Below are 57,671 nucleotides of genomic sequence, written 5' to 3'. Positions count from 1 at the left end.
CCCCGCCCTGGCCACCGGCGAGATCGAGGTCATGGCGGATAAGGTAGTCATCCTCAACACTTCCGAGCCGCTTCCGTTCCAGATTGACGAGCACGTTGAAGTGGGCGAGGAAGCGCGCCTGAAGCACCGCTACCTGGACCTGCGCCGTCCCGGCCCGGCCCGCAACCTCCGGCTGCGCTCGGAGGCAAACCGCGTTGCCCGTGAGCTGCTGCACCAGGACGGCTTTGTGGAGGTTGAAACCCCCACACTGACCCGTTCGACGCCGGAAGGCGCCCGTGACTTCGTGGTCCCCGCACGCCTCGCCCCGGGTTCCTGGTACGCCCTGCCGCAGTCCCCGCAGCTTTTCAAGCAGCTCCTGCAGGTTGGCGGGTTCGAGAAGTACTACCAAATCGCGCGCTGCTACCGCGATGAGGACTTCCGCGCAGACCGCCAGCCGGAATTCACCCAGCTGGACATCGAAGCCAGCTTCGTGGACCAGGACGACATCATTGCGCTGGGCGAAAACATCGTCAAGGCACTGTGGAAGCTGATCGACGTCGAGATCCCCACTCCCATCCAGCGGATCACCTACGCCGACGCCATGGCCCGCTACGGCTCGGACAAGCCCGACCTCCGCTTCGGCGTGGAACTGATCGAGCTCACCGGGTTCTTCAAAGACACGAACTTCGGCGTCTTTAAGGCTCCGTACGTGGGCGCCGTGGTAATGCCCGGCGGCGCCTCCCAGCCGCGCCGCACTTTGGACGGCTGGCAGGAATTCGCCAAGCAGCGCGGCCACAAGGGCCTTGCATACGTGCTGTTCAAGGAAGACGGCGAACTCGCCGGCCCGGTTGCCAAGAACCTGACCGACACAGAGCGCGCAGGCCTGGCCGATGCCGTCGGCGCCAAGCCCGGTGACTGCATATTCTTCGCCGCAGGCGAGAAGTCCGCGGCCCGCGCCCTCCTCGGCGCCGCCCGCGTCGAAATTGGCCACCGCACCGGCCTGATCGACCCCAACGCCTGGGCCTTCTGCTGGGTAGTTGACGCTCCGATGTTCGAACCGGCAGCCGCAGCTGTCGCCTCCGGTGACGTCGCCGTCGGGGCCGGCAAGTGGACCGCTGTTCACCACGCCTTCACTTCGCCCAAGCCCGAGTTCCTGGAAACCTTCGACCAGGACCCGGAGTCGGCCCTGTCCTACGCGTATGACATCGTCTGCAACGGCAACGAAATCGGCGGCGGGTCCATCCGTATCCACGAGCGCGACGTCCAGGAACGGGTCTTCGAACTGATGGGCCTGGACCGTGAAGACGCCCAGACCAAGTTCGGCTTCCTCCTGGAAGGCTTCAAGTACGGCGCCCCTCCGCACGGCGGCATCGCCTTCGGCTGGGACCGCGTGGTGGCTCTGCTGGCAGGTGTTGAGTCCATCCGCGACGTCATCGCCTTCCCGAAGACGGGCAACGGCTACGACCCCCTGACCGCGGCCCCTGCCCCGATCACCCCGCAGCAGCGCAAGGAAGCCGGCGTGGACTTCAAACCGGAAGCGAAACCTGCAGACGGCAAATAAGTCATCACCCGCTTGACCTGAAGGCTCTCCCGCCAGGGAGGGCCTTCAGGTTTATCAGCACAATTAGTCCGCAGACAGGAGTCCCCGTGGTCCAAGGTGTTCGTGGTACGGAAACCGGCGGCTTCGAAACGCTCATGGACGCGGCCTGGCCGGCCGTCGAGCGTTACGACACGGGGGAGTGGGTCCTCCGGGCTGCCGCAGGAGTCACCCAGCGGGCCAACTCGGTGTGGCCGCGGGAGGCTGCCGCAGAGCCCCAGGCTGCGCTGCGCGAGGCGGCCCAGTGGTACCGGCAGCGGCGGCTGCCCCTGATTTTCCAGGTAACGGACACGCCTGCCAATTCCGGACTGAACGCTTTGCTGGACCAGGAGGGCTTCATCCGCCAGTCGGAGACGCTCATCATGGCCCGGCCGGCCGGAGCCGCGCCCCTGCTTCCACGGTCCGCGAAGGTTGGCATCACGGACTGGCCAAGCAGGGAATGGCTGGGTCTCTGGTGGAGCGTTGACGGCCGCGGCGGCCAGGCGGAACAGGACACAGCGCGCACTATCCTTGCCGGTTGCCCATCGCTCTATGCGCTGGTGAGGGACGACGACGGCCTCCCGGCCGCCGTCGGGCGCCTCGCCCTGGTGGAGGGAACCGGCGGGATCTATTGCATGGCCACGTCCCCCTCGCGCCGCCGGCGGGGATACGCCTCGACGGTGCTGCAGGCGCTCCTGTCCGAAGGGACAGAACGCGGCCTGGACAGCTTCTGGCTGCTGGTGACCGCGGGGAACCATGGTGCCCGGCAGCTGTACAGCGAAGCCGGGTTCGAGGAGTCGGGCCGCTACCTCTACCGCCAGCAGCGGCCCAAGCGGGCGCTGACGGGCTGCTGACCTCAATCTCTCTGCGCCGTTTCGACGGTTCCCTGCCCAGTCGACGATCGGCAGCGCCGAACGCGCAGGGAACCGTCGAATTGGGCGGCGCGCGTCTGTTGATGGCCGGGGTTAAGCCGGTGGGTCGGTGACCTGGATCCGCACCGAGCACGCATCCGCTGCGGCCTTTTTCAGTACCGCCGCCTTGGGGTCCGGTGCGTCGAGGTAGGCCAGCCGCGGCAGGGCGGCGTAATGCTTCAAAGCCGGGTGCTCAAGGACGAAGCCCGCCAAAGCCCTGTCGCCACCGGGAACCACGTATTCGAAGGATTCTCCGCTGAACACCCGAAGCGCGTTCCCGGCAACCGTTTCCACGAGTGCATCCGCCTGGTTGGACCGGCGCCGGGCAAACCGCTGCTGGGACTGACCGCCTGCTGCGGACCGGGACTGCACGTAGGTGGAACCGACCTTCGAAGCCAGCACCAGTCCTTCGCTGACCACCGCAACACCGTAGCCTCCACGCCGGACCAGCAACAGGCCGAGCCGGCGGGGCTGGGACGCGAGGGAGGCGAGCCTTTCCAGGGCGTCCGCTCCGCGGCCCGGCCGGCCGTCGCCGGGCCACGGCGCCTGCAGGAGTGCTGTGGCGCCGTCGTCCGCCAGAAGGCGCAGGCCGTCGTCGTCATCGCGCACCTGGAATCCGCCGTGCCCCTCGCCGAACCTCTCCGCCCAGCCTTGAAGGCGGCTGCCCGTGACATAGGCGGTGCGGACAGAGGACGGTCGCGGCCCCCCGGCGGCGGCACGTGAGGACATGCAGGCATCCTTTCCCTGAAGGGCGGCAGCTTCCGGGCGGAAGCCCCCGGGTAACTGGAAGTAGCCTATCTATGTGGAAGATCTCTTCGGGCACGGGCCCGGCAATGATGATGACGACGGTCCCATTAACGCCGGCGGCGCCCCCGCCACCGGAAGCGCCAAGCAGCGCGGCCCGCTGGCGGTCCGGATGCGGCCCCGCACCCTCGATGAGGTGGTGGGCCAGCAGCACCTTCTGGGCCAGGGCTCCCCGCTGCGGCAACTGGCAGCGGGAGTGGACGCTGCCGGTCCCGCCGGACCCACCTCCCTGATCCTTTGGGGTCCTCCCGGGACGGGGAAAACCACCCTTGCCCACGTCATCGCCAGGGGACCGGGCCGAAAGTTCGTGGAACTGTCGGCCATCACCGCCGGGGTCAAGGACGTGCGGCGGGTGATGGACGACGCCCTGACGGCCCGCGACCTGTACAAAACCACCACTGTCCTGTTCCTCGACGAGATCCACCGCTTTAACAAGGCCCAGCAGGACGCCCTGTTGCCCGGCGTCGAAAACCGTTGGGTGGTCCTGGTGGCTGCCACCACAGAGAACCCTTCCTTTTCCGTGGTCTCGCCCCTGCTGTCCCGCTCCCTGCTGCTGACCCTCAAACCTTTGACCGAAGCCGACATCGAGGGGCTCCTTCAGCGCGCCGTTGCAGACTCCCGCGGGCTCGGCGGACAGGTGAAACTCGACGACGAATCCCTGGCGCACCTCGTCAGGCTCTCCGGCGGTGATGCCCGGCGGGCCCTGACAGCGCTTGAAGCTGCAGCCGGTGTGGCATTCGGCGATGCAGACGACGCCAGCGACGGCACGGTGAAGGTGGAACTGAAGCACACCGAGCGGGCCCTTGACGTGGCGGCCGTCCGCTATGACCGCGCAGGGGACCAGCACTATGACGTGGCCAGCGCCTTCATCAAGTCCATCCGTGGTTCGGACGTGGACGCCGCCCTGCATTACCTGGCGCGGATGCTCGAAGCGGGGGAGGACCCGCGGTTCGTCGCCCGCCGGATCGTCATCTCCGCGGCGGAGGATGTGGGAATGGCTGATCCCACTGCCCTGCAGACCGCGGTGGCCGCAGCCCAGGCCGTGCAGCTGATCGGAATGCCCGAGGGGCGGATCATCCTGGCCGAGGCGGTGGTGCACCTGGCTACAGCCCCCAAATCCAACGCCGCCTACATGGGGATCAACAAAGCCATTGCCGATGTCCGCGCCGGGCTGGGGAACGGCATCCCTGCCCACCTGCGGGACGCGCACTATCCGGGTTCCAAGCAGCTGGGCCACGGCCTTGGCTACAAGTACGCACACGACGCGCCCCACGGCGTGGCAGCACAGCAGTACCCGCCGGACGATCTGGTGGGGAAGGACTATTACCAGCCCACAACCAACGGTGCGGAGCGGGACATCGCGGTGCGGCTGGAGCGGCTGCGGAAGATCGTCCGGGGCAAGTAGGGCCGTGCTAGGATAGTACGTTGTCTGGCAAGGCGCGGACGCACAATCTCCCCAATTTCACGTTGAGAAGGTTATGCCTGCGCCCAGTAGCAAAAGGCAGCGGTTGGCCGATGCTCTCCATCGTGGAGGCCAGTAACACTGACACACCGCAGATATTGGAAGGACACAAGTGGCTAACAACACTCGTGCTCGCCGTCAGGCCCGCCTCTCGCGGTCCCTCGGCATCGCTCTGACCCCCAAGGCCGCCAAGTACATGGAGCGCCGCCCGTACGGCCCCGGTGAGCATGGCCGTGCCCGCAAGAAGCAGGACTCCGACTACGCCGTACGTCTGCGCGAAAAGCAGCGCCTGCGCGCCCAGTACGGCATCCGCGAAGCACAGATGACCCGTGCCTTCGAAGAGGCCCGCCGCACCAAGGGCCTGACCGGTGAAAACCTCATCGAACTGCTCGAAATGCGTCTTGACGCCCTGGTCCTGCGTGCCGGCTTCGCCCGCACCATCGCCCAGGCCCGCCAGCTGGTTGTGCACCGCCACATCATGGTTGACGGCATCCGCGTTGACCGCCCGTCGTTCCGCGTCGGCGAGGGCCAGCTGGTCCACGTCCACAGCCGCAGCGAAACCATGGCTCCGCTCCAGGTTGCAGCAGCCGGCGCCCACCGCGACGTCCTGCCCGCCGTCCCGGCATACCTGGACGTCAAGCTGGAAGCCCTGCAGGCACGCCTGGTCCGCCGTCCCAAGCGCTCCGAGGTCCCCGTGACCTGCGAAGAGCAGCTGGTCGTCGAATTCTACGCACGCTAAATCCAGGCAGCGTATACAAGGAAGCCCGTGGCAAGCGCCGCGGGCTTCTTTGTATGTAAGGTACTTGGGGGGACATCCGCGGAATGCGCTTTACGACGCGTCCGCCGGTGGGAACGAACCACAGAATTTCTAGGAGATGAACGTCTATGTCTGGTGGCGATATTGCCGGCCTGATCGCTGCCGGAGTGTTTGCGCTCCTGGTGCTGCTGCTTGCGGTGCCCATCCTGAAGCTGGGCAAAGTCCTGGACGAGGTCCGGACCACCATCAGGTCCCTCAGCGACGGCGCCACACCGCTGATGGACGAGGTCACGGCCACCGTGTCCACCACCAACCAGCAGCTGAAGAAGGTGGACGGCATTTCCTCCAACGTCTCCGACGCGTCGGCAAACCTCTCGGCACTGTCCTCGCTGGTTGCCGCCACCGTTGGCTCGCCGCTCATCAAAGTGGCAGCGTTCAGCTACGGCGTCCGCACCGCCCTGGCAAACCGCAAGAAACCCGCTGCCGGCCGCCGCAGCCGCTGAACACCGGAGAACCTAAAATGAAACGACTTGTCTGGATGGGAATCGGCGTGGCGATCGGAGTCATCGCGCTCCGCAAAGTCACGGAGGCACAGGCCAGCATGCAGTCCACACTGGGCCCGCAGGGCCTCAACCGGGCAGTAGGCCGGCTCGCCGACGGCGTCTACGACTTCGCCGATGCCATCCGCGACGGCATGCGTGAACGGGAAACGGACCTCCGCGCCGCCCTCGGGGTGGAGTCCGCAGAACTCGTCCGCCGCTGACCTGGCAACCGGCCAGGCCGCAGCCCGCACTCGGCCTGCCAGAACCAACCGGCAGTAGCCGTGCTCACGGAACTGCCAAGAGAACGAACTTCCACGCACACGTGTGGACCAAGAAGGGTAAGTAAACAGCTCATGAAGTCGCAGGAGATTACCAAACGCTGGGTGGACTTTTTTGTCAGTAAGGGCCACACCGCGGTTCCCTCCGCATCGCTGGTCTCCAGCGACCCCTCGCTGCTGTTCACGGTTGCCGGCATGGTTCCGTTCATTCCCTACCTCACCGCCCGCGAGGAACCGCCCTACTCCCGCGCCACCAGCGTGCAGAAGTGCATCCGCACGGGCGACATCGAGGAAGTGGGCAAAACCGCCCGTCACGGCACCTTCTTCCAGATGTGCGGAAACTTCTCCTTTGGCGACTACTTCAAGGAAGACGCCATCAAGTTCGCCTGGGAGCTGCTGACCAAGAGCGTGGACGACGGCGGCTACGGCCTCGCACCCGAACTGCTGTGGGTAACGGTCTACGAAGAAGACGACGAAGCCAAGGAACTGTGGCTGAAAAACACCGGTGTTCCGGCCGAACGCATCCAGAAGATGGGCAAGTCCGACAACTACTGGCACACCGGCCAGCCGGGCCCCGCAGGTCCCTGCTCCGAGATCTACTATGACCGCGGACCTGCCTACGGCATCGAGGGCGGCCCGCTGGCTGACGAGACCCGGTACATCGAAATCTGGAACCTCGTGTTCATGCAGTACCAGATCGAAAATGTCCGGTCCAAGGAGGACTTCGACGTTGTGGGCGAACTGCCCAAGCGCAACATCGATACGGGTCTGGGCATGGAACGCCTGGCCATGATCCTGCAGGGCGTCGAGAACATGTACGAGACCGACCAGGTCCGCCCCGTCATCGACAAGGCAGCCGAGCTCTCGGGCAAGGAGTACACCTCCGCTGAAACGCCTGACGACCCGCACCACACCGACGATGTGCGCATGCGCGTGGTGGGCGACCACATCCGCTCTGCACTGATGCTGATTTCCGACGGCGTGACCCCCTCCAACGAAGGCCGCGGCTACGTCCTGCGCCGTCTCATCCGCCGTGCTGTACGGTCCATGCGCCTCCTCGGCGTCGAACAGGCCTGCCTGCCGGACCTGCTGCCGGCCTCACGGGATGCCATGAAGGGCGTCTACCCAGTAGTGGAGACCGACTTCGCCCGCATCAGCCGCATCGCCTACGCCGAAGAAAAGGCGTTCCTGCGCACCATCGCCTCCGGAACCGCCCGGCTCGAGGACGCCGTCAAGGAATCCAAGGCCGCCAGCAAGCCCCTGTCCGGCGCCGACGCTTTCGCCCTGCACGATACCTACGGGTTCCCCATCGACCTGACGCTGGAAATGGCCGAGGAGGCCGGGCTCCAAGTGGACGAGGCAGCATTCCGCAGCCTCATGCAGGAGCAGCGCCAGCGCGCCCAGGCCGACGCCAAAGGCAAGAAGGGCGGCCACGCCGACCTCAGCGCCTTCCAGGAAATCCTCGCCCAGGGTGAGACCGTCTTCACCGGTTACACAGAGCTCGACGGCGAATCCCGCGTACGCGGCATCCTCACCGGAGGACAGCCGGTTCAGCAGGCATCCACGGGCGACGAAATTGAACTCGTACTCTCCGAGACCCCGTTCTATGCAGAAGCGGGCGGCCAGGCAGCCGACACCGGCCTGATCACCGGCGACGGGTTCGTCGTTGAGGTCCTCGATGTCCAGCGCCCGCTCAAGGGCCTGAGCGTCCACAAGGCCATCGTCCGCGAAGGCGAGATCGGGGCGGACTCACTGGTGCGTGCAGCCGTTGACCGCGAACGCCGCCACGCGGCCGAGCAGGCCCACACCGGCACGCACATCGTGCATGCCGCACTCCACCAGATCCTGGGCCCGGAAGCCACCCAGCGCGGGTCCTACAACAAGGCAGGCTACCTGCGCTTCGACTTCGCCTGGGGCGAGGGCCTGAGCACCGCCACCCGTTCGGAAATCGAAGAGGTCTCCAACCTCGCCATCCGGAACAACTACGCCGTGGAAACAAAGGTGATGGGACTGGCTGAAGCCAAGGCCCTTGGCGCCATGGCCCTGTTCGGTGAAAACTACGGCAGTGAGGTCCGCGTTGTGGAGATCGACGGCGCGTGGTCCCGAGAGCTTTGCGGCGGAACCCACGTGGCCAACACCTCGCTGATCGGCAGCCTCTCCCTCCTGGGCGAACAGTCGGTAGGCTCAGGAAACCGCCGTGTTGAGGCTTTCGTGGGCATGGAGGCGTTCCGCCACCTGGCCGCCGAGCGTGCCCTGGTGACGGAACTGACCGACCTGCTCAAGGTCCCGTCCGGTCAACTGGCTGACAGGATCGCCGCCACCCTTGCCAAGCTTAAGGCTACGGAGAAGGAGCTCGACAGGCTCCGCAAGGAGCAGCTGGCCGCTTCCGCCGCCCAGCTCGTCAACAGCGCCAGGGACGCCTCCGGAGTCAGCGTCATCGCGCACGACGCCGGGCAGGTCAGCGGTGCCGACGACCTCCGCGGCCTGGCGCTGGATCTGCGGAACCGCCTGGGTTCAGCGGCCGCCACGGTGGCAGTGGCCGGCGTCGCGAACGACCGCCCGATGATCCTGGTTGCCACCAATGAAGCCGCACGGGAAGCCGGCGTCAAGGCCGGTGCCCTGGTACGTCTCGCCGCAGGGATCCTCGGCGGCGGCGGCGGCGGCAAGGACGACGTTGCCCAGGGCGGCGGAACGGACGCTGCCAAGGTGGCCCCTGCCCTTGCAGCGGTCGTGGACGCCATTTCCGGGCGATAACCCACCCATGACCAATCCTTCCGCAGCCGGCGCCCCCCAGGGCATTAAACTGGGGGTCGACGTCGGTACCGTCCGGGTAGGCGTGGCCATCTGCGACCGCGATTCGATCCTGGCCACGCCGTACAAGACGCTGGACCGCAACGCCAGGAAAAACTCGGACGTGCGGGTCATCGCCAACCTGGTTGAGGAACTTGGCGCGGTACAGGTCATCGTTGGCCTGCCCCGGACCATGAAGGGTGAAGAGCACGCGTCCGCGAAAATGGCCACGGAGTACGCGGAGCTCCTGGCTGCAGAGCTTGGGTCACGGGCTTTGTCCGTGCCGGTGAACCTGGTGGATGAGCGCCTGAGCAGCGTTACAGCCCACCGGAACCTGCATGAAGCTGGCATGAGCAGCCGGAACCACCGTAAAGTAGTTGATCAGGTCGCGGCGGCAGGTATCCTTCAGCACGCCCTCGACATGCAAAAAGCCAGGGGAGCGGACGTCGGCCGACGCGTGGCGGCGCCCTCCCCTTTCGGGGACCCGGGGGTCAGCGAAGTGGATGATTCTGTCTGCGCCACCCCGGACACGGACCAATCTTCAAATGATGGAAGGCAACAGTGAGTCCTGCCAATATTGACGACGCTTCCGGCCCCTTGGACGCCGGGGGAGCGAGGCCGCTGACCCGCAAGGAACTCCGGGCGCTGGAAAAGACCTCTGACACCGGACTCCAGGCCGCCGTGCCCGAACAAGCCTACGAGACGGGGCAGGACGTTCCGGCGCTGCCATCCGGACCGCCGGCCGCCGCCGCACCACGGCTTCCTGCGGGCGCCCCGGCTCCGGGGGATCAGCCGCTCCCGGCCGCCCCGGAGGCGCCGCCGTCCATCCAAAACGTCCAACTCGACGACGCCCCTCACGACGACGATTCCATTTCCTATCCGGAGCCTGTCCTCGCCGGGCACAGGGACTCAGCGGAGGGGCATTACGACGACGACGCCCACTATGCCGAGGGACACTACTACCAGGAGGGCGTGCACCACGACGATGCCCTCCATCACGAAGGACGCTATGACCAGGGGCACTACGATGATGCGCACCACGCAGGGCACCACGAGTTCCTGCCCGCTGCGGCAGCGCCCGTAGTGGCCAAACCGTCCAAGAAGGTCCGCCGCCGCCGGAGATTGCTGGCGCTGTTCCTCACTCTTGCCGTTTTCGTCACGGCGGTCGCCGTCGGTGCGCAGTTCCTGAAGCCGCTGCTTGGCAGCGGCAAACCCAATGACTTCCCTGGCCCGGGTTCAGGCCAGGTCCTGGTGACGGTCGAGAACGGTGAAGGCACGCGTTCTGTTGCCAGCAAGCTGGAAGGTGAGCGCGTCGTCGCCAATTCCGACACCTTCCTCCAGGCGTTCAATGCATCGGGCGGTGTCCTGGCTCCAGGTGACTACACGTTCAAAACGGAAATGAAGAACACCGACGCCGTCAATGTCCTGCTCGGCAAGGACCAGGAGAAGGTAATTTACTTCGCCCTCAGTGCCGGCCTCCGTATCGGCGAGTCGCTGCAGGCGATTTCTGAAGGTTCCGGGATCTCCATCCAGGATCTCCAGGCCCTCAGCAACCAGCCGGCCCAGTTTGGCCTTCCCGCAACAGCCAAAAACCTGGAAGGGTATCTCGCCCCGGGCGAGCACCGTTATCCGCTTGGCACGCCGGCAAAGGACATCCTCCAATCGCTGGTCAAGGTCACCGTGGATGAACTGAAGTCCCAGGGCATCAACGATCCCGCCAAGCAGTATGAGGCAGTTATTGTCGCCAGCATCGTCCAGGCCGAGGGCGGCCAGGCCGAGTACGGCGACGTGGCCGGGGCCATCTACAACAGGCTCAAGCCCAACGATCAAACCAACGGCTTCCTGCAGGTGGACTCAGCCGTCACCTACGGCCTGGGAACCAAGAGCTACAACTTCACGGACGAGCAGCGCCAGGACAAGTCCAACCCGTACAACACTTACGCGAATCCGGGCCTTCCCCCCGGGCCGATCGGTTCTCCGGGTAAAACAGCCATTGACGCTGCCGCCAAGCCCAAGTCCAACGATTTCCTGTACTGGGTGACCATCAACCTGGACACGAAGGAAACGAAGTTCTCCCGGACGCTCGCTGAACACAACACCTACGTTGAGCAGTACAACGCCTGGTGCACGGCGAACGTCGGCCGCTGCACATGAGCCTGCGGGCAGCCGTCCTGGGCCACCCCATCAGCCACTCAAAGTCTCCGGCGCTGCATCACGCGGCGTACAGCAAGCTCGGCATCGGCATCAGCTACACGGCAATCGACGTCACTGAACAACTGCTGCCCTCGCTGATGCGGCAGCTCCGGGACCAGCCAGGCTGGCGCGGCCTCTCGGTCACCATGCCCTTGAAGGCGGCCATGGTCGGTGAGGTGGACGAAGTCCGCGGCGTTGCCCGGACCCTGGGAGTAGTGAACACCGTGGCCTTTGAGGAACACGGGACCGGTTCCCGGGCCGTCGGGTTCAATACGGACGTCACCGGCATCGTCAACGCCATCCGGCACGCGGGCGGCAAGACACCGGAGTCCCCCGTTATCCTCGGCGGGGGAGGGACTGCGGCCGCCGCTGTTGCAGCCCTTAGGGAACTTGGAGCCGGCTCCGCGAGGCTTTTTGTACGTGATCCGTTACGCACAGCAGAAGTCCGCGCCGCAGCAGAAAGCCTCGGCCTCGCACTGGAGGCCCGTCCCCTGGCGGAGGCGGCAGGAACAACAGCCGCCGCCGACGTCGTTATCTCAACCCTGCCGCCGCGCGCTGCGGACGGGCTGGCGGCAGAGATCGCGGCACTGAAGATGCCGACGCCGGGCATATTGCTGGACGTCGCCTACGACCCCTGGCCCAGCCGCGTTGCAGCTGTGTGGGCGGCCGGCGGCGGTGCGGTGGTGCCCGGCCTTGAAATGTTGCTGTACCAGGCGGTGGAACAGGTGCGCCTGTTCAGCCGGCTCGACGAGGAAGTTAACTCCTCTGTCATAGATGTGATGTGCGACTCAGTCGGCCTTCCCCGACGGGCGCTGTGACCGCCATACGTGGCAGGATGGAAAATATGTTGCGTTGGTTGACTGCCGGTGAATCCCATGGTCCGGCTCTGATGGGAATTATTGAAGGCGTCCCCGCCGGTGTGGAAATCACCAGTGGGCACATCGCTGATTCACTGGCCCGCCGCCGCCTTGGCTACGGACGCGGCGCGCGCATGAAGTTCGAACAGGACGTTGTGACCATCCTTGGCGGAGTCCGGCACGGGCGTACCCAGGGCGGCCCCGTGGCCATCCAGGTAGGCAACACCGAATGGCCCAAGTGGGAACAGATCATGTCCGCCGATCCCGTCGACGCCGGACTCCTTGCCGACCAGGCCCGCAACGCGCCGCTGACCCGCCCCCGCCCCGGGCATGCCGACTTCACCGGAATGCAGAAGTATGGCTTTGATGAAGCCCGCCCCGTCCTCGAGCGCGCCAGCGCCCGGGAGACTGCCACGCGCGTAGCAATGGGTACCGTCGCTGCGCAGTTCCTGAAGCACCTGGGCATTGAACTCATCAGCCACACCGTCTCCATCGCGACCGTCACGGTGCCCGAAGGACGGCCCCTGCCGGTTCCCGCCGACGTGCTGGCCCTGGACTCCGATCCGCTGCGCTGCTTTGACCGGGAAACGTCCGATGCGATGGTGGCCGAGGTTGATGCCGCGCATAAGGAAGGCGAAACCCTGGGCGGCGTGATTGAAGTCCTCGCCTACGGGCTTCCGCCGGGACTTGGAAGCTACGTGCACTGGGACCGCCGGCTCGACTCCCGGCTCGCTGCAGCCCTCATGGGCATCCAGGCCATCAAGGGCGTGGAGGTTGGTGACGGCTTCCTCACTGCCGCGCGCCGCGGTTCTGCTGCCCACGACGAAATCGTGCGCGATGCAGACGGACGCATTATCCGCACCAGCAACCGTGCCGGCGGCATCGAGGGCGGCATGAGCATTGGCGACGTGCTGCGCGTACGGGCCGCCATGAAGCCCATCGCCACCGTGCCGCGGGCCCTCAAGACCATTGACATCAGCACCGGTGAAGCCGCCAAGGCGCACCACCAGCGGTCCGACGTTTGTGCCGTCCCGGCCGCCGGCGTGGTTGCGGAAGCCATGGTGGCGCTGGTCCTGGCCGAGGCGGTCACCGAAAAGTTCGGCGGCGATTCGGTGACGGAGACCGCTCGGAACATCAAGGGCTACCTGGACAGCATCCCGGCGTCCCTGGACTCGATCGGCCAGTAAGTGCCCTCCAGCAACAAAACCGCCCCCATGGGCCCGGTGGTGCTCATCGGGCCCATGGCCGTCGGTAAATCCGCTATCGGGCGGCAACTGGCCGATCAGCTCGGTGCTCCGTTCGTGGACACCGACGCCGTCATCGTGGCGGCCCACGGATCCATCTCCGACATCTTCGCGGGACGCGGGGAGCACACGTTCCGCGAGATCGAGGCCAGGACAGTGGCCCACGCCGTCGAAGCAGCGGAAGGCACGGCCACAGTCATCTCCCTGGGTGGAGGTGCCGTCCTTGACTCCGGAACGCAACAGCTGCTCCGCAGGTGCACGGTGGTGTACCTGGAATGCGACGCCAGCACAGTTGCCGGACGCATAGCCCGCAATTCGGGCAGGCCGCTGCTGGCGGGGGATGCGGTTGGCCGTTGGACGGCCGTGTTTGCCACCCGCAGGCCCGTCTACGAACGGCTGGCTGACATAACCCTGGACGTGCGCCACGGCTCGGTTTCCGAGCTGGGACGCCGGCTGGAAGCAGCACTGCGCGACTACGCAGCTGCCAAACAGGAAGTTGAAAAGTGAGCGTCGAATCAACAGTCATCAAAGTGACCGGCGAATCCGCCGGCAACAACTACGACGTCGTGGTGGGACGCGGATTGCTGGGTGACCTTCCCGGCCTGCTCGGTGAGCGTGTCCGCCGGGTCCTCGTCATTCACCCCCGTGCCCTGCGCCTCACCGGGGACACCGTCCGCGACGAACTGGCGGCAGCGGGTTTCACCTCACTCACGGCGGAAATCCCGGACGCCGAAGAAGGCAAGCACATCCAAGTGGCGGCCTTCTGCTGGCAGGTCCTGGGGCAGAACGATTTTACCCGGTCCGACGCGATCGTGGCCGTGGGGGGAGGCGCCGTCACGGACCTCGCCGGCTTCGTCGCCGCCACCTGGCTGCGCGGCATCAAGGTCATCCACATGCCCACCAGCCTGCTCGGCATGGTGGACGCCTCGGTGGGTGGAAAGACCGGCATCAACACCGCCGAAGGCAAGAACCTCGTGGGCGCCTTCCACCCGCCGGCAGCTGTGCTGGCGGACCTGGACACGCTGAATACCCTGCCGAAAAACGAGATCATCTCTGGAATGGCAGAGGTCATCAAGTGCGGCTTCATCGCGGACCCTGCGATCCTGGACCTCATCGAAAAGGAACCCGAAGCGGTGGTGGACCCGCAGTCAGCCGTCCTCCGGGAACTCATTGAGCGTGCTATCGCGGTCAAAGCCAAAGTTGTCTCGGAAGACCTCAAGGAATCGGGGCTGCGGGAAATCCTGAACTACGGGCACACGCTGGGGCACGCCATAGAGCTGGTGGAACGCTACTCCTGGCGTCACGGCGCCGCTGTGTCCGTGGGCATGATGTTCGCCGCCGAACTGGCCCGCAGCGTCGGGCGGCTCAGTGACGCCGACGCCGACCGGCACCGCACCATCCTCGACGGACTGGGACTGCCCGTCACTTACCGCCGGGACCGGTGGCAGGGCCTGCTGGACGGAATGCGCCGGGACAAGAAGTCCCGCGGCGACCTGCTGCGTTTTGTTGTTCTGGACGGCGTTGCCAAACCGGGGATCCTCGATGTGCCGGACACGTCACTGCTGTTCGCCGCGTACCAGGAGATTGCTTCCTGATGCACGGCCACATGGAAGGTACGGCAGAGTGGCCGGAGGCTGGCTTCCCGGGAATCCGCATCAATCCGGAAACGCTGCTGCCCCAGATCGTGAACCATGACGCGTGCCGTGAGGCCCTGGCGGTGTCTGCCGATCCGGCCGACCATATTTATGTCCTGCTGGTGGAAGGGCATTCCGCAGAGGCGGCGGAACTGCTGGCCGAAGCGCGGTTCAAGGATCCCGAGTCCTTCAAGCTGCGGGCTTTCGAAGCCGAGGTGCTCCGGGTTTCAAACCGGCTCGACCGCGCCGTGGAGCTGTTCCGTCAGCTGCTTGCCGAGGTGCAGGGGACGCCGCGGGAGGCGCTGGTACTGCAGTTCCTCGGCAAGACCCAGTACACCGCGGGGCAGACCTCGGCGGCGGTCGAGTCGTTCGCCCGCGCCCTGGACCTGCGTGTTGCGGAATCAGCGGACGCCGCCCTGATCTACTCCTCCACGGTGGCGCTGCAGCGGGCCCGGGACGTCCTGGACCTGGCCTGCTGACCGCTTCCCCGGGCTTATCCCGGAAAGGGCCGCCGTTTAACCCGGTAGAATGGTTCTTGGATTTTTTTCGACGCCCCGATTTTTGACAAAAACGCGCCGGCACGCCGAGAGGCATGCCCGCCCGGCATACAACGTCTGACAACGCGACCAGACATAGAAACCAGAGGAAACCAGTGGCAACCACTAACGACATCAAGAACGGAACGGTCCTGAAGCTCGAGGGCCAGCTCTGGAACATCATCGAATTCCAGCACGTCAAGCCGGGCAAGGGCGGCGCCTTTGTGCGTACGAAGATGCGCAACGTGATGTCCGGAAAGGTCGTGGACAAGACGTTCAACGCCGGGCTCAAGATCGAAACCGCCACCGTTGACCGCCGTGACTACCAGTACCTGTACCAGGACGGCGCCGACTTCGTGTTCATGGACACCTCGGACTACGACCAGATCACGGTTTCCGGGGCAACGGTGGGGGACGCCACCAACTTCATGCTCGAGAACCAGATGGTCAACATCGCCATTCACGAGGGCAACCCGCTGTACATCGAGCTGCCGCCGAGCGTCGTCCTCGAGATCACCTACACCGAGCCGGGCCTGCAGGGTGACCGCTCCTCTGCCGGCACCAAGCCCGCCACCCTGGAGACCGGCTACGAGATTCAGGTTCCGCTGTTTATCGAGAACAACACCAAGGTCAAGGTGGACACCCGTGACGGCAGCTACCTCGGCCGGGTCACCGACTAGTGAGCGCACGCGGTAAAGCCCGCAACAGGGCCCTGGATGTTCTTTTCGAAGCCGAGCAGCGCTCGGTTTCGGCCTTTGACGTGCTCCGGGCACGCCGTGAGAAGACCGACCAGATCGTCAACCCCTACACCCTGGAGATTGTGGAGGGCGTGGTGTCCCAGCAGGCCGCTATCGACGAGTTCCTCGAAACGTACTCACAGGGCTGGACCCTCGAGCGGATGCCGTCAGTGGACCGCATCATCCTGCGCATTGGCACGTGGGAGCTCCTCTACAACGACGACGTCCCCGACGGTGTGGCTGTGAGCGAGGCTGTGGCGCTGGCCAAGACGCTGTCCACCGATGAGTCACCGCAGTTCATCAACGGCCTCCTGGGCCGCCTGCAGCAGCTGAAGCCTTCTCTGCTCGCTTAGCTTGCAGAATCACTGGAGGGCTGGCCCCCGTGGGGGCCGGCCCTTCCAGCGTTTAATCAGCCGGCGACGGCGGCCCGCAGGGCCAGGACCCGCTGCAGCTGCCGGCGCTCCTCAGCCTGGTGCAGCTGCACGTCGCGGCCGCTGAGGATGCGCTGGCGGGTGTTGGCCAGCTGGGTCGCCGCCTTCAGGAACTCTTTCATCTGCCGCTTCCTGCCGTAGCTGCCCGCCCAGGTAAGGGCAGTTCTTCGCCCGCCCAGCGTGGCCAGGAGCTCCACCTCCGCGGGGGTGAACCAGCCGGCGGCGGAGTATTCGAGCAGGCGCTGGCGGGTCAGCCGTTTCTCCGCGACGCGCAGGAGGATGATGCCGGCTATGGCAAGGAAGAAAATGGGAACCTGGATCAGGATGTAATCCACCAGGAAGCCCTGGCCCATGCTGTTCCAGCGGTTGTGCAGGATCATGGCCGGCACCAGTCCCACGAAGAAGGCAGCCACCGAAGCGCCCGCGTGCCAGCGCCGGGCGGCGTAGCCCATGATGAGTCCGGTGGTGCCCGTGAAGATCGCATGGGCAAAGGGGGACATCACGCCGCGAAGGAAAAATACCTGGGCGAAATCGCTGGCCGGGTCTGCTGATTCCGCAATGGCCCTGCCGAAATACAGGATGTTCTCCGTGAACGCGAAGCCTCCCGCGATGGTGAACGCAAAGACCACCCCGTCCACCGGCCCGTCGAAGTGCTTCCTGGCCAGCAGGAGCAGAAGCAGCAGCCCCAGGGACTTGGCAAACTCCTCCACAATGGGCGCCTGCACCGTGGCCATGTAGGTCTGCAGGTCCGAGCCGTCGGATAACTGGAACCCCAGCACAAAAAACGGCTGGATCAGCAGTGTGACGGCAATGGATACCGCCGCGCCCCAGGTAAAAGCGAAGTACAGCAGCCGCTTCGGCTCGGGTTCCCACTTATCAATGACATACACAGCCAGAAGGACGACGGACAGGGGAATGAGCGAGGCCAGGAATCCCACCAGGAACCCGGCCGGGCCCGTGTTCGAGAGCAGGAACGGCACCACCAGGAACAGGCTGAGGAAGGCCAGGGCGCTGCCGCCGACGGTGAGTCCCACCAGCCCGCCGCTGCGTGTCCGGCCGGCCCGAACCACCGTTCCCTGGACCTGCGGCGGCACCACCGTATCCAGGGCGCGGCCCTGATGCCCCGGAGCAGGCCGGTAATTCTCCGGCTGCACATGACCCATCCAGCTCGGGTTGGCGTCGCGGGGGAGCGGGCCGCCCGCTCCACGGTACGGATGTTCGGGCGGCCCGGACGCAGGGTAGCGGGGATGCATCGACATAACCGAAAGCCTAGGTGGCCCGCGCCACGTGTCCAAGGATTCCCGGCACAAGTCCGCTGCAGTGTGACCATCAACGCGTCCGGCCGGCGCGGGCCCGGCCATGCGCCTGTGGTAATTTTGGAACGCACAAGATCCTTTTTTAATTCCGTCCTGTGAGGCGGGGAAAGGGGAGACGAGCGTTGACTTCTGTCACCAGCGCACCGGTTCCAGCCAGGGTAGTTCTCAGCCAGGCGGACATAGACCGGGCCCTCACTCGTATCGCCCATGAAATTCTCGAGGCCAACAAGGGTTCCCAGGACCTCGTTCTTCTTGGCATTCCCCGCCGCGGTTACCCGCTGGCTGCCAGGCTTGCCGAAAAAATTGCCGCCGCTGACCCAGGCGTGGACGCCGCGGCCATCGTCGGGCAACTGGACGTCACCATGTTCCGCGACGACCTCTCCCACCAGGGCACGCGCCCGCCGTATCCTACGAAGCTGCCGCGAACGGGCATCGACAACAAGGTGGTCGTCCTCATTGATGACGTCCTGTACTCGGGCCGCACCATCCGCGCCGCGCTCGACGCCCTGGTTGACCTGGGCCGGCCCCGCATCGTCCGGCTGGCAGTGCTGATAGACCGCGGCCACCGCGAGCTGCCCATCCGCGCAGACCATGTGGGCAAAAACCTCCCCACCTCATCCGCGGAAAAAGTCAGGGTCCGGCTCGAGGAAACCGACACCGCCCCGGGCGGCTCTCCGGTCAACGAAGTAGTGATCGAGGGCCGCTCGTGAAGCACCTGCTCTCCACCGAAAACCTCAGTCTCGCCAATGCCGTCCGCATCCTCGACACCGCGGAGGAAATGGCTGCCGTAGGGGACCGTGAAGTCAAGAAGCTCCCTGCCCTGCGCGGGCGTACCGTAGTCAACCTCTTTTTCGAAGACTCCACCCGCACCCGAATTTCCTTCGAAGCCGCCGCCAAGCGCCTCTCGGCAGACGTCATCAACTTCGCCGCCAAAGGCTCCTCGGTCTCCAAGGGGGAGTCCCTCAAGGACACAGCCCAGACACTGTCCGCGATGGGTGCGGACGCCGTCGTGATCCGGCACTGGGCCTCCGGCGCACCGCACCGGCTGGCCGCGACGGACTGGATCGACGCCGCCGTCATCAATGCCGGCGACGGCACCCACGAACACCCCACGCAGGCGCTGCTCGATGCCTTCACCATGCGGCGCCACTGGGCGCGCCTGTCCGGAACCGGCTCCGAGGGCGCAGACCTGAAGGGCATGCGCGTGGCCATTGCCGGTGATGTCCTGCACTCCCGCGTGGCCCGCTCCAACGTCTGGCTCCTGCGCACGCTCGGCGCCGACGTCACCCTGGTGGCGCCGCCCACCCTGCTGCCCATCGGCGTCGAAAAATGGCCCTGCAAGGTCAGCTACAACATGGACGAAACCATCGGGCAGGGCGTCGACGCAGTGATGATGCTCCGCGTGCAGGGCGAACGCATGAACGCTTCCTTCTTCCCCAGCACCCGTGAATACTCCCGCCGGTGGGGCTTCGACGACAATCGGCTGCGGGCGCTGGACGCACTGGGGATGAAGGACACCATCATCATGCATCCCGGCCCCATGAACCGGGGCCTGGAAATTTCGGCTGCAGCTGCCGATTCACCGCGCTCCACGGTCCTGGCCCAGGTCCGCAACGGTGTCTCCGTGCGCATGGCAGCCCTTTACCTGCTGCTGTCGGGGGATACCCGCGAACCAGCCGCTACCCCCGCCCTGGCCTATACCGGCACCCATTCCACCAAGGAGAGCAACTGATGGCAGGCAACACCGGAACCTATCTGATCCGCGGAGCCTCGATCCTTGGCGGCGCGCCGGCAGACCTGCTGATCCGCGACGGCGTTATTGCTGAAACCGGAACGGGTATGTCAGTTGACGGCGCAGACGTCATCGAGGCAGCCGGCCTGGTGGCACTGCCGGGCATGGTTGACGTCCACACCCACCTCCGCGAGCCAGGCCGCGAGGACGCCGAAACCGTCGAGACCGGAACCCGGGCTGCTGCGCTGGGCGGCTACACCGCCGTCCATGCCATGGCCAACAGCACTCCCGTTGCGGACACCGCCGGCGTGGTGGAACAGGTCTACAGCCTGGGCCTGAAGGCCGGCTGGGTTGATGTGCGCCCCGTGGGCGCCGTTACCGTGGGGCTGGCCGGCGGGCAGCTCGCCGAGCTCGGCGCCATGGCTGACTCCCGCGCCAGGGTCCGCATGTTCTCCGATGACGGCATCTGCGTCCATGATCCTGTCCTCATGCGCAGGGCGCTGGAATACGTCAAGGCGTTCGACGGCGTGGTTGCCCAGCACGCGCAGGAGCCGCGGCTCACCGCCGGCGCCCAAATGAACGAGGGCGAAGTGTCAGCCGTGCTGGGACTGGCCGGGTGGCCCGCAGTGGCCGAGGAAAGCATCATCGCCCGGGACGTGCTGCTGGCACAGCACGTCGGCTCGCGGCTGCACGTGTGCCACGTCTCCACCGCCGGTTCGGTGGAAATCATCCGCTGGGCCAAGGAACGCGGCATCAACGTCACGGCCGAGGTCACCCCGCACCACCTGCTGCTGACCGATGACCTGGTCCGCAGCTACGACCCCGTCTACAAGGTCAACCCGCCACTGCGTACCGACGCCGACGTCCAGGCCCTGCGGGCAGGCCTCGCGGACGGCACCATCGACGTCGTCGGCACCGACCACGCCCCGCACCCCAGCGAGCACAAGGAATGCGAGTGGGCGCAGGCAGCCATGGGCATGACCGGGCTGGAAACGGCCCTGTCCGTAGTGCAGCACACCATGATCGAGACCGGCCTGATCACATGGGCCGATTTCGCCCGGGTGACCTCTGCCGCAGCCGCAAAGATCGGCCGCCTTGAAGACCAGGGCCGGCCGCTTGAAGCTGGGGAACCTGCCAACATCATCCTGGTGGACCCGGCGGCGCGCTGGACGGTTGAGCCTTCGAAGATGGCCACCATGGGCCGGAACTCCCCGTTCAAGGGCATGGAACTTCCCGGCAAGGTGGTCGCCACCTTCTTCAAGGGACACCCCACCGTCCTCGACGGCGCCCTCAACACCCCCTACCCGCACGCCGCTTCCGTGGGCGCCGCCTGATGGACACCCAGCTGCTCTCGCTGGCCATCACGCTGGCCCTGATCGCCATCGCCTTCGTCCTCATCGGGCTGGGCTGGCGGAACCGCCTGAAGCGCCAGGCCGACGTCGAACAGTTGCCGTCGGTGCCCGAGGCACCGGGGGAGGCGCTCACCAGCGCCGAGGGGCAGTACGTCGCGTCCACCACCGGCGGCGACTGGCTGGACCGCATCGCAGTGCATGGGCTGGGCATCCGGACGAATGCAACCCTGGCGGTCTACCCGCACGGCGTCCTCTTAGACCGGGCAGGAGCGCCGGCGCTGTACATTCCCGCCGCGTCCCTCACCAGCGTACGGCTCGACAGCGGCATGGCCGGCAAGTTCGTGGAGAAGGACGGGCTCCTGGTCCTGTCATGGACCCACGGCAGCCACGAGCTGGACACCGGCTTCCGGACCCGCCTCGCCGGAGACAGGGACGTGTCTTTCGCAGCACTTCAGGAATTGATTTCTTCGGCCCCCGCGGCTGATGCCACTAGTGGAAAGTAAGACAGTGACAACAAACGCAACAGTATCCGCCCCAGTTTCCGTTCCTGAATCAGCTCCAGCGGCGCTGGTGCTCGAAGACGGCCGCATCTTCCGCGGGCGCAGCTACGGCGCCACCGGAACCGCCCTGGGCGAGGCAGTCTTCGCCACGGGCATGACCGGCTACCAGGAAACCATCACCGACCCGTCCTACGCCCGCCAGCTCGTGGTCCAGACGGCCCCCCACATCGGAAACACCGGTGTGAACAATGACGACGCCGAGTCACGCCGCATCTGGGTGGCCGGGTACATCGTGCGTGACGCGGCCCGCCGCCCTTCCAACTGGCGTTCAGAGCGTTCGCTGGACGAGGAGCTGGTGGAACAGGGCATCGTGGGCATTCAGGGCGTGGACACCCGCGCCATCACCCGCCACCTGCGCGAACACAAGACCATGCGCGCCGGCATCTTCTCCGGCGAAGCCGCGCAGGCCACTGATAAAGAGCTGGTGGACGCCGTGCTTGCCAGCGCCCCGATGGAGGGCGCACGGCTGGCTGAGGAAGTCAGCGTTGACCAGGCGTACGTGGTGGACCCGAAGGACCACGGCTGGGAAGGCGATGCCCGCTTCAGCATTGCCGCCGTCGATCTCGGCATCAAGGCCATGACCCCGGTGCGGTTCGCCGAACGCGGCGTCCGCGTCCACGTGCTCCCCGCCACCGCCACCCTGGAAGACGTCAAGGCCGTCAACCCGGACGGCTTCTTTATGTCCAACGGCCCCGGCGATCCCGCCACGGCAGATGCCCAGGTCAACCTCCTCCGCTCCGTCCTGGACGAAAAGCTGCCCTACTTCGGCATCTGCTTCGGCAACCAGATCCTGGGCCGGGCGCTGGGGTTCGGCACGTACAAGCTCCGCTACGGCCACCGCGGCATCAACCAGCCCGTGATGGACCGCCGCACCGGCAAGGTGGAAATCACCTCCCAGAACCACGGCTTCGCTGTTGATGCTCCACTGGACGGCGCCACCCAGGCCCCGGAGGAACGGTACGGCCGCGTCGAGGTCAGCCACGTCAGCCTGAACGACGACGTCGTGGAAGGCCTCGCGTGCCTGGACATCCCCGCTTTCTCCGTCCAGTACCACCCCGAAGCAGCAGCCGGCCCGCACGACGCCGCCTACCTGTTCGACCGCTTCATTGACCTGATGGAGGGCACCCGGGACGGCAGGACCGCCAACCTGTCCAAGGACCCGGTGGACTCTGCCCATCCCGCGCAAGCGGACAACAACAGCGCTGAACACAAAAACGACAACAAGACTGAGGACAAGAAGTAATGCCGAAACGTACAGATCTCAAAAGCGTCCTCGTCATTGGTTCGGGCCCGATCGTCATCGGCCAGGCCGCCGAGTTCGACTACTCCGGCACGCAGGCGCTGCGCGTCCTCAAGGAGGAGGGCCTGCGGGTCATCCTGGTCAACTCCAACCCGGCCACCATCATGACGGACCCCGAGTTCGCCGACGCCACCTACATCGAGCCCATCACCCCTGAGGTGGTGGAGAAGATCATCGCCAAGGAGCGCCCGGACGCCGTGCTGCCCACCTTGGGCGGACAGACGGCACTGAACACCGCCATTGCCCTGGACAAGAACGGCGTGCTCGAGAAGTACAACGTGGAGCTCATCGGCGCCAACATCGCGGCCATCGAACTCGGCGAGGACCGCGAGAAGTTCAAGGGCGTGGTGGAGCGCTGCGGCGCCGAGTCCGCACGCAGCCACATCATCCACAGCATGGACGAGGCCCTGAAGGCCGCCGACGACCTGGGCTACCCCATGGTGGTCCGGCCCTCCTTCACCATGGGCGGGCTGGGCTCGGGCCTGGCCTACACCGAGGACGACCTTCGCCGCATTGTGGGCCAGGGCCTGCAGTACAGCCCCACGTCCGAGGTGCTGCTCGAAGAGAGCATCCTCGGCTGGAAGGAATACGAGCTCGAGATGATGCGCGACAAAAACGACAACGTCGTGGTCGTCTGCTCCATCGAGAACTTCGACCCCGTAGGCGTCCACACCGGCGACTCCATCACCGTGGCGCCCGCCCTGACCCTCACTGACCGCGAATACCAGCGGCTGCGCGACATTTCCATCGCCGTCATCCGTGAAGTGGGCGTGGACACCGGCGGCTGCAACATCCAGTTCGCCATTGATCCCGCCACCGGCCGCGTAGTGGTCATCGAAATGAACCCCCGCGTGTCCCGCTCCTCGGCACTGGCTTCCAAGGCCACCGGCTTCGCCATCGCCAAGATCGCCACCAAGCTTTCCCTGGGCTACACGCTCGATGAAATCCCCAACGACATCACCCAGAAGACGCCCGCGTCCTTCGAACCGACACTCGACTACGTTGTGGTGAAGGTCCCGCGCTTCGCGTTCGAGAAGTTCCCGGCAGCGGACAACACCCTGACCACCACCATGAAGTCGGTGGGCGAGGCCATGGCCATGGGCCGCAACTTCACCGAGGCCCTCCAGAAGGCGCTACGGTCACTGGAGCAGAAGGGCTCCCAGCTGGACTTCAGCTCTGTCCCGGAATGGGAAGTTGCTGAGCTCATCGAAAAGGCGAAGCGCCCGACCACGGAACGGCTGCACCAGGTCCAGCGCGCCCTGCTGGGCGGCGCCACCGTTGAGGACCTCTTCGAGGCCACCAAGATCGATCCCTGGTTCCTGGACCAGCTCCAGCTGCTCAACGAGATCTCCCGGGAGATCCGCCAGGCCGGCGCACTCACCGCAGACATGCTGCAGCGCGCCAAGCGCCACGGCTTCTCCGACGAGCAGATCGGTGCCCTGACGCACAACTCCGAAGCGGTGGTCCGCGGTGTCCGCCAGGCGCTGGGCATCCGTCCCGTCTACAAAACCGTTGACACCTGCGCCGCCGAATTCGCCGCGTACACGCCCTACCATTACTCGGCCTATGACCAGGAGGACGAGGTGGCGCTGCACTCCAAGCCGTCCATCCTGATCCTCGGCTCGGGCCCCAACCGCATCGGCCAGGGCATCGAGTTCGACTACTCCTGCGTCCACGCCTCCATGGCGCTGCGCAAGGCCGGCTACGAAACGGTGATGGTCAACTGCAACCCGGAGACCGTTTCCACTGACTACGACATCTCCACCCGCCTGTACTTCGAACCGCTGACGCTCGAAGACGTGCTTGAGGTCATCGCGGCCGAGGAACGCACAGGCGGCGTCATGGGCGTCTTCGTCCAGCTCGGCGGGCAGACCCCCCTCAAGCTGGCCCAGCAGCTGGCGGACGCGGGGGTTCCCATCCTCGGCACCTCCCCGGAGGCCATTGACCTTGCGGAGCACCGCGGCGCGTTCTCCCGGGTCCTGGACAAGGCCGGCCTGATTTCCCCGAAGAACGGCACGGCCGTGTCCTTCGAGGACGCCAAGAAGATCGCGGACGAAATCGGCTACCCTGTCCTGGTCCGCCCGTCCTACGTCCTGGGCGGCCGCGGCATGGAGATCGTTTACGACGAGCCCAACCTGTCCCGCTACATCGCCAACGCCACCGAGATCACCCCGGACCATCCGGTGCTGATCGACCGCTTCCTCGAGGACGCCGTCGAAATCGACGTCGACGCCCTCTTTGACGGCACGGACATGTACCTGGGCGGCATCATGGAGCACATCGAGGAAGCCGGCATCCACTCCGGCGACTCCGCCTGCGTCCTGCCGCCCATCACGCTGGGCGCCAACGTCCTGGAGCGTGTGCGCACGGCTACCCGTGCCATCGCCGAAGGCGTGGGTGTCCGCGGCCTCATCAACATCCAGTTCGCCCTGGCCTCGGACGTGCTGTACGTCCTCGAAGCCAACCCGCGGGCGTCCCGGACCGTGCCGTTCGTGTCCAAGGCCACCGGCGTGCAGATGGCGAAGGCGGCTGCCCTGATCGGCACCGGCGTCACCATCGGCCAGCTGCGCAGCGCCTACAAGATGCTGCCCGAGGCCGGCGACGGCTCCACCCTGCCCCTGGATGCCCCGGTGTCCGTCAAGGAGGCAGTCCTGCCGTTCAGCCGCTTCCGCACCCTGGAAGGCAAAGTGGTGGACTCCCTGCTCGGACCCGAAATGCGCTCCACCGGCGAAGTCATGGGCATCGACAAGCACTTCGATACGGCGTTCGCCAAGAGCCAGGCAGCGGCCAACAACGCGCTGCCCACCGAAGGCAAGATCTTCGTATCCGTGGCCAACCGCGACAAGCGTTCGGTAATCATGGGCGTCAAGCGCCTCTCAGACCTCGGTTTCGAGATCGTCTCCACCGGCGGGACCGCTGACGTGCTCCGCCGCAACGGCATCCAGGCCACTCCGGTCCGCAAGGTGGCAGAGGGCAGCAGCGCCGAAGGCGAAGGCACCATCGCCGACCTCGTGATCGCCGGTGAGATCGACATGGTCTTCAACACCCCCTCCGGCGGTGAAGCCCGCAGCGACGGCTACGAACTCCGCGCCGCCGCGACGTCCATCGGCATCCCCTGCATCACCACGGTGGCCGAATTCAACGCCGCCGTACAGGCCATTGAGGCGATGCGCACCTACGAATGGTCCGTCACCAGCCTGCAGGAGCACGCCGCGGCCCTGGGAGAATCCCAAAAGGCAGCGTCGCAGAAGGCGGCCCTGCAGAATGCCTGAGCAGGCCGCAGCATCCGCTGAAGCGCCAAGCCGGGAGTCCTTCGGTTCCCGGCTTGGCGCCGCAATGGCCGCCCGCGGTCCGCTGTGCGTGGGTATTGATCCCCACCCGGCCCTGCTGGCCGACTGGGGGCTTAACGACGACGTCGAGGGCCTTCGCGCCTTTTCCCTGACAGTCCTCGACGCCGTCGGTTCCCTCGCTGCCGCGGTGAAGCCGCAGGTGGCCCTGTACGAGCGCCACGGGTCAGCCGGTCTGGGTGTCCTCGAGGAACTCCTCGCTGTTTCCCGGGACGAAACGGTGCTTACCATCGCCGACGCAAAACGCGGGGACATCGGATCCACCATGGCGGCCTATGCCGATGCGTGGCTCCGGGACGGTTCGCCGCTGGCCGCTGACTCGGTGACGTTGAGCCCCTACCTTGGCTTCGAGTCGCTGCGTCCGGCCCTCGATCTGGCGGCCGCGACGGGACGTGGTGTTTTTGTCCTCGCCCTGACGTCCAACCCGGAGGGCGCGTCAGTCCAGCACGTCGGGGGAGCTGACTCAGTGGCACGCAGGATCGCCCTGGCAGCCGGGGGCGAAAACCGCCGTTACCCGGGTGGGCTTGGTTCGGTAGGGCTCGTGGTTGGGGCAACCGTCGGCTCCGCCCTCGCTGACCTCGACGTGGACCTTGCAGCCATGCGCGGGCCCATCCTGGCACCGGGCCTGGGAGCGCAGGGCGCTACGCCGGCCCATCTTCGCGCCACTTTTGGCAGTTCCTATCCCCAAGTGCTGGGAACGTCGAGCAGGGACATTCTTTCTGCGGGCCCGCAGCCGCGGGCGCTGCGGGAGGCGGCCCAGCGGACGCTTGACGGGTTGCTGGGCGAATAGCTCTGCTTTCCTGCTGATGCATTGATTCGGGCTGCACCAAAGGGTAGTTTCAGGACATGTCCAACGGCGGCCGCCGTGGACGTATCCACCCAGATCCGGGGGTGTCCACCATGGTGCTGCGACCCTTATCCGCATCGGAACGAACTGATGCCCTGAACAAGGCGGCGGCAGCCAGGGCAACGCGCGCGGCGGCCAAGGAAAGCCTCAAGAACGGTGCCAGGTCGGCCGCCGACATCATCAATGCGGCCGTGGAGGATGAAGCCATGGCGCGGATGAAGGTATCGGAGCTGCTGGAGGCACTGCCGGGCGTTGGCAAAGTCAGGGCGGCCGCCATCATGAAGCAGCTGGGCATTGCCGCGTCCCGCAGGCTCCGCGGCCTGGGCGTCCACCAGCGCCGGGCGCTGGTAGATTTTATAGACGAAAACTAGCGCGGATACCTCCGGCGCTTTCCCCGAACTCAGGCTCAAAGGAATACGTGCGTAATAAACCTGGACTGACAGTCCTCGCTGGTCCGACGGCTGTTGGCAAAGGCACCGTGTCCACCTTCATCCGGGACAACTACCCCGAGGTTTGGCTGTCCGTTTCGGCCACTACCCGGGCACCCCGCCCGGGGGAAGTTGACGGCGTCCACTACTTCTTCAAGTCAAAGGATGAGTTCGAACGGCTTGTGGCTGACGGCGAGCTCCTGGAATGGGCAGTAGTCCATGGACAGAACACCTACGGAACGCTGAAAAGCACCGTAAACCAGGCCATCGCCGAAGGCCGGTCCGTGCTGCTGGAGATCGATCTGCAGGGCGCCCGCCAGGTCAAGGCTGCGGTTCCGGACGCCCAGTTTGTCTTCCTCGCGCCGCCGAGCTGGGATGAAATGGTCCGCCGGCTGGTAGGCCGGGGCACCGAAACACCCGAGGAACAGCAGCAACGGCTGGAAACCGCTAAACTGGAGCTTGCTGCTGAACCGGAGTTCGACCATACCGTCATCAATGACGACGTTCGCCGGGCAGCGGACGAGCTTGTTTCACTCATGGGGCTGACCCCGCATCCGCAAGGAACGCCGGAACGGTCAGCCCGCTAGAATTTTGGAGAATTCGTGTCCACGAACCTTGAAGGCATCATCAACCCGCCGATCGACTCGCTGCTTGAAGCAGCAGACTCCAAGTACGGCCTGGTGATCTTTGGTGCCAAGCGTGCTCGTCAGATCAACGCATACTACGCCCAGCTGCACGAGGGCCTCTTCGAATACGTCGGCCCGCTGGTAGACACCAAGCTGAACGAAAAGTCGCTCTCGATCGCCCTGCGCGAGATCAACGAAGGCAAACTGGTTTCCACGCCGATCGAAGCTGCAGAGTAATACCTGCTGCCTGACGTGCTGTTGACGGAGTTCACGTGCGCATAGTCCTCGGAGTCGGGGGAGGGATAGCCGCCTACAAGGTGGCATCGCTCCTCCGGCTTTTTACTGAAGCCGGCCATCACGTCACAGTGATCCCCACGGAAGCAGCCACCCGTTTTGTTGGCACCGCCACCTGGGAGGCCCTGTCCGGAAATCCGGTCAGCAACAGCGTCTTCGACGACGTCCATCAGGTCAACCACGTCCGCCTCGGCCATGAAGCCGATTTGGTGGTCATCGCCCCGGCCACAGCCGACCTCCTGGCCAAGGCAGCCACCGGCCAGGCCGGCGACCTCCTTACCAATACCCTGCTGATGGCCCACGGTCCGGTGCTGTTCGCTCCCGCCATGCACACCGAGATGTGGCAGCATGCTGCCACGCAGGCCAACGTGGAAACCCTGCGGGGCCGCGGAGTGGCCGTGCTGGAGCCGGCCACCGGCAGGTTGACGGGTTCTGACTCCGGTCCGGGCAGGCTGCCCGAGCCCGAAGTGATCTTCGATGCCGCCATGGCCTTGGTCCAGGGCGACTCTGACTACCAGCTGCCGCTGGCAGGCCGCACGGTCACCATCAGCGCAGGCGGAACCCGTGAACCCCTGGACCCGGTGCGGTTCCTGGGGAACCGGTCCTCCGGCAAGCAGGGTGTCGCGCTGGCCGTCGCCGCCCGGAATGCGGGCGCGACCGTCCGCCTGCTCGCAGCGCACATGGAAGTTCAGGCCCCTGCCGGAGTGGAAGTGGTGCCGGTGAAAACAGCCCTGCAGCTGCGCGAGGCGGCGCTGGCGGCTGCGGCCGATTCCGACGTCGTTATTATGTCCGCCGCAGTGGCCGACTTCCGCCCTGCCGAGGTCTCGGACACGAAAATCAAGAAGCGTGATGACAGCGCCGACCCCGTCATCACCCTGGTCCGCAACCCGGACATCCTGCACGAACTGGTGGAACTGCGGAACAGCGCCGGTCACGGGAAGAGGCAGCAGCTGATTGTTGGCTTCGCTGCGGAAACCGGCGACAGCCAGGGGGACGTGCTGGCCTATGCCGAAGCAAAGCTGGAGCGCAAAGGCTGCGATTTGCTGGTGCTGAACCACGTGGGTGCTGACAAGGTCTTCGGGCAGGACACGAATGCCGTTGTCATCCTGTCCCGGGCCGGTTCCGAGCCCCAGGAGGCGGCCGGAACCAAAACGGAAGTATCGGCGGCCATCATCAGCCGGATCGGCTTTGAACTGAATCACGTTTCGCCCCGCGCCTGACGTGTTCCCGCGCACGTTCGCTTAGTACAGGGACATCTGCTGCCGTCTCCTGCAGGGAGTACGGATCCCAACCAGTAAGGTAGTTGAGTGACTTTACCGCTGCACCTTCCCCCATCCCACGCGGCCACCCCGTCCGCGCTCCGGCTCTTCACCTCCGAGTCGGTCACCGAGGGCCACCCGGACAAGATCTGCGACCAGATCAGCGACGCCATCCTCGACGCGCTGCTGGACAAGGACCCGGAATCGCGTGTCGCGGTGGAAACCATGGCCACCACCGGCCTGGTCCACGTGGCCGGTGAGGTCACCACTGACGCCTACGTCGAAATCCCCCAGATCGTGCGCGAAACCATCCTGGGCATTGGGTACGATTCCTCGGCCAACGGATTCGACGGCGCCCGCTGCGGTGTGTCCGTATCCATCGGGCAGCAGTCCAACGACATCGCCGGGGGAGTCTTCAATTCCCTTGAGGCCCGCGAGGGACGCCAGGAAGACGATTACGACCTTCAGGGCGCCGGAGACCAGGGCCTGATGTTCGGTTACGCGAGCGACGAAACGCCTTCTTACATGCCGACGCCCATCTGGCTGGCGCACCGCCTCTCGGAGCGGCTCACCGAAGTCCGCAAGTCAGGGGAGTTGCCTTACCTCCGTCCCGACGGCAAGACCCAGGTCACCGTCGGTTATGACCGGGACCTGCCGGTCTCGGTGGAAACCGTGGTCATTTCCAGCCAGCATGCCGAGGGCGCAAGCCTGGAACAGCTCCGTGCGGACCTCGCCTCCATTGTCATCGAGCCGGTCCTGGCAGGTGCCAACCTGGACATTTCCCGCGCGGCGAACATCCTTAACCCCGCCGGCGAGTTTGTCATCGGCGGTCCCGTTGGAGACGCCGGCCTGACCGGGCGCAAGATCATCGTTGACACCTATGGCGGGATGGCCCGCCACGGCGGTGGTGCCTTCTCCGGCAAGGATCCGTCCAAGGTGGACCGCTCAGCTGCCTACGCCATGCGGTGGGTGGCCAAAAACGTTGTGGCCGCCGGGCTCGCAAAGCGCGCAGAGATCCAGATCGCCTACGCCATCGGCCAGGCGCGCCCCGTGGGCACCTACGTGGAGACGTTCGGAACCGAAACCGTGGACCCCGCCCGGATCAGCGCTGCCATCGCAGAGATTTTTGACTTGCGGCCCCGCGCCATCATCGACGCCCTGGACCTGAAGCGCCCCATCTACGCCAAAACGGCGGCCCACGGCCATTTCGGCCGGGACGATCCCGACTTCACCTGGGAGCGGCTGGACCGCGTGGATGACCTGAAGGCGTTCTTCAACGCCTAGTCCCTGTCGTCCAGTTCCTGCAGGGAATGCCGGTGCCGGTTGAAATGCCAGACCGGCTGGTCTACTGGCCACGTCCACCCGGTCATGCTGAATGGAGGTAGCCACCTTGGTTGCTGACGATTCCGCACAGCCGTTACTGGATCTCCCGGGAGCAGTGCAGCCGTCCCTGCTGCAGGGCTTCCCGTCCCGCAAACAGCAAACCGGCCCGCAGTTCGCTGCCCGCCTCCCGGTAGCCAGGGTGCTCGTGGAATCCTCCCTGCCCCATCTGGACCGGCCGTTTGATTACGGCGTTCCTGCCGCCCTCGATGAGGATGCGCAGCCCGGTGTCAGGGTCAAGGTCAAGTTTAACGGCCAGGACCTGGGCGGGTTCATCCTGGAACGGGTTGCCGGGTCCGACGCCGGCCACACCCTGCTGCCGCTGGCGAAAGTTGTTTCCCCGGTTCCCGTCCTGACGTCCGGGATCACCGAACTGGTCACCGCCGTCGCCGCCCGGTACGCCGGGACCATCAGCGATGTCCTCCGGGTTGCGGTTCCCCCGCGGGTGGCGCGCCTGGAGAAGACGTATCCCGCGACCGGGGAAACCCCCGGCGACGGGCCTGTTGAACACGCTGCGGCCGCGAAGGAGCCGGGTGGAGGGAATGCGTGGGCCAGCTACCGCAACGGCTCCGCGTTCCTGCGCCACCTGACTGATGGCGGTTCACCGAGGGCTGTGCTGAATCCTCTGCAGGGTTACGGAACCGCCGGCTGGCCGCAGCTGCTGGCCCAGGCCGTTGCCGCTGTCTACGCCTCCGGCCGGGGTGCCGTGGTGGTGGTGCCGGACAACCGTGACCTGGACCGGCTTGAAGAGGCAGTTGCGGACCTGTTGCCGGACTCTGCCGTCGCCCGCCTGACGGCGGAGGACGGGCCCACGCCGCGCTACCAGAACTTCCTGCGGCTCCTTGCCGGAACCGCCCGGGTCGCTATCGGGACCCGGTCCGCCGCCTATGCTCCGGTCAAGGACCTGGGGCTCGCCGTTTGCTGGGACGACGGCGACGACCTCCACATCGAACAGCGCGCGCCCTACGCCCACGCCCGAGAAGTCCTGCTCCTGCGTACCGAACAGGCGGGAGCGGCATGCCTCCTGGCCGGGCACGCCCGCAGCACCGAGGTCCAACGGCTTGTCGAGACGGGCTGGGCCCTGCCTGTCGAAGCCGACCGTACGCTGGTCCGCAGCACCGTCCCGCGGGTGGTGAACACCGCGGACAGCTTCGAGCAGGAGCGGGATCCGCTGGCCAGGATCGCCCGCCTTCCCGGTGCTGCCTGGAGGGCGGCCAAGGAGGGCCTCGAACGTGGTCCCGTCCTGGTCCAGGTGGCCCGGGCCGGCTACGCGCCGTCGCTGGTGTGTGACAGGTGCCGGGAGCCGGCACGCTGTGGTGCCTGCCAGGGTCCCCTGGCCGTAGCCGGACCGAGTGGCACAAACGCCCTGCCCCAATGCCGGTGGTGCTCCACTCCTGACCCTGAGTGGCACTGCACGCACTGCAACAGCCGGAAGCTGCGCAGGGGCGCAACCGGCGTGATCCGGACGGCTGAGGAGCTGGGCCGGGCATTTCCCGGCAAGACGGTCATCACGTCCTCGGGTGACCAGGTGAAGGCACGCGTAACCAGCGGCAACGCCCTGGTAGTGGCTACGGTGGGGGCCGAGCCAATCGCGGAAAACGGATACGCCGCGGCCTTGCTGCTGGACGGTGACTCCCTGCTGCGCCGGGAAACCCTGCGGGCCGGTGAAGATACGGTGCGCCGCTGGTTCAACGCCGCTGCGCTGGTGCGTCCAGGGGCAGAGGGGGGCCTTGTAGTGGTTACCGCATCGGACACCGGCCCGGTGGGCGCGCTGCTCCGGTGGGATCCTGCAGGTTACGCCCGGCGTGAGCTCTCCCTGCGGGCTGAGCTGCAGCTTCCTCCAGCGGTGCGCATCGCCTCGGTCACGGGGCCTCGGGCCGCCGTCGAGCATTTCTCCGGCGCAGTGGCGGCGCAACTGGAACAATCCGGGGTCCTGCTCCGGACTGCAGGCCCTGCACCGGTGATCCTCAGCGCTGCACCCTCCGCCCGCCGCTCCGCGGAGGATGTCCGGACCCTTCTGTTCTTCCCCTACGCCCAAGCTGCTGCGGTGACCCGCGTCCTGCGGGCCACCCGCGCTGCAACGGCCGCGAAGCGCGCCACCGAACCTGTGCAGGTGCGCCTGGACGGGGTGGACGTGCTCTAGCGGCTACCTGCGAAGGCCCTGCCCGCCGCGGCGCCGGGCCACGATCCCGTGGGCCACGTCCACCAGTTGGCGCGCCGATTCATCCCAGGTGAACTCCGCTGCACGGGCTGCAGAACGCCGCGAAATGTCCTCCCACCGCTCCGGGTCCTGCAGCTTCTTCACAGCGTCCGCGAACTGCAGGGGAGAGGCCGGATCGACGTAGCTCGCGGCGTCGCCGCCCACCTCGCGGAAGATGGGAATATCGCTGGCGATGACCGGCGTACCCAGCGCCATGGCCTCCACCAGAGGCAGGCCGTACCCTTCGGCACGTGAAAGGCTCACCAGTGCGGTGGCCGTTTTCAGGAGCGCGCTGTACTCCTCATCGGTGACGCCATTGCGGAAGACCACCCGGGCTCCCGGGGGAATGAGCTTCTCAAGTTCGGCCCGCCGCTGCGGGGTTATCCGGCTGAGCAGGTGCAGTGTAAAGCCGGGCAGTTCAGCCATGCCGGCCACCATGGTCTCCACGTTTTTGTACGGCATGAATGAGCCCATGTACACAAGGGAGGGCTCGGCGCCGGCTTCCGGTACGCGGGGCTCCTGCGCCGGTTGCGGTGCGTTGCTGATGATCCGGACGGGTCGGCGCGTGAGCCGGTACTTGGCCATCAGGGCCTCGGTGGTCCTGCTGATGGTGGCGACGACGTCGGCCCGGTTGAGGAGGAGCCGCTGCGGCCAGTACGCCTTGTGGTAAAGGCGCCAGAGCAACCGCACGGGGGCGGGCAGGAATCCCGGGGGTGCGGGGTGCTCGTAATAGATGAGGTCGTGCAGGGTCAGGACCAGCCCGTACTTCCGGCCCCAGGTGCCCATCGTCTGCATGGGGCAGACCACCACGTCCGCGCCGAGCGGGTTGATCCTGCGGGCAACGAAGAGTTCCGCGGGGGACAGGGGGCTGTTGATCAGTGTGTATGGCACGTCCGGCAGCAGGGCGAGCTGGCGGATGTCGCAAATAAGCATGGAAACGTCGGCGATTTTGGACGTTGCCGCAATGAGGCTGGCTCCGTAGCGGCTGATGCCGTCGTGGTGGTCAGTCCGGGTGAAACGGGCGTCAATGACAATTTTCACGCGGGGTGGTCCTTCAGGAAGCTGCGGATGTAGCGGGCGGCCGGCTCCGGAGTTTCGTAGTGGATCAGGTGGCCGACGCCCGGGATGACCTGGAGTTCGCCGTCGGGCAACAGCGCGGCCAGCCGGTGCTGGTCCGGCAGCATGGCGATTTCGTCCTTCTCTCCCGCGATCAGCAGCACCGGTAGGGTCAGGCGCTTGGCGACCTCGGCCACGTGGCTGCTGACGGAGGCGGTAAAAGACTCGAGAAGGCTGTCCCGGCTGGCAAAGGCACTGAAGTATGCGTGGTGCTGGCCGTGAATGAAGCGCCGAAGGTCCCGGTCGGCCGTTTTTGCCATGGTTTCACTCATTACCCGGACAATTGCAGGGCTGCGCAACAGGGCAAGCCCCAGCGGTCGGGGCAGGCGGGCCGCGAGCCGGTAATAGAGCACGGCCAGCCTGGTCATCACGCCTTTCGGTCCCTCCAGCGCCGGCGCGGCGATGGGGTTGACCAGGATCAGGGGATGCACCGTGCCCGGATTGGCTGCCACAAAATGCGCGGCAATGATCGAGCCGAAGGAATGCCCCAACAGAACGGTGTCCGCGCCCAGACCCAGGGCCGTCATGAATTCCGTAATGAACGCCCCGTAACCCCTTACGGTGTGGCCACCGGACCCGAACGCGTCTGAACTGCCAAAGCCGGGCAGGTCCGGCATGATGATCTTCATCTCCGGGAGCTGATCGGCCACCCGGAGGAGCCCATGGTGGTCGCCGCGGAACCCGTGGATCACCAGGATGGTCCGGGTTTCAGGGGTCACCAGCACGGGTTCGTAGGTCCAGTAGGAAACCTTCCCGCCTCCGAGCGGCACTGAAGAGGCGCGGGTGCGGCCCGCCAGGTCCGGGCTGAAGAACGCGGGCGCGGGGGACTGCCCCGGAGATGTTGTTTTCATGCAGGTCCTAATTGACGTTGTCCGGGTGGGAACCAACCCGCTGTCCGCGGTCCAGTCCGGCGAGCGCATCCATGTCCCTGGCTGTGAGCTCAAAGTTGAAAACGTCCAGGTTTTCCCGGATGCGTGCCTCGGAACTTGCCTTGGGAATGGCAATGTTTCCCAGTTCCATGTGCCAGCGAAGAACAGTCTGCGCAGGGGTCCTGCCGTGTTCGACGGCGCAGGCCTGCACCACGGGGTCGGCCAGCACGCGGCCGCGGCCCAAGGGGCTCCACGCTTCCGTCCTGATACCGAGTTCGTCGTGAATCTTCCGCAGCTCGTGCTGCTGGAGCCACGGGTGCAGCTCGATCTGGTTTACGGCAGGGACTACCTCTGCCGTCTGCAGCAACCGGTCGAGGTGTGCAGGCTGGAAGTTGCTGACACCGATGGCCCGCACTTTTCCCTCCCGGTACAGCGTCTCCATGGCGCGGTAGGTTTCGGGAAACAGGCCGCGCCTTGGGCAGGGCCAGTGGATGAGGTACATGTCCACGTAGTCCAGGCCCAGGTTGACCATCGAGGTATCAAACGCACGCAGAGTTGCATCGTAGCCGTGGTGGTCGTTCCACACCTTGGTGGTAACAAAAATGTCCTCCCGGGCGGGCGCCGGGAAAAGTTCGCCGGACCCGCCGCTGCCCGGCTGCGTTCCGAGCTGGGAGCTGATGCCCCGCGCCACGCCGGACTCATTGCCGTACATGGCTGCGGTGTCGAAGTGGCGGTACCCGGAACCGAGGGCCATGGCAACAAGTCCCGCCGCTTCGGATGGCGGCACCTTGTACAGGCCGTAGCCCAGCTGGTCAATCAGCACGCCGTTGTTCAGGCTCAGCCGCGGGGAGATCCTCATAGCCATGACTCTACCTACTCGCCACAGCAAGGCCCTCCAGGCCCACCAGGCGGCGTGCAGTGGCCTCGTCGAGGATCAGGTCCGTAGCCAGGCGCGCCGCAAGTGCACCTTTCAGCCCGTTGATCTTGGAGACACCGGAAACCACGCAGATCCTGCGCCGGACCTGGCGAAGTGCGGTGAGGGCCGGCCCGGTGGACCTTTCGTTGAGCACGATCCCGTCCGAGGAGCCGTCGGCGCGGAAGAATACGGTTGCAACGTCCCCTACAACGTCCGAGGTGGCCAGGGTGCGGAGGTCGGCCTCGTCCAGGTACCCGCCGGCATAGACGTGGCTGGGGTAGTCCGCGTCCACGGATCCGACGCCGAAGATCGCGATGCTCATCTTCGCCTGGAGTTCAAGGATGCGCTGCACGCTGCGTTCATTCCACATTGCAGTCTTGGTGCCGGCGTGGTCGAAAAACGCAGGAACCGGGAACTGTTCCACCCGCGCCCCGTAGGCACTGCCGAAGCGGCGCATGATGTCACTCGCGTAGGTGATGCCTGTTGTGTGCATATTTCCCGCGCCATTCAGTTGCACCACCACACTGTCATGGGTGATCTTCCTTGTCAGGTGCCTGCTCACGGCGCTGAGGGTGGATCCCCACGCGACCCCGATGATGGCATTGGAATCCACCAGCGGACCGATGGTGCGGGCCGCCTGCATGGCCACCCGGTCCAGGGTCTCGGCGTCATTCAGTGTTTCCACGACCGGAACAACATGGGCGTCGACTCCATACCGGCGGCGGATCAGGCCTTCCAGCTCCGGACCGGTGTCCAGGGGGTTTCGGATCTGGACCTGCACCAGGCCCGAATCCCGGGCGGAGGACAACAGCCGTGAAACCGTGGAGCGGGACGTCCGCAATTCGCGGGCGATTGCGTCCATGGTGAGGTCCTGCAGGTAATACATTTGTGCAGCCCGAAGGGCGTCAGCGTGCCTGGATGGGTCCATGGTGACTCCGTTCTGCACGTTTGTGCATATAGCTTGACTCCATTTTCCATTACTCCAAAGAATAGACGAGAACGGTCAATCACTTAGCCGTGCCTGCTTCAGACAACGCCCAAGGGAGTCGTTTTGGGACCCAAGGATTCATCCACCCGCGCCGCAGCACCAAAGCCGGGAGCGGAACGCCCCTCGGTGCACAACCTGCGCCTCCGTCCGCATGCGAAAGTGCTGGTGGTGGGAGGTGGAATCAACGGCGTCGGAACCTTCCGGGACCTGGCCCTGCAGGGTGTGGACGTTGCGCTGGTGGAACGCGGCGACTTCTGCCAGGGGGCAAGCGGCGCATCCTCGCATATGATCCACGGCGGCATCCGTTATCTCGAAAACGGGGAGTTCCGGCTGGTCCGGGAGTCAGTGGTGGAGCGCAACCGGCTGTTGCGGATTGCACCGCACTACGTCAAGCCGCTGCAGACCACCATCCCCATCTTCAGTACCTTTACCGGCGTGCTGGCGGCGCCGTTGCGGTTCCTCACCCATAAGCAGGGAAAGCCTGCGGAGCGCGGCGCCTTCCTCATCAAACTCGGCCTCAGCCTGTACGACTCGTTTTCCCGCGACGGCGGTACCGTGCCGCGCCACGAGTTCCGCGGCCGTGAACGCGCCCTCCAGGAACTGCCCCGCCTGCATCCGGACGTCAAGTACACGGCCACCTACTTCGATGCTTCCGTGCACAACCCTGAGCGGCTCACGCTCGATGTCCTGCAGGACGGTGAGAAGGCCGGGCGCGCAACCGGCCCCGGCACCCAGGGCAGCACAGCGCGCGCCAGCAACTACCTGTCACTGAGATCCATGACCGGAGAACCCAACCGGGGCACGGGCAGAGGCAGCACCGTGCGGCTGCGGGATGAGCTGACCGGGGAGGAGTTCGACTTTACTGCTGACGTCATTGTCAACACCACGGGGGCGTGGGTGGACCGTACCAATGAAGCCATGGGCACAGCTTCCGCCTTCATGGGCGGCACCAAGGGCTCGCATGTCGTGCTCGACCATCCCGAACTCCTGGCCGCCTGCGGGGGACGTGAAATCTTCTTTGAACACACCGACGGCCGGATCGTCCTCATCTATCCCATGGGTGACCGCGTCCTTGTCGGGACTACGGACGTGGACGCCGACCTAAGCCAGGATGCTGTCTGCACGGACGAGGAAATCGAGTACTTCTTCGACCTTATCGGCCACGTCTTTCCCTCCATCGGCGTTACGCGCGAACAAATTGTCTACACCTTCTCCGGGGTGCGGCCGCTGCCCCGGCATGACGAGACACAGCCCGGGTTCGTTTCCCGGGACTACCGGATCGAGCGCCGGGAAACAGGCAGCAGCACCGCCGGTGCGGGCGCCGTCGTCCTGAGCCTCGTAGGCGGCAAGTGGACTACGTTCCGGGCGCTGGCCGAACACCTCACCAATGACGTCCTCGCCGAACTCGGCATGCAGCGAAAAACCTCAACGGCCCACCTACCCATCGGAGGCGGAGCAGACTTTCCCGCTGACGAGGCCGGAGTGCAGAAGTGGATCAAGGCCCACATGACGGCGGGCCGTGACGCGGACCGCACTGCCGGGTTGCTGACCCGGTACGGGACGCGGGCGGAATCCGTGATGGCGTACCTCGACGGCGGGCCGGACCGCCTGCTGCGCTCTACACGGGAACTGAGTGTCCGGGAACTGGAGTTCATGGCTGACCATGAACAGGTGGGTCACTTGGCGGACGTCCTGATCCGCCGTACTTCCCTGGCCTTCCGCGGCCTGGTGACGGGGGAACTGCTTAACGAGGTGGCGGACGTACTCGCCGATCCCTTGCAGTGGGATCCTGCAGCACGGGCAGCCGAGATCCGGCACGCGCAGGATGTGCTGCAGCGGTTCCACCGCGTGGAAACGCACAGCCTGGTCGCATAGGACAGGCTGGCCGGCCGGGACACGTCCCGGTATCACAGTCCTTCAACCCGCGAAGGACTGACAACAGAAAATAGAGGAGTCAAAGATGTCTCTTGGAATTGTTTTCCTTTCCGAAGTCTTCGGAACGGCGATGCTGACCCTGCTGGGTTGCGGTGTCGTCGCCAACGTTGCCCTGAGGGGAACCAAAGGCAACAGCGGCGGGTTCCTGATGGTGACCTGGGGATGGGGTGTTGCAGTATTCGCGGGTGTCTATGTGGCCGCGAAGTCGGGGGCACACCTGAACCCGGCTGTGACGCTGGGCCTGTTGGCCAATGGCGCTGAAGAGTACGCACCGGATGTCGCCGTCGATTTCGCCTCAACGCTGACTTACTTTGGCGGAGAACTGTTGGGCGCCTTCCTCGGGGCCGTGGTCTGCTGGCTCGCCTACAAGCAGCACTTCGACGCCGAAGAGGAACCGGCAAGCAAGCTGGGCGTGTTTTCCACGGGTCCGGCCATCCGTTCCAGTTCCTGGAACCTGGTGACTGAGATCATCGGTACCTTCGTCCTGGTCTTCGTCATCCTCACCTTCGGCGGGACGCCGTCCGGCCTCGGCCCGCTCGCCGTCGCACTGCTCGTCGTGGGCATCGGTGTCTCCCTCGGCGGCCCCACCGGCTACGCCATCAATCCTGCCCGCGACCTGGGCCCCCGGATCGCCCACGCCGTGCTGCCCATCCGGGGCAAGGGTTCCAGTGACTGGGGCTATTCGTGGATCCCCATCGTTGGTCCGCTGGTCGGCGGCGCCCTGGGCGGCCTGGTTGCCCGCGTCGTGCCGATCATCGCCACAGCAGCAGCCTGACTACTGACCTGAGCCATCCCACAAAACACCGCTAGAGACAAGGACGTCATCATGAGCCAGTATGTAATCGCCATCGACCAGGGAACCACCAGCACCCGCGCCATCGTTTTCGACCACAGCGGCAGCATCGTTTCCTCCGGCCAAATGGAGCACGAACAAATCTTCCCCAAGGCGGGGTGGGTGGAGCACAATCCCGCCGAAATTTGGAACAATACCCGCGAGGTCATCGCCTCGGCCCTCTCCAAGGCGAGCCTGACGCGGCACGATATTGCCGCCGTCGGTATCACCAACCAGCGCGAAACCGCTGTGGTGTGGGACAAGACCACAGGCGAGGCCGTGTATAACGCCATCGTGTGGCAGGACACCCGCACCCAGGACATTGTGGACGAACTGTCACGGGACGGCGGAGCCGACCGCTTCAAGCAGAAGGTGGGCCTTCCGCTGGCCACCTACTTCTCCGGCACCAAGATCAAATGGATCCTGGATAACGTCGAAGGTGCCCGCCAGAGGGCCGAATCAGGTGACCTGGTGTTCGGCAACACCGATGCCTGGGTTTTGTGGAACCTCACCGGCGGGGTGGACGGCGGCGTCCACGTCACTGACGTCACCAATGCCTCGCGGACGCTGTTCATGGACCTGGACACCCTGCAGTGGGACGAGGAGATCCTGGGCATTTTCGGGGTTCCGCTGAGCATGATGCCGCAGATCAAATCCTCCTCGGAGGTCTACGGCACGGTCCACACCTCCCAGCTCCTCCGTGAGGTCCCGGTCGCGGGCATCCTCGGCGACCAGCAGGCAGCCACCTTCGGCCAGGCCGCCTTCCAGACCGGTGAAGCCAAAAACACCTACGGCACGGGCTGCTTCCTGATCTTCAACACGGGCGAGGAAATTGTCCACTCCAAGAACGGGCTGCTGACCACGGTGGGCTACAAGCTCGGCGACGCGGCGCCCCACTACGCACTGGAAGGCTCCATCGCCGTCACCGGTTCCCTGATTCAGTGGCTGCGGGACAACCTGGGAATGATCAGCAGCGCCCCGGAGGTGGAGACCCTGGCAGCCTCCGTGAAGGACAACGGCGGCGTTTACATTGTCCCGGCCTTCTCGGGGCTCTTCGCACCCTACTGGCGTTCCGACGCCCGCGGCGCGATTGTGGGCCTCACCCGGTTCGTCAACAAGAGCCACATTGCCCGGGCCGCGCTGGAAGCCACGGCGTTCCAGACGCGCGAAGTGCTCGATGCCGTCAACGCAGACTCCGGCGTTCCGCTCTCGGAGTTGAAGGTCGACGGCGGCATGGTGGCCAACGATGCGCTGATGCAGTTCCAGGCAGACATCCTTGGTGTTCCCGTGATCCGGCCCAAGGTCGTTGAGACTACGGCCCTGGGTGCTGCCTACGCTGCCGGCCTGGCCGTTGGCTTCTGGAAGGACCTCGGCGAACTGTCCTCCAACTGGTCTGAAGACAAGCGCTGGGAACCCCAGCTGGACCAGGCCGAACAGGACCGCCAGATGCGGCTCTGGAAGAAGGCAGTGACGAAGTCGATGGACTGGGTCGACGAGGACGTGCACTAGGTCCGTCACGACCTACCCCGAGGCGGCCCCTGGAATTCCGCAGGGGCCGCCTTCCTCGCGGAGTTGAGGCGGACTCAGTCCCCGTGAAGTTCTACTGTGCCTGCGTTGCCGTCTACTGTTACCAACTGGCCGGTGAACAGGACCTGCGTGGCTGTTCCTGTTCCTACTACTGCCGGGATGCCGTACTCACGGGCTACCAGGGAGGCGTGGGCTGCGAGGTTGCCGCTGTCTGTTACGACGGCGGCAGCGTGGGCGAACAGGGGAGTCCATGCCGGGGCCGTTGCTCCCGCTACGAGCACCTCGCCTGGCTGGAATCCGGAAAAGTCACCGGGGTCCTTGACTACCCGGACGCGGCCCTTGGCCCGGCCGGGGCTCGCCGGGTGGCCCACCAGCGTGCCCTGGGGAGGGTTTGGAGTGCTGCGGGCCGTATTGGCCATCCGGTCAAAAGTGTTGCCGAGCAGCGGCAGCTTGCCCAGCACCAGGGGAGCGGCCAGTTTTCGTTGGCGGAGCCATTCTTCGCGGCGCCGCGCGACGGCTTCCTGCTGCGGTGGCGCATCGGGCCGCAGGTCCCGCCTGGTCAGGAAGTAGATATCGTCTTGGCTGGTGATGACACCCGCCTGCTCCAGCCGGGTCCCGATTTCCGAGGCACAACGGCGCAGCAGCGGCCAGCCCAGGGTGAAGTCGCGCGCTTGTTCCTCCCGGAGCAGGGCATAGTGCTGGGCAACCGCCAGTAACCTGTCGAACCGGCGCAGGCGGCGCGAACCCTGAAGTATGGAACGGCAGCTCTCCTCGGCGGCGCGCCGCGCGTCAGCCGCGGCAGCGGCGCGCGCGGAGCCGCTGCCGGAGGGTACAGATGGACCATGTTCTTCGCCCGCCGTCGGGTGGTACCAGTCGAGGCTGTAGACAGCATGGCCCGGCCTCGCCGGCAGCGCGGGGGCCAGGCCGCCCAGCAGCACCTGGTAGCTGAGGCCATCGTGCAGTCCCTGCTCCTGCCGGGCGGCAACGGCGGGAGCGAGGTGCCGGCGCCAAAACCTGGCCAGCACCAGCTCCATTTTCCAGGCCGCCCCGCCGGTTGCGGCGAAGAACCACAGATATTGTCCCGCGGCGCGTGCTACTTGTTCAACGAGGCTGATCAGACCGTTCAGCGTTCCCGGAAGCGGGACATCCCGGTAGCCGTCAACCAGCGCCCCGTACGCCGGCAGGTGTTGGTTTCGCCATTCCAGCTCAAGGTCCCGGAGTACCGTGCGGTCTGCGCCGGCCGGATCCACCATCGGGCGGATAACGGAGTTGAAAAAGTAAGGCAGCGAGCGGGGCGTGCCGCCAAAAATGAGATGGGGGAGAGCCCGGGGTGTCGGCGGGGCCAAGTAGTACCAGCCGTTGACCGCGGCGTTGCCCATCGGGACCCGAAGGCCCGCCGAGCGGAAGACGGCGTCGTTGTAGGCGGTGTCCATGCAGGGAATGATCCAGTCCATAAAAAGCGGTGTGACCGGTTCAGGCAGCCATTCCCCGAGCCGGAAGTTCCGCAGCCAGGCGCCCTTCCCCGGGGCGTCCCACACCACCGGCACGGGGACGGCTGTCATCGGCCGCGCCTGCAGGACCTGGACGCGGCCGGAACGGTCCATAGCCCACTCCACGTCCTGGGGGCAGCCGAAGTGCCGGGCGACCCGCCCGGCCAAAGCGGCAACCGTCGTCGCGCTTTCCCTCGTCAGGGCGGATCCTGACTCCGGCGCACCACCCCTGCGGCGGACCAGCCCGCCGCGGGCCCACCATTCTTCGCCATGCTCGGATCCTCCCACCAGATCTTCCCCGAGACCCCTGACGGCCGAGATCACGGTCTCGTCCCGTGCGCCGGTCAAGGGATTCGCAGTGAAGGCGACACCGGCGGCCGCGGCGTCCACCATCTGTTGAACGAGGACCGCCATGTTTCCGGCGCCGGTGCGGGCGGCTCCAGCGTCCGCAGCAGCGTTCGGCGGGACATCCGGGGCGGCGGCCGGCTGCTGGCGGAGCGATTCCTGGTACGCCCGGACACGTCCGGCATCCGCCGACCCGAAACAGCGGATGACTGCAACGGGAAGATCCGCCGCCGGCACGTTGAGGTAACTTTCATACATCCCGGCGTAGGAAGCGCCGGGCAGGTCTTCAGCCGCCGCCGAGGAGCGAACCGCGTACGGGCCGGGACCGGCGGCCCGGGCAGCGGCCAGCAACTGCCGGTCCCAGAGGCCCTGATTATCTTCCAAACGGGCAGTCAAAGCCCGTTGTGTCACGACGAAACCGGAGGGAACGGGAAACCCCGCAGATTTCAGCTCGGACAACGCGGCGGCCTTGCCGCCGGCGTCCTCCCGGGTCGGCGTGGAAGGTCCGCCAAGCGGCGGGAAGAGGCCGCCGGCAGGGTGACTGGCACTGAAGGCGGCAACAGCGTCATCGCCCAAGTTGTCAGCCAAGTCATCAGCCATGAGTCACCTGCCGGAACATACCCCGATTGCCCGGTTCCAGTGTAGTGAGGCACGGCGCCAACGGTACAGCGCAGCCGCTCACCGGCCTGGCCCCTTCGTGCGCTAAAGTGGTTTTATGCGTGCGATCCTCCTGCTTAGTTAGCCGCCCGGCATCCGAAACAGCGGATAACCGTGCGGCAGCCCCTCCATGGCGAGGGGCTTTTGTGTGTCCGGGCCTGTTTCCGGGCCGCACGCAGGAGGATCAGGCCGTTATGGCAGTACAGATGCCATAACAGAACAGAAGAGGGCAGCAGTGGGCGTTCAGCCGGAAACAGAGACCGGAACAGCAGCAGTGTCGGCGGAGGTGTCCGAGGAGGGCACGTACAGTTTTGCCGCCATGGAGGCCAAGTGGCCGCAGGTATGGGATGACCTTAAGGTCTTCACCCCTGTCGACGACGGGTCCCGGGAGCGGCGCTACGTGCTGGACATGTTCCCGTACCCGTCCGGCGACCTTCACATGGGGCACGCCGAAGCGTTTGCCATGGGCGACGTTGTCGCCCGCTACCTCCGCCAGCAGGGTTACGACGTCCTGCATCCGATCGGCTGGGACTCGTTTGGCCTGCCCGCCGAAAACGCGGCCATCAAACGCAACGCCCACCCCAGTGAGTGGACTTACGCCAACATCGACACCCAGGCGGCGTCCTTCAAGCGGTACGCCATCTCCGCCGACTGGTCGCGCCGGCTGCACACCTCGGACCCGGAGTATTACCGCTGGACCCAGTGGCTGTTCAAGCGCTTCTACGAGCGCGGCCTGGCGTACCGCAAGAATTCCCCGGTCAACTGGTGCCCCAAGGACCAGACCGTGCTCGCCAACGAGCAGGTTGTCAATGGCGCCTGCGAACGCTGCGGCACCACCGTCACCAAGAAGTCGCTGAACCAGTGGTACTTCAAGATCACCGATTACGCTGACCGGCTGCTCGATGACATGGATGAGCTGCGGGGCCACTGGCCCCAGCGGGTGCTTGCCATGCAACGGAACTGGATCGGCCGCTCCGAAGGAGCGCACGTCAGTTTCGTGATCGGGGCCGACGGCGGCAAGCCCGCCAAGGACGTCACAGTTTTCACTACCCGCCCGGACACCCTGTACGGCGCAACCTTCTTCGTCGTCGCAGCGGACGCGCCCCTCGCCGTCGAATTGGTAACGGACGAGCACGCCGCCGCCCTGGACGACTACCGTGAGCAGGTCAAGGCGCTCACCGAAATCGAACGGCAATCCACCGAGCGTGAAAAGACCGGCGTTTTCACCGGCCGGTACGCCGTCAACCCGCTGAACGGGGAGAAGCTGCCGGTGTGGGCAGCCGACTATGTCCTGGCCGACTACGGCACCGGCGCCATCATGGCCGTGCCGGCCCACGACCAGCGCGACCTCGACTTTGCCCGGAAGTTCGGCCTCCCCGTACGGGCCGTCCTGGACACCGGCGAGGAAGACCCTGCAGTGTCCGGCACCGCCACCGCAGGCGAAGGCACCCTGATCAACTCCGGCGAGTTGGACGGACTGCCCAAGGCCGAGGCCATCCCGGCGGCAATAGCCATCCTTGAACGGCAGGGCACCGGAGAGAAGTACGTCAACTTCCGGCTGCGCGACTGGCTGCTCAGCCGGCAGCGGTTCTGGGGAACCCCCATCCCGATCATCCACTGCCCGTCCTGCGGCGAGGTTCCCGTCCCTGATGAGCAACTGCCCGTCACCCTGCCGGCAGACCTGCGCGGCGAGGACCTGTCGCCGAAGGGCACATCGCCGCTGGCTGCCGCCGAGGCCTGGGTTAATGTCGAGTGCCCCAGCTGCCACGGCCCCGCCAAACGCGATACCGACACCATGGACACCTTCGTGGATTCGTCCTGGTACTTCCTGCGCTTTGTGTCCCCGGACTACACGGAGGGTCCCTTCGATCCGGCCAAGATCAACGACTGGATGCCGGTAGGGCAATACGTGGGCGGCGTGGAGCACGCCATCCTGCACCTGCTCTACGCCCGGTTCTTCACCAAGGTGATCCACGACCTGGGCATGATCGACGCCGACGAGCCGTTCAGCGCCCTGCTGAACCAGGGCCAGGTCCTGAACGGCGGCAAGGCCATGAGCAAGTCCCTTGGCAACGGCGTTGACCTCGGTGAGCAACTGGACAAGTACGGCGTCGACGCCGTCCGTCTCACCATGATCTTCGCCTCGCCTCCCGAGGACGACGTCGACTGGGCCGATGTTTCACCCTCCGGCTCTGCGAAGTTCCTGGCCCGGGCGTGGCGGCTGGCGCAGGACGTCACCAGCGAGCCCGGTTCCGACCCCGGCGCCGGGGACCGTGCGCTGCGGTCGGTTACGCACCGCACCATTGCGGACGCCGCCGCCCTGCTGGACAGCAACAAGTTCAACGTGGTGGTGGCCAAGCTGATGGAGCTGGTCAACGCAACGCGCAAATCCATAGATGCCGGCGCCGGAGGTTCTGACCCTGCAGTGCGGGAAGCTGCCGAGGCAGTTGCGGTGATCCTCAGCCTCTTCGCCCCGTACACCGCAGAGGACATGTGGAACGTCCTGGGCCACCCCGCCTCGGTGGCAAATGCGGGCTGGCCGGCGCACGACGAGTCCCTGCTGGTGCAGGACACCGTAACCGCCGTCGTCCAGGTCCAGGGCAAGGTCAGGGACAGGCTCGAGGTCTCGCCCGGTGTCTCCAAGAACCAGCTGCGTGAACTGGCGCTGGCATCGGAGAACGTCCAGCGCGCCCTCGACGGCCGCGGCATCCGCACCGTCATCGTCCGCGCCCCTAAACTGGTCAACATCGTCCCGGCATAAGCCGGACCAGGCCGCCGGAAAGCCCCGGCGGCCTGCCGTGACTCAGGAGGGCCCTTTGCCCAACAGCGACGCCGCCGCCTGGCCCCGGATCCGGGCGCGCCTGCTGGCCCGCCGCCGGCAGGAGGCCTCTGCAACCCGGGCGGACGCCGTCGTGCGTACTGCCGTGGTGACCGACTCGGCCGCCGCGCTGCCGGCTGACTGGGCCGCCGGACTGACGGGTGATGGACGCCTCACTATTATTCCCATGCCCGTGATGGTGGGGGATGAGATCTACGGTGAAGGCGAAGACGACATCTCGGAAACCATCGCGCTGGCACTGGCCAGCGGGACTTCCGTGAAGACCTCCCGTCCATCGCCGGGACAGTTCGAGCAGGCTTACGCGGCAGCCCGGCGCAAGGGGTTTGACTCGGTAGTGTCCGTCCACATCTCGGCCGGCCTGTCCGGCACGGCAGATGCTGCGCGCCTTGCCGCCGGAAGGGTGGACATACCGGTGGAAGTCGTGGATTCCGGAACGGTGGGCATGGCCTTGGGGATGGCGGTCCAGGAAGCTGCCCGCGTTGCCGGGGAAGGCGCCGATGCGGTGGCAGCGGCCGCTGCTGCCACCAGCCAGGCGGCACGCACCAAGGTTTATTTTTATGTCCCGAGCCTGGAGCAGCTTCGCCGCGGAGGCCGGATCGGTGCAGCCGCGTTGCTGTGGGGCACCATGCTCGCCATCAAGCCCATTCTGGGGGTGGACGGCGGAAAGATCGTACCGCTGGAGAAGGTTCGGTCGGCCAGCCGGGCAGTTGCCCGGCTGGAGGAGATGGTGGCCGCGGACGCTTCTGCCCGCACTGCTGCGGACGTCCGTCTTGCCGTCCACCATTTCGGCAACCAGGCGGAGGCTGAGGGGCTTGCCAAAAGGCTTGAAGCCGCGTTGCCGCAGTGCCCTCCCGCCCAAATCAGTTCCCTCCCTGCCGTACTTGCCGCACATGCCGGGCTGGGCGTTCTCGCCGTCATCGTGGGCGACAACCCTGCCGCCGTCGACGCCGGCTGAGCACGTGCTTTCCACATAGCCTCCGCCTGCCCTGTCTCCCTGGCGCGGCCTGTCCCTAGGTTGGAGGTATGTCACGCCGAAATGCCGGAGCAGTGGAGGAACAGGCTCACCGCGTCAGGAGGCGGCTGAACGCCACCCTGGGTGGCGACTCCCCGGGGCTGCTGGCCGGTGACGACGGCGGGCCCTCCTTTGAATACCGGGGCCCGGGAGGAGCTGGCGGGGCATTAGGTGGCCGTGCCCTGCCCGGAGAAGAGCCTGAAGCCAGGGAGCTCACTGACATTGGCCCTGCCGTCCGCTGGCGCCTCAGCTTTCGGCTGGCTGTGCTCCTGGGTGTCCTTGCAGTTGCCGCCGGTGCCTGGTTCTGGTGGCAGGCCGGGGCCGGCCGGCCGGAGGTTCTGCCGCTCGGCGGCGTCGCTTCCGGAACCGCCGCACCGGCGGCCGGGGACAGCTCCCCGGGCGAGGACGGCGGTGGCGGCAGCCGGGCCGGTCCCGAGCCAGCCCCGCAGGAAAGCGCACCGGAAAGCACAGTGGTGGTTCACGTAGCGGGATCAGTACTGCAGCCCGGAGTGGTGGAACTGCCCGCCGGCAGCCGCCTCCACGAAGCCATAGCCGCAGCCGGAGGGCCGGCCCCTGGAGCCGACCTCAACCGCCTTAACCTCGCCGTGGTGGTAGAAGACGGGCAAAAAATCCACGTCCCGCTGCACGGCGAACCTCTGCCGGCCGGTCCCGCGGAACCGGGGAAGCCGGCGGCCGGGGACGTTCCGGCCGGGAGCGCCGGAGCGCCGGCTGGATCGAAGGTCAACCTCAATACCGCCGGAGTGGAGGAGCTGGATGGCCTGCCCAAAGTCGGCCCTGTGCTGGCGCAGCGAATCGTGGATTGGCGCAAGGAGCACGGTCCGTTCAAGGTGGTCGAGGACCTTGACGCCATTGATGGTGTCGGTCCAAGGATGCTTGAAGCATTGCTGCCCCTGGTGACCCTATGAGACGAAGGAAAGATTTAATGATGAGGACTACGGCACCGTGCCATGGGTAACGGGACAGGGGGGACCGGGGCGAGTCCCTGGAGCCACTACGTGGAGTCAGCAGTCCGCGGGCACGCGGCCGGCGCGCATGATGCGCGGCACGCTGATGCCTTCGGTCGCCGGCAGGCCAGGGCCTCGAAGGGGTTCCGGGCCGGCACGCCGGGGCAACCGCGGCAGGGATGGCTGCGCCTGGCCGGTGGCGCCGGCGAAAGCCTCCACACGTTCTGGATTTCCCGGTGGGCCCGGTTACGGGAGGGCAACCGGAAAGCACTGCAGGAGGCAGACACCGGCGGTGAGGTGTTCCGCCGCCGCACAGACCTCCGGCTCGCGCTGCCGGCGGCGCTCGTTTGGGCTGCCTCCGCTGCCGGGCTTTGGCTGCCCCCGATGGTACTGGGCGGCTTCTGCTGTGCACTGCTCGCGGTGGCGGGCCTGCTGCTGGGCCGTGCCGCCAAATCCCGGGGCGGTTCGTCAGTTTACCGGGGAGGCGGGAATCAGGGCCGGCGCAGCTTCCTTACCACCATGGCGGTAGCCCTCCTCCTTGCGGGAACAACGGCTGCCCATTCAGCGGTGGCCGCCACTCAGCGCCACGAAGGTCCCCTCGCAGCCGCCGTCTCGTCCGGAAAGTCTGTGGTGGCGGTTGTGGAAGTGGCAGGGGCGCCCCGCGCCTTGACTGCCACCAACCAGGCTGGTCCACCTGCCCGCTGGTCGGTGCCGGTTTGGACCCGGGACATCAGTACCGGCGGCGTTGTGCTGCGGGCGCGGGCCCAGTTGGTGGTGGTGGGCGGGGGCGGCTGGGACGCAGTGATGCCCGGCCAACTGGTCCGGACTACCGGAACGCTCCGCCCCGCCGATCCCGGACGGGAGGAGGCCGGCATCCTCACAGCGTCCTCGGGACCGGGGCTGCAGGTTGGCCCGCCCATCCTGCCGGGAGCTGCCAGGGAATTGAGGGAACGGTTCGTTTCCGCCGCCTCTTTCCTCGCCCCGGATCCGCGCGGCCTGCTTCCGGGAATGGTTACCGGGGATACCACAGCACTCGATGAAGGCCTGGACGCTGCAATGAAAAGCGTGGGCATGACCCACCTAACAGCTGTCAGCGGAGCCAACTGCAGCCTGGTTCTCGGGGCGCTGCTGCTGGTGTGCCGGCGGCTCCGCTTACCCCGGTTGCCTGCGGCCGTGCTGGCAGTGGCAGGCCTCGGGCTGTTCGTGCTGCTTGTTGGCCCCGATGCGAGTGTCCTGCGGGCAGCGCTCATGGGAGCCGTAGCTGTTCTGTCCCTGGCCGGTGGCAGGTCGGGGCGTGGCCTGAGCTTCCTGAGCCTTGCCGTGATCGGCCTCCTGCTGATCGACCCCGGGTTGGGAACGAGTTTCGGGTTCCTCCTGTCCGTCCTGGCAACCCTGGGAATCATCGTCCTCGGCCAACGCATCATGGAGTGGACTCCTGAGCCCGTTCCGCGCTGGGCCGCGGCTGCAGTGGCTGTTCCGTTGTCCGCGCAATTGCTCTGCGGACCCGTGATTGTGGTGCTGCAGCCCCAATTTTCCACCTACTCGCTGCTGGCCAACGTTATCGCGTCGCCGCTCGTGGCGCCCGTGACACTGCTGGGAACGGCTGCCGTGCCTTTGGTGGTGCTGGCCCCGTGGGCAGGAACCGTCCTGATCGCGTTGGCGGGTGCGTTCAGCGCGGGCGTGGCGGCGACAGCCAGGTTCACCTCCCAACTTCCGGGCGCAGCCCTTCCCTGGCCCGAGGGTGTGTCCGGCGTCTTGACCATGCTGTTCCTTTCGATGCTGACGATCGTGGCCGTATGGGCGGCGGCCCGGCCGCACCGGCTCATTCGGTCTGTGGCGGACGCGCACCGGCGCGTTGTATCCCTGCTGGAAATGCTGGAACGGTACGCGGCCGGGGTGCTAAAGAGCCGCAGCCGGGAACCGCTGCGGCGGTCCGCTGCACGGGTGCCGCAGAAGCGTGGCCCGGGCTTGGTTCGGGCCACGGGACATGGCAGGCTGGGATACTCCACAAAACTTTCCGGAAGGAAGCTCCGATGGCCGCTGCGCAGAAACGTGCAACCCGTTCGCCGGCATCGGCAGGGCCCACCTGGCGGGACGTAACGCCGGCCGCCGTCGTCCTGGTGAGCGGGCCTGAAGAGTACCTTGGCATCAGAGCAATGGACAGGGTTCGTGCAGAGGTGCGGGCAGCCGCTCCCGACGTTGAGGTCAGCCGCATCAACGCCGCATCCTACGAGGCCGGGTCCTTGCTGATGCAGGTCAGCCCGTCGCTGTTTGGCGAAAGCAAGCTCATCGAAGTTGAGGCTGTCGAATCGATGAACGACGCCTTCCTGGCCGACGCCCTTGCCTACATCGGCCACCCGGAGCCGGACGCCGTCCTGGCATTGAGGCATGGCGGGGGAGTGCGGGGCAAGAAGTTGCTGGACGCCATCAAGAAGGGCGGCTGGCCGGTTGTGGACTGCCAGCCGCTTAAGAAGGACGCGGACAAGGTTGCCTTCGTCGCCTCGGAGTTCAAGACGGCCGGGCGGAGGATTGAACAGGAGGCGGTGCAGGCCCTGGTGAACGCCGTCGGGGCGAATCTCTCGGAACTGGCAGCAGCGTGCAGCCAGTTGATCGCGGATGCCGGCACGACAGTAACCACGGACATCGTTGACCGCTACTACGGCGGACGGATCGAGGCTACGGCCTTCAAGGTCGCCGATGCTGCCATGGCAGGAAACGGCCCGCTGGCATTGTCCACTCTCCGCCATGCCCTTGCAACGGGAGCCGATCCCGTTCCGCTGGTTGCCGCGCTGGCGGCAAAGCTGAGGACGGTGGCCCGCGTGGCCGGCGCTTCCGGCTCTTCGGCCCAAATAGCTGCAGACCTCGGAATGCAGCCCTGGCTGGTCGAACAGGCCCAGCGGGAGGTCCGGCGGTGGACGCCGGAAGGACTGGTCCGCTCCATCCAGGCCACTGCCGAAGCCGACGCCCAGGTCAAGGGGCTGTCCCGCGATCCGGTCTACGCCGTGGAACATGCGGTCACGGTGATCGCCATGTCCGTCCAGGGCCGGTAGTGGGTACCACCTCCAGCCGGTGGCCGCACAGGTGGGACTGCCGGTAGGCCTGCGCCAGGACGCAAGGCCGGGTACGGGCGGTTAAAGATGTGTGGCCGGTACCAACCGGTACCGGCCACAACCATCAGTTCAGGGAACTGGAAACCTTACAGTGCGTTGACCTTCTTGGAGATCGCCGACTTGCGGTTCGCTGCGTTGTTCTTGTGCAGAACACCCTTGCTGACAGCCTTGTCCAGCTTGCGGCTGGCAGCAACCAGGGCAGCAGCAGCTGCATCCTTGTCCGTGGACTCAACGGCGGTGTTGACGGCGCGGATGGCCGTCTTCAGCTCGGACTTGACTGCGTTGTTGCGCAGGCGTGCCTTCTCGTTGGTGAGGATGCGCTTCTTCTGGGACTTGATATTCGCCACGTGTGAACTCTCTTTTTAATGCGGAAATGGTCTAGAGGGCTTTCAGATTGGCCATTGACTGAGCGGCGTGGGGATACCTATGGCGGCCAACCATCAGTGGCCGTCGACCTGCACGGACACACAGCTACAAAGAATAGCAGGTCAGGAGCAGGGCTGGCCATTCGCGAAGCTAGTCCCAGCCGTGTCGCCGGCGGAGCCCTTCGGCCACTTTTTCAAACTGAGCTCGGTCCAGTACAGCGCCTTCCCGCCGGATGCTCTCCGGCGGGAGCCGGACGATGCGGTCGAGCCGGGCTTCGCTGGGCCGGCCCTGCCTGTCCCAGGCGCCAGCCCCAATATCGATATAGTTTGCCGATGCCCCCGCGCCGGGGACCCGGTCCCTGCTGGTGAGCATAAGCCCGAGAAGGTGCCTTCCGCTGCGGCCCACCAGCAGCACAGGGCGGTCCTTACCGCGCGTGTGATCCTCTTCGTAAGGCACCCAGGCCCACACCACCTCACCCGGATCCGGTTCACCGTTCGGGTCCGGTGCGTACCGGACGGAGAACCGGCCCCGAAAGTCGCCCACATATTCACCGTTCCCGGACGTGACAGGCGAGGGAGCGCGGCGGGCCGGGCCCGCCGGTGCGGTCCTTCCCGTCTTCTGCAGGACACGCAATCCGGCTTTGACGGCGTTTGCCAGGGAGCGGAAGTCGATAGCCATTCAGCAACCCTAGCGCCGGCCGCCGCGGCGGGCGGGGAACATCACGACGCCGATGATGCAGTGCCAAAGGCCGGGACGTGGGACACTTGAGGTTCCAGATGTGCGGAGAGTCCGCAGGGTGCCCTCGGTGCGTCCTGGCGGCGGCCGCGTGAATGCCAACAGTAAGGACCCTGCGTGTCTCCCATGGCCCGCACCGCCCCGGTGCCCGCCGCGACAGATCCGGCCATCATTCGGAACTTCTGCATCATCGCGCATATTGACCACGGCAAGTCCACACTGGCCGACCGCATGCTGCAGTTGACCGGCGTCGTGAAGCCCCGCGACATGAAGGCCCAGTACCTGGACCGCATGGACATCGAACGTGAGCGCGGCATCACCATCAAGTCCCAGGCGGTCCGGATGCCGTGGGAACTTGAGGGAAGCAGCTACGCGCTGAACATGATCGACACTCCGGGCCACGTGGACTTCACGTACGAGGTTTCCCGCTCTCTGGCGGCCTGCGAAGGAGCCATCCTCCTGGTCGACGCGGCGCAGGGCATCGAGGCGCAAACCCTCGCCAACCTGTACCTGGCCATGGAGAACAACCTCACGATCATCCCGGTCCTGAACAAGATTGACCTTCCGGCCGCCCAGCCCGAGAAGTACGCGGCGGAGCTGGCCAGCCTCATAGGCGGGGACCCGGAGGATGTCCTGCGTGTCTCCGGAAAGACCGGAATGGGCGTCGAAGCGCTGCTCGATAAGATTGTCCGTGATCTTCCAGCCCCGGTGGGAGACGCAAATGCTCCCGCCCGCGCCATGATCTTCGACTCGGTATATGACACGTACCGCGGTGTCGTCACCTACGTCCGCGTGGTGGACGGGATGCTGCACCCCCGTGAACGCATCCAGATGATGTCCACCCGGGCCACCCACGAACTCCTGGAGATCGGGGTGAGCTCCCCGGAACCAACCCCGTCGAAGGGTCTGGGCGTCGGCGAAGTGGGCTACCTCATCACCGGCGTAAAGGATGTCCGCCTGTCCAAGGTGGGCGACACCGTCACCAACCTTGCGAAGCCGGCTGCCGATTCGCTCCCCGGCTACGCCGATGCCAAGCCCATGGTCTTCTCCGGCCTGTATCCGCTGGACGGCACGGACTACCCGGTGCTGCGCGACGCACTCGAGAAGCTGATGCTTAACGATGCCGCCCTGGTATACGAGCCGGAAACCTCCGCAGCCCTGGGCTTCGGCTTCCGCGTGGGTTTCCTTGGACTGCTCCACCTTGAAATCACGCGCGAGCGGCTCGAACGCGAGTACAACCTGGACCTTATCTCCACCGCTCCGAACGTGGAATATGAGGTAACGCTGGAGGACAAAAAGGTTATCCACGTTACCAACCCCAGCGAATACCCCTCGGGCAAGATCTCCGAAGTCCGCGAGCCAATGGTGTCCGCCACCATCCTGGCGCCGAACGAGTTCGTCGGCGCCATCATGGAGCTGTGCCAGAGCCGGCGCGGCGTGATGGGCGGCATGGACTACCTGTCCGAGGACAGGGTTGAGATCCGGTACCGGCTGCCGCTGGCCGAGATCGTGTTCGACTTCTTCGACATCCTCAAGTCCAAGACCCGGGGCTATGGTTCGCTTGACTGGAAGGCCGACGGTGACCAGGTGGCCGACCTCGTGAAGGTGGACATCATGCTCCAGGGCGAGCAGGTGGATGCCTTCTCCGCCATCACACACCGCGACAAGGCGTACGCCTACGGCGTCATGATGACCACCAAGCTGCGCGAACTCATTCCGCGCCAGCAGTTTGAGGTGCCCATCCAGGCCGCCATCGGCTCAAGGATCATCGCGCGCGAAAGCATCCGCGCTATCCGCAAGGACGTGCTGGCCAAGTGCTACGGCGGTGACATCTCGCGCAAGCGCAAACTGCTGGAAAAGCAGAAAGAAGGCAAGAAGCGCATGAAGATGGTGGGCCGGGTCGAGGTCCCCCAGGAAGCATTCATCGCCGCGCTGACCACCGACGAGTCCAAGGACAAGGCCAAAAAGTAGTGAACACCGCGTCCGGCAACACCGGAGGCCCCTGCAATGCCTAGCACCCTTCCCCTCGGCGACCCCGCGCCGTCGGACGGCCTGCTGCCTGCCCAGGCAGCGGACGGTTCGGCGGAGCGGGCGTTCGGCCTGTACGTGCACATCCCGTTCTGCGCTGTGCGCTGCGGATACTGCGACTTCAACACCTATACCGCCACGGAACTCGGCGGCGGCGCCTCCCAGGATTCGTATGCGGGCACGGCCGCCTCTGAGGTGTCGATGGCGGCCCGGGTACTGGCCCAATCCGGCCTGCCTCCCAGGAAGCTGAGCACGGTGTTCTTCGGAGGGGGCACGCCCACCCTGCTCCCCGCAGAGGATCTTGCCCTGATCCTCCGCCGCGCCATAGACCACTGGGGAATTGAAAACGGCGCCGAGGTCACCACGGAGGCGAACCCCGATTCGGTCACGCCGGAATCCCTCGCCATCCTCAAGGAGGCCGGCTTCACCCGGATCTCCTTCGGCATGCAGTCCGCCGTTCCGCACGTCCTCAAGGTGCTGGACCGCACGCACTCGCCCGCCAGGGTCCCGCAGGTGGTCCAGTGGGCCCGCGAGGCCGGGCTCGCCGTCAGCCTGGACCTGATCTACGGAACGCCGGGGGAGTCGCTGGCGGACTGGAGGTGCTCCCTGGAGACAGCACTGTCCTACGGGCCCGACCACATCAGCGCCTACGCGCTGATCGTGGAGGACGGCACCAAGCTCGCTGCCCAAATCCGCCGCGGTGAGGTACCGGGAATCGACGACGACGACCACGCCGACAAGTATGAGCTCGCCGACCAGCTGATCACCGAAGCCGGCCTCGGCTGGTACGAGGTCAGCAACTGGGCCCGCACCCCGGAGCAGGCCTGCCGGCACAACCTGGCCTACTGGCGCGGTGATGACTGGTGGGGGATCGGACCCGGCGCGCATTCGCACGTGGGCGGAGTCCGCTGGTGGAACGTCAAGCATCCCGCCGCGTATGCAGGCCGTCTGGCGCAGGGTCTTTCGCCTGCCGCCGGCAGGGAAACGCTTGACCCGGAAACGCGGAACGTGGAACGGGTGATGCTCGAGGCCCGCCTGCAGGCCGGCCTGGAGGTTTCTGCCCTCGGTGCCGAAGGCCGCCACCAGGTCGCGGGCCTGATCGCCGACGGCCTGGTGGAGCCGGCCGCAGCCTTCCGGGGACGCCTCGTCCTCACCCTCAAGGGCAGGCTGCTGGCCGACGCGGTGGTCCGCCGCGTACTGCCTGACTGATGCGCGGCCTCCCGCAGTCCGGGGGTTAAGCCTATGATGTGCACAGCAACGAAGAGTCTGGGGGAGGACGTGGGAAGCAAGAGGGCAATTTTGCTCGTGCCCGACCGGGAGGAATGGGAAAGTCAGTTCAGACGGTACGCGCAAAGGCGTAAGCGCGTGGGGGCCTGGATAGGGATTGCGTTCGGTGGACCGCTTTTGGCAGGATCTCTCTACTTAACCGGGCTGCTCTACCCTCTGCTCCGGGGAGACATCGCGGCCGGCCACCCCAGCTACGACTCCTACAGGACTGCAGCGGCCACCGCACTCCTCGTTGTTGTTGCGGCTTTAGTGCTTTACGCGGGGTCCAGCATCATGTTCAGCCGCTGGCTCAGGAAAACCCACGTACTTCTGGGCTTCAACCCCGATGGTTCCTTCGCGGAAGTCCGCTGTGCCCTCACTCCCGACAGTACGAATTCCTAATCCGCAGGACGGCCGCCCAGGGACGTGATGGTACGGGTGGAACTGTCCCAAAGACGGGCCTCGACGCACTGACCCTCAGTCCTGGCCGCCAGGGCATCCAGGGCTGCCCCGAGCCGGTGCCCGGGGATCCTGCGGGCAAGGGTGACGTGCGGCGTCCAGGCATTCGGAAGGGTGTTTTCGTAGGCGCCGGTACACCGCTGATGCAGCCGGGCGTGAAGTTGGAGTAGATCCGCCGCCGGCACAACCAAGCGCGCCAGAACGTATTTGCCGGCCCCGGCAGGAAAGACCACCAGGCCTGAAAACCTGATACTGAACGGCAGCCCGCTCCACAGGTCATGGATGTCCCGCCCAACATCGAGCAGGTTGCCTGCGGCCAGTGTGATGTGTGGCCTGTTGCTGGGGGAGGTGTGCGAGGCGAGGCTCGGCAGGCCGGCTTCCGAGAGCGTGGCCCAATCAGTCCTGATGGAAGAATCCGTGGATTCCCCGAAGGTCAACTCGACGCTGCGCATTTCCCCATCATGCCTGACGGACGCAGATGCTATGGCTTTTACTCTGGCCCAGAGCCCGGTTGCGTTATTTGATCCAGCGCAGGTTGTACGGGTAGCGGTGCGGCTGGCCGCGGTTGACATGGATTCCGGCAGCCACCGAAAAGCAGGTCAGACCAATCCAGATCAGGGTGGCGATAACGGCGAAAATGTTGCCGATCACCGGCACGAAGACCAGGATGTTGGCAACCACTGCGGCGATGGTGGGCGGCAGGCTGAAGTTCAGCGCCTCCTTTGACTCCTGCGCAGTGAACGGACCACGGTCACGGAAGATCAGGTAGATCAGGAGCGAAGGAACGCAGCCCAAGATGCCGCCGAAGTGGGCCAGCGTGGCCCACTGGCGGTCTTCGCTGGCT

The 57,671-nt window shown here is 65.9% G+C and carries 51 protein-coding genes (2 of these 51 running past the window's edge); 40 read left to right on the top strand and 11 right to left on the bottom strand.

The window, feature by feature from the left end:
* Positions 1 to 1,540, top strand: the 3' portion of a protein-coding gene (gene aspS / locus AC5RTE_RS02375) for an aspartate--tRNA ligase (protein WP_494039799.1). Its footprint begins 239 nt before the window's first position; 1,540 of the gene's 1,779 nt are visible here — the last part of the coding sequence; its start codon lies off the left edge, out of view; its stop codon occupies positions 1,538 to 1,540.
* A gap of 134 nt (positions 1,541 to 1,674) precedes the next feature.
* Positions 1,675 to 2,409, top strand: a complete 735-nt coding sequence (locus AC5RTE_RS02370) for a GNAT family N-acetyltransferase (RefSeq protein ID WP_494040138.1) — start codon at positions 1,675 to 1,677, stop codon at positions 2,407 to 2,409.
* Between the two features lie 111 nt (positions 2,410 to 2,520).
* Here AC5RTE_RS02370 and AC5RTE_RS02365 read toward each other — a convergent pair whose 3' ends face one another.
* Complete coding sequence (locus tag AC5RTE_RS02365; RefSeq protein ID WP_494039798.1) at positions 2,521 to 3,195, bottom strand: acVLRF1 family peptidyl-tRNA hydrolase; 675 nt, start codon at positions 3,193 to 3,195, stop codon at positions 2,521 to 2,523.
* Between the two features lie 73 nt (positions 3,196 to 3,268).
* On the opposite strand from AC5RTE_RS02365, the gene AC5RTE_RS02360 reads away from it, so the two are divergent.
* From AC5RTE_RS02360 to nusB, 14 genes are all read left to right on the top strand, one after another.
* Positions 3,269 to 4,675 (top strand): replication-associated recombination protein A, encoded by a 1,407-nt coding sequence (locus tag AC5RTE_RS02360; RefSeq protein WP_494039797.1) that lies wholly within the window; start codon positions 3,269 to 3,271, stop codon positions 4,673 to 4,675.
* Positions 4,676 to 4,844: 169 nt separating this feature from the next.
* The gene (gene rpsD, locus AC5RTE_RS02355) at positions 4,845 to 5,471 is read left to right on the top strand and encodes a 30S ribosomal protein S4 (RefSeq protein WP_494039796.1); all 627 of its coding nucleotides are present in this window, start codon (positions 4,845 to 4,847) and stop codon (positions 5,469 to 5,471) included.
* A gap of 146 nt (positions 5,472 to 5,617) precedes the next feature.
* Positions 5,618 to 5,992 (top strand): DUF948 domain-containing protein, encoded by a 375-nt coding sequence (locus tag AC5RTE_RS02350; RefSeq protein ID WP_494039795.1) that lies wholly within the window; start codon positions 5,618 to 5,620, stop codon positions 5,990 to 5,992.
* A 17-nt stretch (positions 5,993 to 6,009) separates the two neighbouring features.
* On the top strand, positions 6,010 to 6,252 hold the full coding sequence (locus tag AC5RTE_RS02345; RefSeq protein WP_494039794.1) for a hypothetical protein: 243 nt from the start codon (positions 6,010 to 6,012) through the stop codon (positions 6,250 to 6,252).
* Between the two features lie 132 nt (positions 6,253 to 6,384).
* Entirely contained in the window at positions 6,385 to 9,063 is a 2,679-nt protein-coding gene (gene alaS, locus AC5RTE_RS02340) for an alanine--tRNA ligase (RefSeq protein ID WP_494039793.1), read from the top strand.
* 7 nt (positions 9,064 to 9,070) lie between these two features.
* Positions 9,071 to 9,664 carry a Holliday junction resolvase RuvX gene (gene ruvX, locus AC5RTE_RS02335; protein ID WP_494039792.1) on the top strand — a complete coding sequence of 198 codons (594 nt, stop codon included), beginning with the start codon at positions 9,071 to 9,073 and terminating at the stop codon, positions 9,662 to 9,664.
* Positions 9,661 to 11,253: an endolytic transglycosylase MltG gene (mltG, locus tag AC5RTE_RS02330; RefSeq protein WP_494039791.1), complete on the top strand. Its 1,593-nt coding sequence runs from the start codon at positions 9,661 to 9,663 to the stop codon at positions 11,251 to 11,253. Before ruvX ends, mltG begins: the two co-directional genes overlap by 4 nt.
* A complete protein-coding gene (locus tag AC5RTE_RS02325) occupies positions 11,250 to 12,110 on the top strand; it encodes a shikimate dehydrogenase (protein ID WP_494039790.1) in 861 nt (286 codons plus the stop codon). Before mltG ends, AC5RTE_RS02325 begins: the two co-directional genes overlap by 4 nt.
* Before the next feature lie 26 nt (positions 12,111 to 12,136).
* Positions 12,137 to 13,336 (top strand): chorismate synthase, encoded by a 1,200-nt coding sequence (aroC, locus tag AC5RTE_RS02320; protein ID WP_494039789.1) that lies wholly within the window; start codon positions 12,137 to 12,139, stop codon positions 13,334 to 13,336.
* 27 nt (positions 13,337 to 13,363) lie between these two features.
* On the top strand, positions 13,364 to 13,900 hold the full coding sequence (locus AC5RTE_RS02315) for a shikimate kinase (RefSeq protein ID WP_494040137.1): 537 nt from the start codon (positions 13,364 to 13,366) through the stop codon (positions 13,898 to 13,900).
* Complete coding sequence (gene aroB, locus AC5RTE_RS02310; RefSeq protein ID WP_494039788.1) at positions 13,897 to 14,988, top strand: 3-dehydroquinate synthase; 1,092 nt, start codon at positions 13,897 to 13,899, stop codon at positions 14,986 to 14,988. Before AC5RTE_RS02315 ends, aroB begins: the two co-directional genes overlap by 4 nt.
* The gene (locus AC5RTE_RS02305) at positions 14,988 to 15,506 is read left to right on the top strand and encodes a tetratricopeptide repeat protein (protein ID WP_494039787.1); all 519 of its coding nucleotides are present in this window, start codon (positions 14,988 to 14,990) and stop codon (positions 15,504 to 15,506) included. Before aroB ends, AC5RTE_RS02305 begins: the two co-directional genes overlap by 1 nt.
* Before the next feature lie 173 nt (positions 15,507 to 15,679).
* Positions 15,680 to 16,243: an elongation factor P gene (gene efp, locus AC5RTE_RS02300; RefSeq protein ID WP_494039786.1), complete on the top strand. Its 564-nt coding sequence runs from the start codon at positions 15,680 to 15,682 to the stop codon at positions 16,241 to 16,243.
* Complete coding sequence (gene nusB, locus AC5RTE_RS02295) at positions 16,243 to 16,653, top strand: transcription antitermination factor NusB (protein WP_494039785.1); 411 nt, start codon at positions 16,243 to 16,245, stop codon at positions 16,651 to 16,653. Before efp ends, nusB begins: the two co-directional genes overlap by 1 nt.
* 56 nt (positions 16,654 to 16,709) lie before the next feature.
* On the opposite strand, the gene AC5RTE_RS02290 is transcribed toward nusB, so the two are convergent.
* On the bottom strand, positions 16,710 to 17,990 hold the full coding sequence (locus tag AC5RTE_RS02290; RefSeq protein WP_494039784.1) for a PrsW family intramembrane metalloprotease: 1,281 nt from the start codon (positions 17,988 to 17,990) through the stop codon (positions 16,710 to 16,712).
* 179 nt (positions 17,991 to 18,169) lie between these two features.
* Here AC5RTE_RS02290 and pyrR point away from each other — a divergent pair, with 179 nt between their 5' ends.
* From pyrR to AC5RTE_RS02225, 13 genes are all read left to right on the top strand, one after another.
* Complete coding sequence (gene pyrR, locus AC5RTE_RS02285; protein ID WP_494039783.1) at positions 18,170 to 18,757, top strand: bifunctional pyr operon transcriptional regulator/uracil phosphoribosyltransferase PyrR; 588 nt, start codon at positions 18,170 to 18,172, stop codon at positions 18,755 to 18,757.
* Entirely contained in the window at positions 18,754 to 19,779 is a 1,026-nt protein-coding gene (locus AC5RTE_RS02280) for an aspartate carbamoyltransferase catalytic subunit (RefSeq protein WP_494039782.1), read from the top strand. The genes pyrR and AC5RTE_RS02280 overlap by 4 nt, the downstream gene beginning before the upstream one ends.
* Positions 19,779 to 21,113, top strand: coding sequence for a dihydroorotase (locus tag AC5RTE_RS02275; RefSeq protein ID WP_494039781.1), 1,335 nt, complete (start codon positions 19,779 to 19,781; stop codon positions 21,111 to 21,113). The genes AC5RTE_RS02280 and AC5RTE_RS02275 overlap by 1 nt, the downstream gene beginning before the upstream one ends.
* Entirely contained in the window at positions 21,113 to 21,634 is a 522-nt protein-coding gene (locus AC5RTE_RS02270; protein ID WP_494039780.1) for a PH-like domain-containing protein, read from the top strand. The genes AC5RTE_RS02275 and AC5RTE_RS02270 overlap by 1 nt, the downstream gene beginning before the upstream one ends.
* The gene (carA, locus tag AC5RTE_RS02265) at positions 21,615 to 22,934 is read left to right on the top strand and encodes a glutamine-hydrolyzing carbamoyl-phosphate synthase small subunit (RefSeq protein WP_494039779.1); all 1,320 of its coding nucleotides are present in this window, start codon (positions 21,615 to 21,617) and stop codon (positions 22,932 to 22,934) included. The genes AC5RTE_RS02270 and carA overlap by 20 nt, the downstream gene beginning before the upstream one ends.
* Positions 22,934 to 26,263, top strand: a complete 3,330-nt coding sequence (gene carB / locus AC5RTE_RS02260; protein ID WP_494039778.1) for a carbamoyl-phosphate synthase large subunit — start codon at positions 22,934 to 22,936, stop codon at positions 26,261 to 26,263. Before carA ends, carB begins: the two co-directional genes overlap by 1 nt.
* Complete coding sequence (gene pyrF / locus AC5RTE_RS02255; RefSeq protein ID WP_494039777.1) at positions 26,256 to 27,128, top strand: orotidine-5'-phosphate decarboxylase; 873 nt, start codon at positions 26,256 to 26,258, stop codon at positions 27,126 to 27,128. Before carB ends, pyrF begins: the two co-directional genes overlap by 8 nt.
* 110 nt (positions 27,129 to 27,238) lie before the next feature.
* Positions 27,239 to 27,556, top strand: coding sequence for an integration host factor, actinobacterial type (gene mihF / locus AC5RTE_RS02250; protein WP_494040136.1), 318 nt, complete (start codon positions 27,239 to 27,241; stop codon positions 27,554 to 27,556).
* A 47-nt stretch (positions 27,557 to 27,603) separates the two neighbouring features.
* The gene (gmk, locus tag AC5RTE_RS02245) at positions 27,604 to 28,200 is read left to right on the top strand and encodes a guanylate kinase (protein WP_494039776.1); all 597 of its coding nucleotides are present in this window, start codon (positions 27,604 to 27,606) and stop codon (positions 28,198 to 28,200) included.
* 15 nt (positions 28,201 to 28,215) lie between these two features.
* Positions 28,216 to 28,476: a DNA-directed RNA polymerase subunit omega gene (gene rpoZ, locus AC5RTE_RS02240; protein WP_003800778.1), complete on the top strand. Its 261-nt coding sequence runs from the start codon at positions 28,216 to 28,218 to the stop codon at positions 28,474 to 28,476.
* Between the two features lie 35 nt (positions 28,477 to 28,511).
* Positions 28,512 to 29,753 carry a bifunctional phosphopantothenoylcysteine decarboxylase/phosphopantothenate--cysteine ligase CoaBC gene (gene coaBC, locus AC5RTE_RS02235; protein ID WP_494039775.1) on the top strand — a complete coding sequence of 414 codons (1,242 nt, stop codon included), beginning with the start codon at positions 28,512 to 28,514 and terminating at the stop codon, positions 29,751 to 29,753.
* Between the two features lie 87 nt (positions 29,754 to 29,840).
* Positions 29,841 to 31,076 (top strand): methionine adenosyltransferase, encoded by a 1,236-nt coding sequence (gene metK, locus AC5RTE_RS02230; RefSeq protein ID WP_494039774.1) that lies wholly within the window; start codon positions 29,841 to 29,843, stop codon positions 31,074 to 31,076.
* A 91-nt stretch (positions 31,077 to 31,167) separates the two neighbouring features.
* Positions 31,168 to 33,315, top strand: a complete 2,148-nt coding sequence (locus AC5RTE_RS02225) for a primosomal protein N' (protein ID WP_494039773.1) — start codon at positions 31,168 to 31,170, stop codon at positions 33,313 to 33,315.
* Positions 33,316 to 33,318: 3 nt separating this feature from the next.
* Here AC5RTE_RS02225 and AC5RTE_RS02220 read toward each other — a convergent pair whose 3' ends face one another.
* Genes AC5RTE_RS02220 through AC5RTE_RS02205 form a run of 4 tightly spaced genes read right to left on the bottom strand, consistent with a single transcriptional unit; the run spans position 33,319 to position 37,201 of the window.
* Positions 33,319 to 34,413: a glycosyltransferase family 4 protein gene (locus AC5RTE_RS02220; protein WP_494039772.1), complete on the bottom strand. Its 1,095-nt coding sequence runs from the start codon at positions 34,411 to 34,413 to the stop codon at positions 33,319 to 33,321.
* Positions 34,410 to 35,339, bottom strand: a complete 930-nt coding sequence (locus AC5RTE_RS02215) for an alpha/beta fold hydrolase (protein ID WP_494039771.1) — start codon at positions 35,337 to 35,339, stop codon at positions 34,410 to 34,412. Before AC5RTE_RS02215 ends, AC5RTE_RS02220 begins: the two co-directional genes overlap by 4 nt.
* A gap of 7 nt (positions 35,340 to 35,346) precedes the next feature.
* Positions 35,347 to 36,216, bottom strand: coding sequence for an aldo/keto reductase (locus AC5RTE_RS02210; protein WP_494039770.1), 870 nt, complete (start codon positions 36,214 to 36,216; stop codon positions 35,347 to 35,349).
* A 10-nt stretch (positions 36,217 to 36,226) separates the two neighbouring features.
* Positions 36,227 to 37,201, bottom strand: a complete 975-nt coding sequence (locus AC5RTE_RS02205; RefSeq protein ID WP_494039769.1) for a sugar-binding transcriptional regulator — start codon at positions 37,199 to 37,201, stop codon at positions 36,227 to 36,229.
* Positions 37,202 to 37,324: 123 nt separating this feature from the next.
* Here AC5RTE_RS02205 and AC5RTE_RS02200 point away from each other — a divergent pair, with 123 nt between their 5' ends.
* The 3 genes from AC5RTE_RS02200 (at position 37,325) to glpK (ending at position 41,537) form a co-directional block, all read left to right on the top strand.
* Positions 37,325 to 39,136 carry a glycerol-3-phosphate dehydrogenase/oxidase gene (locus AC5RTE_RS02200; protein ID WP_494039768.1) on the top strand — a complete coding sequence of 604 codons (1,812 nt, stop codon included), beginning with the start codon at positions 37,325 to 37,327 and terminating at the stop codon, positions 39,134 to 39,136.
* 85 nt (positions 39,137 to 39,221) lie between these two features.
* Positions 39,222 to 39,971, top strand: a complete 750-nt coding sequence (locus AC5RTE_RS02195) for an MIP/aquaporin family protein (protein ID WP_494039767.1) — start codon at positions 39,222 to 39,224, stop codon at positions 39,969 to 39,971.
* Positions 39,972 to 40,022: 51 nt separating this feature from the next.
* Positions 40,023 to 41,537: a glycerol kinase GlpK gene (gene glpK / locus AC5RTE_RS02190; protein WP_494039766.1), complete on the top strand. Its 1,515-nt coding sequence runs from the start codon at positions 40,023 to 40,025 to the stop codon at positions 41,535 to 41,537.
* Positions 41,538 to 41,611: 74 nt separating this feature from the next.
* Here the strand turns inward: glpK and AC5RTE_RS02185 are convergent, their stop codons facing one another.
* The gene (locus AC5RTE_RS02185; protein WP_494039765.1) at positions 41,612 to 43,990 is read right to left on the bottom strand and encodes a PEP/pyruvate-binding domain-containing protein; all 2,379 of its coding nucleotides are present in this window, start codon (positions 43,988 to 43,990) and stop codon (positions 41,612 to 41,614) included.
* A gap of 292 nt (positions 43,991 to 44,282) precedes the next feature.
* On the opposite strand from AC5RTE_RS02185, the gene leuS reads away from it, so the two are divergent.
* The 5 genes from leuS (at position 44,283) to holA (ending at position 51,913) form a co-directional block, all read left to right on the top strand.
* On the top strand, positions 44,283 to 46,808 hold the full coding sequence (gene leuS / locus AC5RTE_RS02180; RefSeq protein WP_494039764.1) for a leucine--tRNA ligase: 2,526 nt from the start codon (positions 44,283 to 44,285) through the stop codon (positions 46,806 to 46,808).
* Positions 46,809 to 46,863: 55 nt separating this feature from the next.
* The gene (locus AC5RTE_RS02175) at positions 46,864 to 47,841 is read left to right on the top strand and encodes a DegV family protein (RefSeq protein ID WP_494039763.1); all 978 of its coding nucleotides are present in this window, start codon (positions 46,864 to 46,866) and stop codon (positions 47,839 to 47,841) included.
* A gap of 68 nt (positions 47,842 to 47,909) precedes the next feature.
* The gene (locus tag AC5RTE_RS02170) at positions 47,910 to 48,824 is read left to right on the top strand and encodes a ComEA family DNA-binding protein (protein ID WP_494039762.1); all 915 of its coding nucleotides are present in this window, start codon (positions 47,910 to 47,912) and stop codon (positions 48,822 to 48,824) included.
* A 90-nt stretch (positions 48,825 to 48,914) separates the two neighbouring features.
* Entirely contained in the window at positions 48,915 to 50,963 is a 2,049-nt protein-coding gene (locus tag AC5RTE_RS02165) for a ComEC/Rec2 family competence protein (RefSeq protein WP_494039761.1), read from the top strand.
* Positions 50,897 to 51,913, top strand: a complete 1,017-nt coding sequence (gene holA / locus AC5RTE_RS02160; RefSeq protein ID WP_494039760.1) for a DNA polymerase III subunit delta — start codon at positions 50,897 to 50,899, stop codon at positions 51,911 to 51,913. The genes AC5RTE_RS02165 and holA overlap by 67 nt, the downstream gene beginning before the upstream one ends.
* Positions 51,914 to 52,059: 146 nt before the next feature.
* Here holA and rpsT read toward each other — a convergent pair whose 3' ends face one another.
* A complete protein-coding gene (gene rpsT / locus AC5RTE_RS02155) occupies positions 52,060 to 52,320 on the bottom strand; it encodes a 30S ribosomal protein S20 (protein WP_011692086.1) in 261 nt (86 codons plus the stop codon).
* A 169-nt stretch (positions 52,321 to 52,489) separates the two neighbouring features.
* Positions 52,490 to 53,017 carry a type II toxin-antitoxin system PemK/MazF family toxin gene (locus tag AC5RTE_RS02150; RefSeq protein WP_494039759.1) on the bottom strand — a complete coding sequence of 176 codons (528 nt, stop codon included), beginning with the start codon at positions 53,015 to 53,017 and terminating at the stop codon, positions 52,490 to 52,492.
* A gap of 174 nt (positions 53,018 to 53,191) precedes the next feature.
* On the opposite strand from AC5RTE_RS02150, the gene lepA reads away from it, so the two are divergent.
* The 3 genes from lepA to AC5RTE_RS02135 all read left to right on the top strand — a co-directional run bounded on the left by lepA (position 53,192) and on the right by AC5RTE_RS02135 (position 56,770).
* Positions 53,192 to 55,045, top strand: a complete 1,854-nt coding sequence (gene lepA / locus AC5RTE_RS02145; protein WP_494039758.1) for a translation elongation factor 4 — start codon at positions 53,192 to 53,194, stop codon at positions 55,043 to 55,045.
* Between the two features lie 36 nt (positions 55,046 to 55,081).
* The gene (gene hemW, locus AC5RTE_RS02140; protein ID WP_494039757.1) at positions 55,082 to 56,311 is read left to right on the top strand and encodes a radical SAM family heme chaperone HemW; all 1,230 of its coding nucleotides are present in this window, start codon (positions 55,082 to 55,084) and stop codon (positions 56,309 to 56,311) included.
* A gap of 156 nt (positions 56,312 to 56,467) precedes the next feature.
* The gene (locus tag AC5RTE_RS02135; protein ID WP_494039756.1) at positions 56,468 to 56,770 is read left to right on the top strand and encodes a hypothetical protein; all 303 of its coding nucleotides are present in this window, start codon (positions 56,468 to 56,470) and stop codon (positions 56,768 to 56,770) included.
* Here AC5RTE_RS02135 and AC5RTE_RS02130 read toward each other — a convergent pair.
* On the bottom strand, positions 56,767 to 57,279 hold the full coding sequence (locus tag AC5RTE_RS02130) for a 2'-5' RNA ligase family protein (protein WP_494039755.1): 513 nt from the start codon (positions 57,277 to 57,279) through the stop codon (positions 56,767 to 56,769). The two genes, AC5RTE_RS02135 and AC5RTE_RS02130, sit on opposite strands and share 4 nt — an antisense overlap.
* A 64-nt stretch (positions 57,280 to 57,343) precedes the next feature.
* Positions 57,344 to 57,671: the 3' portion of a DUF4870 domain-containing protein gene (locus AC5RTE_RS02125; RefSeq protein ID WP_494039754.1), read on the bottom strand. 92 nt of this gene lie beyond the right edge of the window; 328 of the gene's 420 nt are visible here — the last part of the coding sequence; its start codon lies off the right edge, out of view; it ends in the stop codon at positions 57,344 to 57,346.

This window comes from Arthrobacter sp. K41, assembly GCF_059089645.1.
The sequence above is the reverse complement of the archived record's forward strand: the minus strand, read 5'-3'. Positions and strand labels throughout refer to the sequence as shown.

Excerpts from the sequence above, each read along its gene's own strand:
- AC5RTE_RS02170 (WP_494039762.1), top strand. The coding sequence starts at position 47,910 with ATGTCACGCCGAAATGCCGGAGCAGTGGAGGAACAGGCTCACCGCGTC.
- aroC (WP_494039789.1), top strand. The coding sequence starts at position 12,137 with ATGTTGCGTTGGTTGACTGCCGGTGAATCCCATGGTCCGGCTCTGATG.
- AC5RTE_RS02215 (WP_494039771.1), bottom strand. The coding sequence starts at position 35,339 with ATGAAAACAACATCTCCGGGGCAGTCCCCCGCGCCCGCGTTCTTCAGC.
- AC5RTE_RS02365 (WP_494039798.1), bottom strand. The coding sequence starts at position 3,195 with ATGTCCTCACGTGCCGCCGCCGGGGGGCCGCGACCGTCCTCTGTCCGC.
- AC5RTE_RS02210 (WP_494039770.1), bottom strand. The coding sequence starts at position 36,216 with ATGAGGATCTCCCCGCGGCTGAGCCTGAACAACGGCGTGCTGATTGAC.
- hemW (WP_494039757.1), top strand. The coding sequence starts at position 55,082 with ATGCCTAGCACCCTTCCCCTCGGCGACCCCGCGCCGTCGGACGGCCTG.
- AC5RTE_RS02150 (WP_494039759.1), bottom strand. The coding sequence starts at position 53,017 with ATGGCTATCGACTTCCGCTCCCTGGCAAACGCCGTCAAAGCCGGATTG.
- mihF (WP_494040136.1), top strand. The coding sequence starts at position 27,239 with ATGGTGCTGCGACCCTTATCCGCATCGGAACGAACTGATGCCCTGAAC.
- glpK (WP_494039766.1), top strand. The coding sequence starts at position 40,023 with ATGAGCCAGTATGTAATCGCCATCGACCAGGGAACCACCAGCACCCGC.
- ruvX (WP_494039792.1), top strand. The coding sequence starts at position 9,071 with ATGACCAATCCTTCCGCAGCCGGCGCCCCCCAGGGCATTAAACTGGGG.
- AC5RTE_RS02225 (WP_494039773.1), top strand. The coding sequence starts at position 31,168 with ATGGAGGTAGCCACCTTGGTTGCTGACGATTCCGCACAGCCGTTACTG.
- AC5RTE_RS02205 (WP_494039769.1), bottom strand. The coding sequence starts at position 37,201 with ATGGACCCATCCAGGCACGCTGACGCCCTTCGGGCTGCACAAATGTAT.
- AC5RTE_RS02185 (WP_494039765.1), bottom strand. The coding sequence starts at position 43,990 with ATGGCTGATGACTTGGCTGACAACTTGGGCGATGACGCTGTTGCCGCC.
- AC5RTE_RS02315 (WP_494040137.1), top strand. The coding sequence starts at position 13,364 with ATGGGCCCGGTGGTGCTCATCGGGCCCATGGCCGTCGGTAAATCCGCT.
- AC5RTE_RS02290 (WP_494039784.1), bottom strand. The coding sequence starts at position 17,990 with ATGTCGATGCATCCCCGCTACCCTGCGTCCGGGCCGCCCGAACATCCG.
- alaS (WP_494039793.1), top strand. The coding sequence starts at position 6,385 with ATGAAGTCGCAGGAGATTACCAAACGCTGGGTGGACTTTTTTGTCAGT.
- carB (WP_494039778.1), top strand. The coding sequence starts at position 22,934 with ATGCCGAAACGTACAGATCTCAAAAGCGTCCTCGTCATTGGTTCGGGC.
- AC5RTE_RS02305 (WP_494039787.1), top strand. The coding sequence starts at position 14,988 with ATGCACGGCCACATGGAAGGTACGGCAGAGTGGCCGGAGGCTGGCTTC.
- carA (WP_494039779.1), top strand. The coding sequence starts at position 21,615 with ATGCCACTAGTGGAAAGTAAGACAGTGACAACAAACGCAACAGTATCC.
- AC5RTE_RS02325 (WP_494039790.1), top strand. The coding sequence starts at position 11,250 with ATGAGCCTGCGGGCAGCCGTCCTGGGCCACCCCATCAGCCACTCAAAG.
- AC5RTE_RS02350 (WP_494039795.1), top strand. The coding sequence starts at position 5,618 with ATGTCTGGTGGCGATATTGCCGGCCTGATCGCTGCCGGAGTGTTTGCG.
- AC5RTE_RS02370 (WP_494040138.1), top strand. The coding sequence starts at position 1,675 with ATGGACGCGGCCTGGCCGGCCGTCGAGCGTTACGACACGGGGGAGTGG.
- holA (WP_494039760.1), top strand. The coding sequence starts at position 50,897 with ATGGCCGCTGCGCAGAAACGTGCAACCCGTTCGCCGGCATCGGCAGGG.
- AC5RTE_RS02195 (WP_494039767.1), top strand. The coding sequence starts at position 39,222 with ATGTCTCTTGGAATTGTTTTCCTTTCCGAAGTCTTCGGAACGGCGATG.
- AC5RTE_RS02270 (WP_494039780.1), top strand. The coding sequence starts at position 21,113 with ATGGACACCCAGCTGCTCTCGCTGGCCATCACGCTGGCCCTGATCGCC.
- AC5RTE_RS02345 (WP_494039794.1), top strand. The coding sequence starts at position 6,010 with ATGAAACGACTTGTCTGGATGGGAATCGGCGTGGCGATCGGAGTCATC.
- pyrF (WP_494039777.1), top strand. The coding sequence starts at position 26,256 with ATGCCTGAGCAGGCCGCAGCATCCGCTGAAGCGCCAAGCCGGGAGTCC.
- AC5RTE_RS02275 (WP_494039781.1), top strand. The coding sequence starts at position 19,779 with ATGGCAGGCAACACCGGAACCTATCTGATCCGCGGAGCCTCGATCCTT.
- AC5RTE_RS02130 (WP_494039755.1), bottom strand. The coding sequence starts at position 57,279 with ATGCGCAGCGTCGAGTTGACCTTCGGGGAATCCACGGATTCTTCCATC.